This window comes from Microbispora hainanensis, assembly GCF_036186745.1.
In the GTDB taxonomy this organism is placed as follows: domain Bacteria; phylum Actinomycetota; class Actinomycetes; order Streptosporangiales; family Streptosporangiaceae; genus Microbispora.
In genome coordinates this window covers 4,828,249-4,885,919 of record NZ_CP108086.1, presented here as the reverse complement: position 1 = coordinate 4,885,919, position 57,671 = coordinate 4,828,249, and the positions used below count along the sequence as shown (strand labels likewise).

48 protein-coding genes, 1 tRNA gene, 2 pseudogenes and 1 other annotated feature (1 of these 52 running past the window's edge) are annotated in these 57,671 nt (G+C 70.2%); of the genes and pseudogenes, 19 read left to right on the top strand and 32 right to left on the bottom strand.

Annotated elements, in window-relative coordinates; genetic code table 11:
• On the bottom strand, window positions 1-392 hold the 5' end (the start) of the coding sequence (locus tag OHB01_RS22850; protein WP_147942269.1) for an ArgE/DapE family deacylase. It extends 859 nt beyond the left edge of the window; only the first 392 of its 1,251 coding nucleotides appear in the window; its start codon is at window positions 390-392; its stop codon lies beyond the left edge, outside the window.
• A 94-nt stretch (window positions 393-486) separates the two neighbouring features.
• Between OHB01_RS22850 and OHB01_RS22845 the strand changes: the two genes are divergently transcribed.
• Window positions 487-1,518 carry an endonuclease/exonuclease/phosphatase family protein gene (locus OHB01_RS22845; RefSeq protein ID WP_222709389.1) on the top strand — a complete coding sequence of 344 codons (1,032 nt, stop codon included), beginning with the start codon at window positions 487-489 and terminating at the stop codon, window positions 1,516-1,518.
• Between the two features lie 90 nt (window positions 1,519-1,608).
• Here the strand turns inward: OHB01_RS22845 and OHB01_RS22840 are convergent, their stop codons facing one another.
• Window positions 1,609-2,157 carry a DUF1349 domain-containing protein gene (locus tag OHB01_RS22840; RefSeq protein ID WP_328853958.1) on the bottom strand — a complete coding sequence of 183 codons (549 nt, stop codon included), beginning with the start codon at window positions 2,155-2,157 and terminating at the stop codon, window positions 1,609-1,611.
• A gap of 359 nt (window positions 2,158-2,516) precedes the next feature.
• On the opposite strand from OHB01_RS22840, the gene OHB01_RS22835 reads away from it, so the two are divergent.
• The 3 genes from OHB01_RS22835 to OHB01_RS22825 all read left to right on the top strand — a co-directional run bounded on the left by OHB01_RS22835 (window position 2,517) and on the right by OHB01_RS22825 (window position 4,777).
• Window positions 2,517-3,170: a hypothetical protein gene (locus OHB01_RS22835; protein ID WP_328853957.1), complete on the top strand. Its 654-nt coding sequence runs from the start codon at window positions 2,517-2,519 to the stop codon at window positions 3,168-3,170.
• A 62-nt stretch (window positions 3,171-3,232) separates the two neighbouring features.
• Entirely contained in the window at window positions 3,233-3,553 is a 321-nt protein-coding gene (locus tag OHB01_RS22830; RefSeq protein WP_142644801.1) for a GroES family chaperonin, read from the top strand.
• A 51-nt stretch (window positions 3,554-3,604) separates the two neighbouring features.
• Window positions 3,605-4,777, top strand: a complete 1,173-nt coding sequence (locus OHB01_RS22825; RefSeq protein WP_142644800.1) for a M20 metallopeptidase family protein — start codon at window positions 3,605-3,607, stop codon at window positions 4,775-4,777.
• A 62-nt stretch (window positions 4,778-4,839) separates the two neighbouring features.
• On the opposite strand, the gene OHB01_RS22820 is transcribed toward OHB01_RS22825, so the two are convergent.
• From OHB01_RS22820 to OHB01_RS22795, 6 genes are all read right to left on the bottom strand, one after another.
• Entirely contained in the window at window positions 4,840-5,280 is a 441-nt protein-coding gene (locus OHB01_RS22820) for a TIGR02611 family protein (RefSeq protein WP_260616987.1), read from the bottom strand.
• Window positions 5,281-5,340: 60 nt separating this feature from the next.
• On the bottom strand, window positions 5,341-6,519 hold the full coding sequence (locus tag OHB01_RS22815) for an acetate kinase (RefSeq protein ID WP_328853956.1): 1,179 nt from the start codon (window positions 6,517-6,519) through the stop codon (window positions 5,341-5,343).
• A 143-nt stretch (window positions 6,520-6,662) separates the two neighbouring features.
• Entirely contained in the window at window positions 6,663-8,720 is a 2,058-nt protein-coding gene (gene pta / locus OHB01_RS22810) for a phosphate acetyltransferase (RefSeq protein ID WP_328709591.1), read from the bottom strand.
• Window positions 8,721-8,835: 115 nt separating this feature from the next.
• A complete protein-coding gene (locus tag OHB01_RS22805) occupies window positions 8,836-9,633 on the bottom strand; it encodes a phosphotransferase (protein ID WP_328853955.1) in 798 nt (265 codons plus the stop codon).
• Between the two features lie 97 nt (window positions 9,634-9,730).
• On the bottom strand, window positions 9,731-10,345 hold the full coding sequence (locus tag OHB01_RS22800) for a hypothetical protein (protein ID WP_142644796.1): 615 nt from the start codon (window positions 10,343-10,345) through the stop codon (window positions 9,731-9,733).
• 355 nt (window positions 10,346-10,700) lie between these two features.
• Entirely contained in the window at window positions 10,701-13,457 is a 2,757-nt protein-coding gene (locus OHB01_RS22795; RefSeq protein WP_328853954.1) for a cellulose binding domain-containing protein, read from the bottom strand.
• Window positions 13,458-13,660: 203 nt separating this feature from the next.
• Between OHB01_RS22795 and OHB01_RS22790 the strand changes: the two genes are divergently transcribed.
• Window positions 13,661-14,485 (top strand): patatin-like phospholipase family protein, encoded by an 825-nt coding sequence (locus tag OHB01_RS22790; protein WP_142644794.1) that lies wholly within the window; start codon window positions 13,661-13,663, stop codon window positions 14,483-14,485.
• Between the two features lie 225 nt (window positions 14,486-14,710).
• Here OHB01_RS22790 and OHB01_RS22785 read toward each other — a convergent pair whose 3' ends face one another.
• Window positions 14,711-14,908 carry a DUF2795 domain-containing protein gene (locus OHB01_RS22785; protein WP_142644793.1) on the bottom strand — a complete coding sequence of 66 codons (198 nt, stop codon included), beginning with the start codon at window positions 14,906-14,908 and terminating at the stop codon, window positions 14,711-14,713.
• Window positions 14,909-15,072: 164 nt separating this feature from the next.
• Between OHB01_RS22785 and OHB01_RS22780 the strand changes: the two genes are divergently transcribed.
• Window positions 15,073-16,365 (top strand): sodium:solute symporter family protein, encoded by a 1,293-nt coding sequence (locus tag OHB01_RS22780; RefSeq protein WP_328853953.1) that lies wholly within the window; start codon window positions 15,073-15,075, stop codon window positions 16,363-16,365.
• Window positions 16,366-16,748: 383 nt separating this feature from the next.
• Here the strand turns inward: OHB01_RS22780 and OHB01_RS22775 are convergent, their stop codons facing one another.
• Together OHB01_RS22775 and OHB01_RS22770 are read right to left on the bottom strand one after the other, a co-directional pair.
• A complete protein-coding gene (locus tag OHB01_RS22775; protein WP_328853952.1) occupies window positions 16,749-16,952 on the bottom strand; it encodes a hypothetical protein in 204 nt (67 codons plus the stop codon).
• A 246-nt stretch (window positions 16,953-17,198) separates the two neighbouring features.
• A protein-coding gene (locus tag OHB01_RS22770) for an IS3 family transposase (protein WP_328853951.1) occupies window positions 17,199-18,418 on the bottom strand; the annotation gives its coding sequence in 2 pieces (ribosomal slippage) (window positions 17,199-18,139 and window positions 18,139-18,418; 1,221 coding nt in all).
• Window positions 18,027-18,140 (bottom strand) — a sequence feature (AL1L pseudoknot). It overlaps the preceding gene by 114 nt.
• Before the next feature lie 146 nt (window positions 18,419-18,564).
• On the opposite strand from OHB01_RS22770, the pseudogene OHB01_RS22765 reads away from it, so the two are divergent.
• The 3 genes and pseudogenes from OHB01_RS22765 to OHB01_RS22755 form a co-directional block, all read left to right on the top strand.
• Window positions 18,565-19,389, top strand: a pseudogene (locus OHB01_RS22765) (IS256 family transposase); the annotation flags it as partial.
• A 49-nt stretch (window positions 19,390-19,438) separates the two neighbouring features.
• On the top strand, window positions 19,439-21,544 hold the full coding sequence (locus OHB01_RS22760; protein WP_142625397.1) for an ISAzo13 family transposase: 2,106 nt from the start codon (window positions 19,439-19,441) through the stop codon (window positions 21,542-21,544).
• A gap of 13 nt (window positions 21,545-21,557) precedes the next feature.
• Window positions 21,558-22,031 (top strand): annotated as a pseudogene (locus OHB01_RS22755) (transposase); the annotation flags it as partial.
• Between the two features lie 31 nt (window positions 22,032-22,062).
• Here OHB01_RS22755 and OHB01_RS22750 read toward each other — a convergent pair.
• Both OHB01_RS22750 and OHB01_RS22745 read right to left on the bottom strand, forming a co-directional pair.
• Window positions 22,063-22,338 carry a recombinase family protein gene (locus OHB01_RS22750; protein WP_328853950.1) on the bottom strand — a complete coding sequence of 92 codons (276 nt, stop codon included), beginning with the start codon at window positions 22,336-22,338 and terminating at the stop codon, window positions 22,063-22,065.
• Window positions 22,339-22,401: 63 nt separating this feature from the next.
• Window positions 22,402-23,667: an IS256 family transposase gene (locus OHB01_RS22745; RefSeq protein WP_405396679.1), complete on the bottom strand. Its 1,266-nt coding sequence runs from the start codon at window positions 23,665-23,667 to the stop codon at window positions 22,402-22,404.
• A 210-nt stretch (window positions 23,668-23,877) separates the two neighbouring features.
• On the opposite strand from OHB01_RS22745, the gene OHB01_RS22740 reads away from it, so the two are divergent.
• A complete protein-coding gene (locus OHB01_RS22740) occupies window positions 23,878-24,339 on the top strand; it encodes a hypothetical protein (protein WP_328853949.1) in 462 nt (153 codons plus the stop codon).
• Window positions 24,340-24,348: 9 nt separating this feature from the next.
• The gene (locus OHB01_RS22735) at window positions 24,349-24,621 is read left to right on the top strand and encodes a hypothetical protein (RefSeq protein WP_142644792.1); all 273 of its coding nucleotides are present in this window, start codon (window positions 24,349-24,351) and stop codon (window positions 24,619-24,621) included.
• Window positions 24,622-24,664: 43 nt separating this feature from the next.
• Here the strand turns inward: OHB01_RS22735 and OHB01_RS22730 are convergent, their stop codons facing one another.
• Window positions 24,665-25,681 carry a substrate-binding domain-containing protein gene (locus OHB01_RS22730; RefSeq protein WP_328709584.1) on the bottom strand — a complete coding sequence of 339 codons (1,017 nt, stop codon included), beginning with the start codon at window positions 25,679-25,681 and terminating at the stop codon, window positions 24,665-24,667.
• Window positions 25,682-25,922: 241 nt separating this feature from the next.
• Here OHB01_RS22730 and OHB01_RS22725 point away from each other — a divergent pair.
• Window positions 25,923-25,999, top strand: a tRNA-Ile gene (locus tag OHB01_RS22725).
• A gap of 731 nt (window positions 26,000-26,730) precedes the next feature.
• Here OHB01_RS22725 and OHB01_RS22720 read toward each other — a convergent pair.
• Window positions 26,731-28,020 (bottom strand): IS256 family transposase, encoded by a 1,290-nt coding sequence (locus tag OHB01_RS22720; protein WP_328853948.1) that lies wholly within the window; start codon window positions 28,018-28,020, stop codon window positions 26,731-26,733.
• Window positions 28,021-28,439: 419 nt separating this feature from the next.
• Between OHB01_RS22720 and OHB01_RS22715 the strand changes: the two genes are divergently transcribed.
• The gene (locus tag OHB01_RS22715; protein ID WP_328853947.1) at window positions 28,440-29,087 is read left to right on the top strand and encodes a hypothetical protein; all 648 of its coding nucleotides are present in this window, start codon (window positions 28,440-28,442) and stop codon (window positions 29,085-29,087) included.
• 836 nt (window positions 29,088-29,923) lie between these two features.
• On the opposite strand, the gene OHB01_RS22710 is transcribed toward OHB01_RS22715, so the two are convergent.
• From OHB01_RS22710 to OHB01_RS22700, 3 genes are all read right to left on the bottom strand, one after another.
• Window positions 29,924-30,835: a DUF4232 domain-containing protein gene (locus OHB01_RS22710; protein ID WP_328853946.1), complete on the bottom strand. Its 912-nt coding sequence runs from the start codon at window positions 30,833-30,835 to the stop codon at window positions 29,924-29,926.
• Window positions 30,836-30,931: 96 nt separating this feature from the next.
• Window positions 30,932-31,390 carry a GNAT family N-acetyltransferase gene (locus OHB01_RS22705; RefSeq protein WP_328853945.1) on the bottom strand — a complete coding sequence of 153 codons (459 nt, stop codon included), beginning with the start codon at window positions 31,388-31,390 and terminating at the stop codon, window positions 30,932-30,934.
• A 140-nt stretch (window positions 31,391-31,530) separates the two neighbouring features.
• On the bottom strand, window positions 31,531-32,190 hold the full coding sequence (locus OHB01_RS22700) for a helix-turn-helix domain-containing protein (protein ID WP_328853944.1): 660 nt from the start codon (window positions 32,188-32,190) through the stop codon (window positions 31,531-31,533).
• 180 nt (window positions 32,191-32,370) lie between these two features.
• Here OHB01_RS22700 and OHB01_RS22695 point away from each other — a divergent pair, with 180 nt between their 5' ends.
• Window positions 32,371-33,840 carry an MFS transporter gene (locus tag OHB01_RS22695; RefSeq protein ID WP_328853943.1) on the top strand — a complete coding sequence of 490 codons (1,470 nt, stop codon included), beginning with the start codon at window positions 32,371-32,373 and terminating at the stop codon, window positions 33,838-33,840.
• 385 nt (window positions 33,841-34,225) lie between these two features.
• Here the strand turns inward: OHB01_RS22695 and OHB01_RS22690 are convergent, their stop codons facing one another.
• The 3 genes from OHB01_RS22690 to OHB01_RS22680 form a co-directional block, all read right to left on the bottom strand.
• The gene (locus OHB01_RS22690; RefSeq protein WP_142649749.1) at window positions 34,226-34,984 is read right to left on the bottom strand and encodes a hypothetical protein; all 759 of its coding nucleotides are present in this window, start codon (window positions 34,982-34,984) and stop codon (window positions 34,226-34,228) included.
• 198 nt (window positions 34,985-35,182) lie between these two features.
• The gene (locus tag OHB01_RS22685) at window positions 35,183-35,956 is read right to left on the bottom strand and encodes a class I SAM-dependent methyltransferase (RefSeq protein ID WP_328853942.1); all 774 of its coding nucleotides are present in this window, start codon (window positions 35,954-35,956) and stop codon (window positions 35,183-35,185) included.
• 87 nt (window positions 35,957-36,043) lie between these two features.
• Complete coding sequence (locus OHB01_RS22680) at window positions 36,044-37,438, bottom strand: MFS transporter (RefSeq protein ID WP_328853941.1); 1,395 nt, start codon at window positions 37,436-37,438, stop codon at window positions 36,044-36,046.
• Window positions 37,439-37,747: 309 nt separating this feature from the next.
• Here OHB01_RS22680 and OHB01_RS22675 point away from each other — a divergent pair, with 309 nt between their 5' ends.
• Window positions 37,748-38,995: a hypothetical protein gene (locus tag OHB01_RS22675; protein ID WP_328853940.1), complete on the top strand. Its 1,248-nt coding sequence runs from the start codon at window positions 37,748-37,750 to the stop codon at window positions 38,993-38,995.
• 215 nt (window positions 38,996-39,210) lie between these two features.
• Window positions 39,211-41,166 (top strand): Xaa-Pro dipeptidyl-peptidase, encoded by a 1,956-nt coding sequence (locus OHB01_RS22670; protein WP_147942285.1) that lies wholly within the window; start codon window positions 39,211-39,213, stop codon window positions 41,164-41,166.
• Window positions 41,167-41,227: 61 nt separating this feature from the next.
• On the opposite strand, the gene OHB01_RS22665 is transcribed toward OHB01_RS22670, so the two are convergent.
• Entirely contained in the window at window positions 41,228-42,535 is a 1,308-nt protein-coding gene (locus OHB01_RS22665) for a hypothetical protein (protein WP_328853939.1), read from the bottom strand.
• Between the two features lie 225 nt (window positions 42,536-42,760).
• On the opposite strand from OHB01_RS22665, the gene OHB01_RS22660 reads away from it, so the two are divergent.
• The gene (locus OHB01_RS22660; protein ID WP_222709391.1) at window positions 42,761-43,474 is read left to right on the top strand and encodes an FMN-dependent NADH-azoreductase; all 714 of its coding nucleotides are present in this window, start codon (window positions 42,761-42,763) and stop codon (window positions 43,472-43,474) included.
• Window positions 43,475-44,172: 698 nt separating this feature from the next.
• Here the strand turns inward: OHB01_RS22660 and OHB01_RS22655 are convergent.
• From OHB01_RS22655 to OHB01_RS22610, 10 genes are all read right to left on the bottom strand, one after another.
• On the bottom strand, window positions 44,173-45,390 hold the full coding sequence (locus OHB01_RS22655) for a flavin-dependent oxidoreductase (RefSeq protein ID WP_147942288.1): 1,218 nt from the start codon (window positions 45,388-45,390) through the stop codon (window positions 44,173-44,175).
• Between the two features lie 235 nt (window positions 45,391-45,625).
• Complete coding sequence (locus OHB01_RS22650; protein ID WP_142649754.1) at window positions 45,626-45,952, bottom strand: antibiotic biosynthesis monooxygenase family protein; 327 nt, start codon at window positions 45,950-45,952, stop codon at window positions 45,626-45,628.
• A 674-nt stretch (window positions 45,953-46,626) separates the two neighbouring features.
• Entirely contained in the window at window positions 46,627-48,276 is a 1,650-nt protein-coding gene (locus OHB01_RS22645) for an NAD(P)/FAD-dependent oxidoreductase (RefSeq protein ID WP_328853938.1), read from the bottom strand.
• 41 nt (window positions 48,277-48,317) lie between these two features.
• Window positions 48,318-48,953: a phenazine biosynthesis FMN-dependent oxidase PhzG gene (gene phzG, locus OHB01_RS22640; protein ID WP_328853937.1), complete on the bottom strand. Its 636-nt coding sequence runs from the start codon at window positions 48,951-48,953 to the stop codon at window positions 48,318-48,320.
• A gap of 155 nt (window positions 48,954-49,108) precedes the next feature.
• Window positions 49,109-49,978, bottom strand: coding sequence for a PhzF family phenazine biosynthesis protein (locus OHB01_RS22635; RefSeq protein WP_328853936.1), 870 nt, complete (start codon window positions 49,976-49,978; stop codon window positions 49,109-49,111).
• Complete coding sequence (locus tag OHB01_RS22630) at window positions 49,975-51,864, bottom strand: anthranilate synthase family protein (RefSeq protein WP_328853935.1); 1,890 nt, start codon at window positions 51,862-51,864, stop codon at window positions 49,975-49,977. The genes OHB01_RS22635 and OHB01_RS22630 overlap by 4 nt, the downstream gene beginning before the upstream one ends.
• Window positions 51,861-52,484: an isochorismatase family protein gene (locus OHB01_RS22625; protein ID WP_142649757.1), complete on the bottom strand. Its 624-nt coding sequence runs from the start codon at window positions 52,482-52,484 to the stop codon at window positions 51,861-51,863. The genes OHB01_RS22630 and OHB01_RS22625 overlap by 4 nt, the downstream gene beginning before the upstream one ends.
• Before the next feature lie 27 nt (window positions 52,485-52,511).
• Window positions 52,512-53,684 carry a 3-deoxy-7-phosphoheptulonate synthase gene (locus OHB01_RS22620; protein WP_168066228.1) on the bottom strand — a complete coding sequence of 391 codons (1,173 nt, stop codon included), beginning with the start codon at window positions 53,682-53,684 and terminating at the stop codon, window positions 52,512-52,514.
• Between the two features lie 108 nt (window positions 53,685-53,792).
• Entirely contained in the window at window positions 53,793-54,281 is a 489-nt protein-coding gene (locus OHB01_RS22615) for a PhzA/PhzB family protein (RefSeq protein ID WP_142623686.1), read from the bottom strand.
• A 106-nt stretch (window positions 54,282-54,387) separates the two neighbouring features.
• Window positions 54,388-55,482: a ParB N-terminal domain-containing protein gene (locus tag OHB01_RS22610; protein ID WP_328853934.1), complete on the bottom strand. Its 1,095-nt coding sequence runs from the start codon at window positions 55,480-55,482 to the stop codon at window positions 54,388-54,390.
• A gap of 608 nt (window positions 55,483-56,090) precedes the next feature.
• On the opposite strand from OHB01_RS22610, the gene OHB01_RS22605 reads away from it, so the two are divergent.
• Window positions 56,091-57,068, top strand: a complete 978-nt coding sequence (locus OHB01_RS22605) for a sigma-70 family RNA polymerase sigma factor (protein WP_142649759.1) — start codon at window positions 56,091-56,093, stop codon at window positions 57,066-57,068.
• A complete protein-coding gene (locus OHB01_RS22600) occupies window positions 57,065-57,460 on the top strand; it encodes a VOC family protein (RefSeq protein WP_142649760.1) in 396 nt (131 codons plus the stop codon). The genes OHB01_RS22605 and OHB01_RS22600 overlap by 4 nt, the downstream gene beginning before the upstream one ends.
• Window positions 57,461-57,671: the final 211 nt, after the last annotated feature.

Here is a 57,671-nt window from a genome sequence, read left to right as displayed (position 1 = left end):
GCGCCCCGGCCGTGCAGGGTGGTCGCGGTGAGGCGGGCGCCGAAGGGGTCCTGCCCCTCCCACTTGGCCGGGTCGCCGATCGGCACGACGTCGGCGTGCCCCTGGAGGATCAGCGCGGGCGTGCCCTCGCCCTCGGTGACGCCGACGACGCCGTATCCCTCGGCGCGCTCCGCCTCCGTGCCGGGGAACCCCTCGCGGGAGCGGAGATCGTCGAGGTCGAGCTTCCACATGTCGACGTCGAGGCCCCATTCGGTGAGCATGCGGGCACATCTGTCCTGCAGGTCCGACTCGGCGTCGGTGCCGGTGACGCTCGGCACCCGCACCAGGTCGGCCAGCAGGCGCACGGTCTCCGCCTCGTCGACGGCGTCCAGGACTCTCGCTTCGACATCCATGGCGGAGACTGTACGGCCTGCCACCGCCCGGCGTGGAGCCCCGGAATGCACGTGCAGTCCGTCGTACGGTGGATCTTTCGGGAAGGAGTCCGGGATGGGGAGACTGACAGCCGGCTGGGTGGGGCGCCCGGGGGTCTGGCGCGGCCTGATCGCGTGGCCATTGGTCGCCCCGTTCGCGCTGTGGGCCGTGCTGCGGCTCGTGCCCGGCGACGTCCATTTCCGGTGGGTGCAGCTGGTGGCGTTCACGCCGTACGTCGCCCTCGCCTCGGTCGTCGCGCCACTGGTCGCGCTGCTCGTGCGGCGTCCGGCGGCGCTGGTCGCGGGCCTCGTGGTCACCGCGACGCTCGCGGCCTGCGTGCTGCCGCGCGCGCTGTCGGACGCGTCCGCGCGCGCCTCGGCCGGCCCCGGCGTGCGGGCGGCCGGGGACGCCGGCCCGGCCCTGCGGATCCTGTCGGCCAACCTGCTCTACGGCTCGGTGCCGCCCGCCGCGCTCGTAGACCTCGTGCGGCGGCTGCGCCCCGACGTCCTGACGCTGCAGGAGCTGACCCCGCAGGCGTCGGCGGGCCTGCGTGCGGCGGGCCTGCGCACGCTCCTGCCGTACGGGGACGACCGGGCCGAGGAGGGCGCCAGCGGCTCCGGGCTCTTCACCCGGTTTCCCCTGCGGCCGGAGGAGCTCACGACGGTGAACGGCCGCCGGCAGGCGGCGGGGATCATCGACGTGCCCGGCGCCGGGCCCGTCTCCATCGTGTCCGTGCACCCGTGCGCGCCGCGCTATGCGTCCCGGTTCAGGTGCTGGTCGAGGTCGCTCGCCTCGCTGCCCGCCCCGGGCGAGACCGTACGGATCCTGTCGGGCGACTTCAACGCGACGCTCGACCACGCCCCGGTCCGGCGCCTGCTCGACGCGGGCTACCGGGACGCGGCCGACGCGACCGGCAAGGGCCTGGCCGGCACCTGGCCCTACCGGAGGTCGTCGGACTTCGGCGGCCTGCCGGTGCCGCCCGTCACCATCGACCACGTGCTCGTGGACCCGCGCGTCGCGGTGCGGGCGTTCGGCGTCCACCGGCTGCCGGCGACCGACCACCGGGCGATCTTCGCCGAGCTGGTGCTGCCCACGACCACGACTTAGGCCCCGGGCCCGTTCGGACGGGGGAAGGCGAACCGCGGCTCCGCCCCGGACCACCACACCCCGATCGCGAACGCCGCCGCGGCCTCGGGGCTACCTGAGCGACACGCGGGTGAAGCGGGTCTCGAAGCCCTTGCCCACCGGGGCGGCGCACATGACCCCGGCGAGGGCCGGCGTGCCCGGCGGGAAGTAGGCCAGGCGCAGCAGGTGGTCCGGCTCCGCGCCGTTCACGCCGTATCGGACGGTCACGGCGTCGCCCGCTCGTTCGAGGTCGAACGTCGCGGAGACGAGCCCGGCGGGCGCGGGCGTGACCGACCAGTCGGAGAAGCCGCGGGTGACGACGACGCTGAGCTGGTGGCCGCCGTCGACGAACTCGACCCCCGCCTTGATCCAGTTCTGCTCGTCGATCCGCAGCACGGCCCCGGCCTGGTCGTACTGCTCGGCGTAGCCGGCCTCGAACGTCACGGTCAGCCGCGCGTCCCCGGCGACCTGGCGGCCGAACATGTGGGCGGTGTCGTACGAGTAGCCGTAGTGCGTCTGCTGCCACAGGTCGGTCTGGGCGCGCGCTACGGCCCGCAGGCCGTCCCCGGACTGCGACCATTCGGCGGGCTCGTTGATCCACGTGAAGCCGTCGAACGCCATGCCGCCCCCTTGCCGCCGCTTTGACCGATCGTGCCATCAGAGCGCTCGGCACGGCCCTACGTCAAGGACGATCTACGCGCCTTTTAGATCGATTTGTCCACTTTACTCACTCTTTCCTTATACTCGTGCCTCACATCACCTTTGCCCCTATAAATCCCGTACATCGCAAAACCGTCGTATCCCCTTCCCCAGGGAACGCGCGGCCCCGCTACCGGAGCCTCCCCCCTCCTTCCGAGGGCTGCTCCGCCATGCGCGGGCGCGCGTACGGAGCCCGCCGGCCAGCCGGGCCTCCTCGGCGACGCGAGGCCCCGCTCCCCCGAGGGCCGCCCCGCGATCGAGACGAAAGGAACCTCATGCGCATGCGAGCCCGTCAGGTGATCATCATGGCGATGACCGGAACCACCTTCGTCGCCTGCCCGGCCGCCGCCGCGGACGCCTCGGTGATCCCTCAGGCTCCCTCCCCCGCGCCGGTCCCTCCGACGGTGCCCACCGCCTCCGCGGACGCCGCCCGCCCGGTCCTCGGCAACCTGGCCTTTCTGGGCGCGGCGTTCAACGCGGCCCTCCGCTCGGCGTACGCCAAGACGGCGCCCGCCAAGACGGCGCAAGCGAAGACGGCGCAACCGAAGACGACGCCCGCCAAGACGAAGAAGGCCGCCTCCATGCCCTCCGGCGTCGCCACCGCCACGTCCTTCTGGGACGCCCAGACCGCGTCGGGCAGGCCGATGCGCTACCGGACCATCGCCAGCCCCTACTGGCCCCTCGGCACCAGGGTGCGGATCACGTACAAGAAGAAGAGCGCGATCGGCGTCGTCGACGACTTCGGCCCGGCCGAGTGGGCCGTCGCCCAGCACGACATCCCGGCGATCGTCGACGTGTCCGAGAGGATGATGGCCGACCTGACGGGCGTCGCCTCCAACACCGTCCACGTACGGTTCCAGGTGCTGAAGTGGGGCAAGGGCGGCGTCTACCGCCACTCGGGAACGGGATACAAGCTGGCCATGGGCCACCGCTGAGCCCCCGCAGGGGGTGCACCTCCGATGACGGCGCCCGGGTCCGCTGCGCGTAAACTGCGAGCGTGGCTGACCCGAAGTTCGAGATCCAGATGCTCCACGACCGCGTGATGGTCAGGGTTCAGCGGGACTCCGAGGAGCGGCGCAGCAGCGCGGGCATCGTCATCCCGGCCACGGTCAAGATGGCCAACCGGCTCGTCTGGGGCGAGGTGTGCGGCGCGGGCGCCAACGTCAGGTCGGTCAAGGCCGGCGACAAGGTCCTGTTCAACCCTGAAGACCAGTACGAGGTCGAGGTCCAGGGCCAGCTCTACCTGGTGCTGCGCGAGCGCGACCTGCACGCCGTGGCGACACAGCAGACCGACCACGGCACCGGCCTCTACCTCTGACCTCACGGCCTCCGTCTCCGCCCTTCCGCCCGCTCCGCGCCAAGGTGAGCCATGACCCTTCAGGATGACCTCGTCGAGCTTCGCCGCGCGCTGCACCGGGAGCCGGAGATCGGCCTCGACCTGCCCCGCACGCAGGAGAAGGTGCTCGCGGCGCTCGACGGCCTGCCCCTGGAGATCACCACCGGCCAGCGTCTGTCATCGGTGACCGCGGTCCTGCGCGGCGGCCACCCCGGCCCCGCCGTACTGCTGCGCGCCGACATGGACGCGCTGCCGGTGCAGGAGAAGACCGACGTGCCCTACCGGTCGCGGTTCGACGGCCGCATGCACGCCTGCGGCCACGACCTGCACACGGCCATGCTGGTGGGGGCCGCCCGCCTGCTCACCGAGCGCCGCGCCGACCTCGCCGGAGACGTGGTGCTGATGTTCCAGCCGGGCGAGGAGGGCGACGAGGGCGCCCGGCTGATGATCGAGGAGGGCGTGCTCGACGCGGCCGGGGCCAGGGCCGTCGCGGCGTACGGCATGCACGTCTTCGCCACGACGATCCCGCGCGGGCTGTTCCTGACCAGGGGCGGGCCCGTGCTGGCCGCGGCCGACACGCTGACCGTGACCGTGCGCGGCAGAGGCGGCCACGGGTCCTCGCCGCACCGCGCCCTCGACCCGATCCCCGCCGCCTGCGAGATCGTGACGGCCCTGCAGACCCACGTGACCCGCGGCTACGACGTGTTCGACCCGGTCGTGGTGACGGTGGGCAGCTTCCACGCCGGCACCACCGACAACGTGATCCCGGACGAGGCCGTCTTCGAGGCCACCGTACGCACCTTCTCGGCCGGCGCGCGCGACCGCGTCAGGGAGGGCCTGGTCAGGCTCGCCCGCGGCATCGGCGAGGCGCACGGCCTCACCGTCGAGTGCGCGTTCGGCATCGGCTATCCGGTGACGGTGAACGACGACGCCGAGGCGGAGTTCGCCGCCCACACGGTGCGGGAGACCCTCGGTGAGGACCGCTACTTCCCGCTGCCCACCCCGGCGACCGGCTCGGAGGACTTCTCGTACGTGCTGGAGCGGGTGCCGGGGGCGTTCCTCGTGGTCGGCGCCTGCCCGCCCGGCCGCGATCTCGCCACCGCCCCGGCCAACCACTCGGCGGAGGCGGAGTTCGACGACGCCATCCTGTCCGACGGCGCGACGCTGCTCACCGAGCTCGCGATCCGCAGGCTGGCCCGCACCTGACGGTCAGGCCGGAAGATCGCGAGCCTCGTGGATCAGGCCGGCACCGATGAGGTCGGCACCGATCACAGCGACAACGGGGGCCGGACCAGGAACTCGCGGGCCTCGTGGATCAGGTCGATCCCGAAGGTCAGCCGGATCGACGCCCAGACGATGGCCGCGGCGATGAGCAGCGTGAGCGCGCCCGCGATGATGCGGACGAACCAGTTCTGCCGCTTCAGCCAGCCGGTCGCCGCCATGACCTTGTCCTTGGCGAACGCCAGCAGCCGCGACGCCCAGGTGAACTCCGTGGCCAGCACGGCGAGCCCGGCGAAGACCACCAGCCAGCCCGGCCCCGGGAACGGCACCATGATCAGACCGGTGACCACGAGCGCGGTCCCGATCACCCCGACGACGATCCGCAGCGTCAGCCGGCCCGCGGGAGTCGCGCGGATCCGGTCGAGTCTGCCCGGCCGATCGGCGGTCTCCTCGTGTCCACCCGTACGACTGTCCTCAGCCGTCGCCACACGGCTCACCCCCATTCGCTGCCAACGATAACCAGCGCGCGACCGCGGCGATCGGCGGGTTCACGCGCCCCCGAGGCAGGCGGCGGTCTGCTCGGCGATCTCCAGTTCTTCGTTGGTGGGCACCACCAGCACCGCCACCTCGGCGCCCTCCGGTGAGACCACCCTCGCCTCCGCCGACTCGGCGGTGTTGCGATCGGGATCGACCTCAATGCCGAGCCTGGTGAGCCCGGTCGTCGCGAGCGCGCGGACCCGGGGGCTGTTCTCCCCCACCCCGCCGGTGAAAACGAGGGCGTCCACGTGGCCGAGCGCCGCACAGTAGGCCCCGATGTAGGCCCGCACGCGGTAGCCGTAGACGTCGAGCGCGAGCCGGGCGTCCGCGTCGCCCGAGTCGGCCAGCCGCCACACCTCCCGCATGTCGTTGGCGCCGCACATGCCGAGCAGGCCGCTCTCCTTGTTGAGCGCCGCGTCGACACTGGCGAGATCCATGCCCGCGACCCGGCCGAGGTAAGCCCCCAGAGCCGGGTCGACATCCCCGGAACGGGTGCCCATCACCAGCCCGGCGAGCGGGGTGATTCCCATCGAGGTGTCCACGCTGCGCCCGCCGCGCACCGCCGTCGCGCTCGCGCCGTTGCCGAGGTGCAGCACGATCGAGTTCACCTCGTCGTACGGCCGGCCGAGCAGCGCCGCCGCCCTCCGGGAGACGTACGCCGTGGAGGTGCCGTGGAAGCCGTAGCGGCGCACCCCCAGCTTGCGGGTCCACTCGCGGGGGACGGCATAGGTGTACGCGTACGGCGGGATCGTGCTGTGGAAGGCGGTGTCGAAGACGGCGACGTGCGGCAGGCCGGGAAAGGCCCGCCGGGCGACCCGGATGCCCTCCAGGTTGGCCGGGTTGTGCAGCGGCGCCAGCGGCGCCATCTCCTCGATGGCCCGCTCGACCTCGTCGTCGATCAGCACCGGCGTGACGAACCGGCTGCCGCCGTGGACGACCCGATGCCCCACGGCGGTCACGCCGTCGAGCGGCGGCCCGTGCTCGGCGAAGGCCGCGAGCACCGCCTTGAGCCCCTCCTCGTGGTCGGCCACCCGGCGCTCGGTCCGCACGCCGTCGTGGGTGAGCACGCTCTCGTCCTCGGCGATGCGCTCGATCACCCCACCGGCCACGGCCCGCCGCGACCCCATGTCGATGAGGCGGTATTTGATGGACGACGACCCCGTGTTGAGGACGAGGACCTGCCCGCTCACTCCGCCTCCCATCGCGCCTGCGCGCTCACCGTGTCTCCTCCCGCGCCTGCGCGCTCACCCTGCACCTTCTCCGCGCCTGCGCGCTCACCCTGCACCTTCTCCGCGCCCGCGCGCTCATTGCTCTTCCCGTCGCGCGTGGGCGCTCATTGTGTCTCCCCGTACGCCTGCGCCTGGATGGCCGTGATCGCGACGGTGTTGACGATGTCGCCCACGGTCGCGCCGCGGGACAGGTCGTTGACCGGCTTGCGCAGGCCCTGCAGGACCGGCCCGATCGCGACCGCCCCGGCGCTGCGCTGCACGGCCTTGTAGAGGTTGTTGCCCGTGTTGAGGTCGGGCACCACGAACACCGTCGCCCGCCCGGCCACCGCGCTGCCGGGCATCTTGGTCCGCGCCACGCTCGGCTCGGCCGCGGCGTCGTACTGGATCGGACCCTCGACGGGCAGGTCCGGCCGCAGCGCGCGCACCCGCGCGGTGGCCTCGCGCACCTTGTCCACCTCGGGCCCCGCGCCGGACTCGCCGGTCGAGTACGACAGCATGGCCACGCGCGGCTCGACCCCGAACCTCGCGGCCGTGGCGGCCGACGAGATCGCGATGTCGGCGAGCTGGGCGGCCGTGGGATCGGGCACCACGGCGCAGTCGCCGTACACGAGAACGCGGTCGGCCAGGCACATGAAGAACACGCTGGACACGACGCCGACGCCCGGCGAGGTCTTGATGATCTCGAACGACGGCCTGATCGTGTGGGCGGTGGTGTGGGCGGCGCCCGAGACCATGCCGTCGGCCAGCCCGAGGTGGACCATCATCGTGCCGAAGTAGGAGACGTCGGTGACGATGTCGCGGGCCTGCCCGACGGTCACGCCCTTGTGCGCGCGCAGCCGGGCGTACTCCTCGGCGAACAGCTCGCGCAGCTCGGGGTCGAACGGGCTGACCACGCGGGCGCCGTCGACGGCCAGGCCCATCGTGGCCGCCGCCAGCCGGATCTCGCGCTCGTCGCCCAGCAGGGTCAGCTCGGCGACCCCCCGGCGCAGCAGGCTGTCGGCGGCGCGCAGGATCCGCGGCTCGGTGCCCTCCGGCAGCACGATGTGCCTGCGGTCGGCGCGGGCGCGGTCCAGCAGGTCGTACTCGAACATGAGCGGGGTGATCGCGGCGGCCTTGGTGACCTGCAGGCTGCGCAGCAGCGCCGCGCCGTCGACGTGCTCGGCGAAGACCCCGAGCGCGGTGTCGATCTTGCCCTTGGCGTCCGGGCTGAACCGGCCCTCGGCCTTCGACAGCTTGGTCGCGGTCTCGAACGTGCCGCCGCCGGTCGTGATGATCGGCAGCCGGATGTCCATGCCCTTCAGGAGGCGGACGACGGCGTCCGGCAGCTCCAGCCCGCCGTTGAGGATGATCGCCGACAGGGCGGGGAACGTGGGGGCCTTGTGCGCCGCCAGCAGCCCCGGCACCAGCGCGGCGGCGCGGTCGGCGGGGACGACGACCGCCAGGCCCTCGGTGAGGCGCTCCAGGATGTTCGGCAGCGACATCGCGCCGATCATCAGCCCGCCCGTCTCCCGGCCGAGCTGGTCGGCGTCGCCCATGAACAGCTCGCCGTCGCAGGCGGCCATCAGGTCGCTGACCGTCGGCGCGGACAGCCGCCGCACCTCCGGCAGGACGTACGCGGGGACGCGGGCGGCCACCTCGTCCACCAGGCCGGGGGCGACCCGCGTGACGACCGTGGCCAGCTCGGTGGCGTGCCGCTCGGCCAGCTCCTTGCGCGACATCTCGACCGCCGCGGCGATCTCGTCGGGGGTGCGGTCGAGCCCGGTGACCACGTTCATCACCGGCGTGCCGAGGTTGGCGGCGAGCTCGGCGTTGAACACGAACTCGGTGGGCGCGCCCACGTCGGTGTAGTCGGTGCCGATCACCACGACCGCGTCGCACCGCCCGGCGAGCGCCCGATAACGGGCCAGGATCTCCCCCGCCGCGCGCTCCTCGTCGGCGTGCACCTCCTCGTAGGTGACGCCGGTGCACATGGCGTACGGCAGGCCGATCCCGAAGCGGCTGCGCGCGGTGTTGACCAGGCTGTCCTCGCGGCCCGACCGGACGACCGGCCGGAACACGCCGACAGTGCCCACCTGGCGGGTCAGTAGTTCGATCATGCCGAGGGCGATCGTGCCCTTGTTGCTCCTCGCGTCGCCGGCCGCGACGTAAACCCCGATCGCCATTCGCGCAGTCACCCCTGTCCAGGCGCGGCCCGACGGCCCGCCCTGGAAAGGCTATGCGACGGGCCCCACGGACATACCAGTCGAAGGTCACATCCATAGGGCCTTTTCCCACCCGTCACGCGGTCTCACAGGCTCGACGGGGAAGGCGGGCGAGGACGCCCCCGAGCCCGCTGCGCACCGTGTCCGGGTCACCGGTGTCGAGGCCGTACGTGACCTCGTGCCACGGGCCGAGCCGATGCCACAGCAGTGCCCGTTCGACGAGATCCGGCGCGGCGCCGTACTCCGCCGCGACGGCCCGGGCGAACAGCGGCGGGGCGCCGTGGAGCGCCCACGCCAGGTCGAGCGCCGGATCGCCGACGTGCGCGTCGCCGAAGTCGATGACGCCGCTCACCACGCCGTTCCGCGCCAGCACATGCTCGGGCCCCAGGTCCCCGTGGACCAGGGCATCGGCAGGCGACGCGGCCACGGCATCCGGCAAGGCCCAGGCGGCCCCTCTCCGGTCGTCCGGCAGGAGCGGCATCACGCGGATGCCGAAGTCTTCCAGCGTCGCCGCCCGATCCCGCAGCGCTTCCCGTGCCGACGGCGCGCCACGCCGTACGGCCTGCGCCGGGCCGGTCGCGTGCAGAGCCCGCAGGAACGCGCCCAGCGTCCGTCCGCCCGCGGCGTCGAAGGCCGCGAGCGGCTCACCGGCGACCATCTCGTGCCGTACGACCAACGGCTCCTGTCGAAGCACGTGAGGGATCGGGACGGGCAACGGCAGCCGTTGTGCGAGCCACGGCATCAGGCGGGTCTCCATGAGCAGCCGCGCGGCGACCTCCGGCCGCCTGGGACGGCGCTCCACCCACCGCCCATCGACCGACCGCGCCTGACTGTCCCAGCCCGTCCCGCCCCACTCCTCCGACAGTCCCGTCACCACTCCACTAGATCACCTTCACGTCGCCCCAGCCCAGCCCTTTTCCGCCCCGACCCCGGCTTCGGGGGATGAGCGGTCATGCCGCGCTCAGCTCGTCTCACGCGAGCCGGTCGAGCTCGTCCGCTCGCCGGAGGTCCTTGGGGCGGCCCAGGGCCCGCCGCATCCGGATGAGGTCTTCCCGGGACACGTAGTGAACCTCCAGGCCGCCCGGGCCGTACGCGGTGACCGCCCTGCCGAGGATCTCCCGGACATTCAGGTCGCCCCAGGGGAGGTCGGGAGTGCAGCAGTCGCCGCTCGCTCCGGGCGCGGTGAACTGCACCTTGGGGCGGAGCAGAGCCTCCGGACGAGTCGCCAAGGGGACGCCCGTTTCGTCGGTGAGCCGGGCGTCGAGGGAGATGAAGGCGGCCGCCAGGGCCGGGGCGTGGACCGGCTCGCCGTCCCAGAGGAGGTCCAGATCGCCGGTCAGCTCGGCGGACCCGTGCATGATGCCGGCGACCTGCCCGATCACCACGGCTCGGACGTCGTGGCGATGCAGGGCTTCGAGCAGGGGAAACGGATCGAATCCGAGGGCGCCGTCCGTGCCGATCGTGCCGACGTCGTCGTCGGCGTTCTCGTGGCCCAGGCCGGTGCTCACCCGCTTGAGGGCGAGTTCACGCGTGCGCCGGGCGGCGGCGCGCAGTCGTTCCAGTGGTTCGCCGATCATCCCGTTCATGCAACACCCGGCCGCGCCCAGGGCGCACGCCAATTTTCTCTGAGCACAATCGGTCGCCCGCATCAGGCTATATGAACGTCACTCACAGTGACATATGGAGCGGTCTTCCCAGGTATGCTTCCAGACGCCGCCCCCTGCGAGGGGGAGAGGAAGTGAGCCCGGGCTTACCGCCGGAATTGACGGGAACCCGGGCTTCGCGTTGTCCGGGTCATTCCCGGTCATGCGCTCGCCCTGCAGCAGGCTCCACGAGTAGTCGTCCCCCGCCTCTGTTCTTGCGAGGACGGGACGAGGCACTGAGGGACCGTACGGATGCGCTGGTGAGGGGGCGCACCCGTACGGCCGTTGGGGTGCTACCTCACGAGGCGGTGCAGGTCACGGGCGACGGGACGGCGTTGGTGCCGTTCCAGCTCGCCTGGAACCCGAACGTGGTGGACGCCCCGACGCCGACCGAGCCGTTGTAGCTCACGTTGGTGACGGTGACGTTCGCCCCGGACTGGCTGACCGTGCCGTTCCAGAGCTGGCTGATCGTCTGGCCGTTCGCGAAGGCCCACTTGACGCTCCAGCCGCTGATCGAGGAGCCGCCGGTGTTGGTCACCGTGACCTCGCCCTGGAAGCCGCCCGGCCACTGGTTGACCACCGTGTACGTCGCCGAGCACGCCTTGCCGCCCGACGGGCTCGCCGAAGGCGACGGGCTCGGGGACGGGCTGCGCGACGGCGACGCAGAGGGGCTCGGCGAGGGCGAGGGCGACGGCGACGTGGACGGAGAGGCCGACGGGCTCGGGGACGGCGACCTCGTCGGAGACGCGGACGGCGACGGCGACGGTGATGGGGTGGAGCCGCCGGTGCGGTCGCCGTAGATGATGCCCCGGCCGTTCGTGCCGAGATAGACCCGGCCGTAGATCCGCGGGTCGCCGGTCAGGGCCTCGCCCATGTTGCCGTACTGGTGCTGGTCGTCGTTGATGCGCACCCAGCTCGCGCCGGTGTCGTCGGACCGGAACAGGCCCTGCACGCCGTCCACGGTGCCGGCGAGGTAGAGCGCCTGGTAGCTCTTGCCGGGCGCCGCCTTGCCGAAGCCGATGTTGATCGAGCTGCTGACGTTGGACAGCTTGGTGAACGAGGCGCCCGAGTCGGTGGAGTGCCACAGGCCGCCCTCGCCGGCGAGCCAGATGTCGCCCTCCTTGCCGGGCAGCGCCTTGAAGTGCACGCCGGTGGTGGGCAGCCCGCTCGCCGCGGTGGCGCTGAAGCTCGCGCCGCCGTTGGTGCTCACGTAGAACCTGCCGTTCGAGAAGGCGTAGAACTTCTGCGCGTTCACGCGGTCGGACTCGACGATCGCGCCTGCCGGGACGCCGCTGGAGGCGGTCCAGCTGTTGCCGAAGCCGACGGAGTAGACGACCTGGATGCCGGGGTCGCCGGGGGCCCAGACGAAGCGGCTGCCGTCGGCCGCCGCCGCGACCGTGCCGCCGTTGTTGATCCCGCCCGGCTCGGTGCCCTGGAACCAGTTGGCCCCGCCGTCGGTGGAGAACGCCACGTGGCTGTCGTTCGGGCGGTCGGAGTCGGTGAAGTTGCCGGCCCGCACCATCACGCTCGGGTTGGTCTCGGCGTAGTCGAGCGAGGTGCCGGAGGTGAAGACGGGCTGGGTGAACATCGAGGACGGCACGGCGTCGAGGTTGGTGTGCCGGAAGCCGCCGAGGTCGCCGAGCGCGCTGATCAGCGGGGCGCCGCTCGGCGGGCTGATCAGGTCGAGCACGGCGGTCTCCTCCAGGCCCTTCACCATCGGCTTGATGGTGAACTGGCCGCCCGAGTCCCACTTGGTGAGGTCGGTGGTGCCGTAGATCGTCGCGCCGGTGCCGTACATCATCCGGTCGGAGTCGAACGGGTCGATCTCCACCGACTCGTTCATCCAGCCGAGCTTGGGCGTGACCTCGGGCGGCTGGGGGTTCGTGCCGAAGGTCAGCCACGGAGCGGCGGAGATGTCCATCTTGTAGCGGAAGCTGCGGTTCGGGTAGGAGGTCCAGTCCCAGATGCGGGTCCAGTTCGCGCCGCTGTCGGTGCTCCTGAAGAAGATCGCGTCGGGCCACCAGGAGACCTGGGTGGCGACCATGATCGTGCCGGGGTGCTGGCGGTCGATGGTCAGGCCGCTGTAGCCGAAGTAGTCGTCGCCGCTGCTCGACGGGATCGGGCTGATCTGGGTCCAGGTGCCGGTGGCGGTGGCGTAGCGCCACACGTCGCCCTTGGCGCCGTCGTACGGGCCGCCGGTGTCGCTGGTGGCGATGTAGAGGTAGCCGTTGGTCGTGTCGAGCACGCCCTTGTGGGCGATGTAGCCGGTGGGCTGGCCGGCGACCCGCTCCCACGAGGTGCCGCCGTTGGTGGTGCGGTAGACGGTGTTGCTCTTGTCGGCCACGCCCACGTAGATCGTCTGGGTGGCGTTGCCCGACGTGCCGGTCCGCTTGTCGAAGGTCACCCAGACGACGCCCTGGTTGTCGCCGTTGTAGGCGTCACCGGGGCTGGCGACGTAGTTGCCGACGTTGGGGAAGTTCGTCACCTTCGACCAGGTGGCGCCGGAGTCGGTGCTCCGCCACAGGCCGTTGCCGCTGGGCGCGCCGAAGTAGAGGATGCTGTTCTTGTTCGGGTCCACCGCGAGGCGCTCGCCCATGCCACGGCCGGGCATGTTGCCGCCCAGCTTGAACGGCAGCGGGCTCACCTGCCAGGTGTCGCCCTTGTTCGACGAGCGCAGGATCGCGCCGTTGTTGGGGTCCCAGCTGTTGGTGTACATGCCGACGGCGGCGTACACCTTGTTGGCGTCCACCGGGTCGGGGGCGATGCTTACGACGCCGTTGTAGCCCCAGTTGGACCAGCCGACCCAGTCGAGCAGCGGCGTCCACGTCTGGGAGGACTGGTTCCAGCGGTACGCGCCGCCGATGTCGGTGCGGGCGTAGATGAGGTCCTTCTGGGCCTGGCTGAACACGATGCCGGGGACGAAGCCTCCACCGGCGATCTGCACGTTCTTGAACGTGTACGGGTCGGCGGCCACGGCCGACACGGGGCTCATTCTGATCACGGCCGTGACCAGGGCCACGGCGGCGACCACGAGCATGGATGCGAATCTTCGCATGGACGGTTTTCCCTCCGAGCACGGACAACCGGCCATGCACGATCAGGTGGGGACCCTGACCGTCCTTCTCCCACGTGCATGGAAATCTGAAGGGAAGAGTCACATACCAGCGGAAGCGCCGTCAATAGTTTGGCGTCCAGACTAATTGGAACCGGTTTCACCACGGGCTCGGGCACACGCATTCGTGGAACATAATTCCGGTTATGACTACTGCTCTCGTGCTCGGCGGCGGAGGAGTCGCCGGCATCGCCTGGGAAGCGGGGATCGTCACCGGCCTGCGCCGTCTCGGCGTGGACCTGGGGACGGCGGACCGGATCATCGGCACCTCGGCAGGCTCCGTCGTCGGCACGCTCGTGGCCACCGGCGCCGACCTGGAGGAGGCGATCGCCCACCAGGTCGAGGTGGACACCGGCCCGCCCCCGGCCGCCGACCTGGACGAGGTCATGCAGGCGTTCGCCGTGCTGTTCGACCCGGACATCGACCGGCGGGAGGCCCGCCGCAGGGTCGGCCAGATGGCCCTGGCGGCCAGGGTCGACCACTACGCCGACCGGCTCGCGGCGGTCGGCGAACGGCTGCCGGTGAAGGAGTGGCCCGAGCGCGAGCTGCTGATCACCAGCGTGGACGCGGCCACCGGCGAGTTCGTCGTGTGGGACCGGTCCTCCGGCGCGCCGCTGGTGCTGGCCGTCGCGTCGAGCTGCGCCGTGCCGATGGTCTTCCCGCCCGTGGAGATCAACGGCCGCAGGTACGTGGACGGCGGCGTCCGCTCCACGACCAACGCCGACCTCGCGGCGGGCGCACGCACCCTCGTGGTGCTCGAACCGCTCGGCAACCTGACCCCCAGGGCCGTCCTCGAAGCCGAGATGGCGAAGGCCGGGGCGTCCGCGTCGTACGTCGTCCACCCCGACGCGGCCTCCACTGCGGTGTTCGGCGAGAACGTCCTCGACCCGGCTCTGTGGGGACCTGCCTTCGCGGCGGGGCTCGACCAGGCCGCCGCCCTCGCCGAGCCGATCGCCGCCGTCTGGTCCTGACCCCCGGCCTGCCCGCCGTACCCGCCAGAAACGCGGGAAACGGCACGCGGCGTCACGCGGGCGGCGGGCATGCTGCGTCACACACACGGGCGGCCGGCGCGGGATCGTTCCCGCGCCGGCCGCCCGATGCCGGGACCGGTTGCTCACCAGACTTCTTCTCGACGGGCCTGTGTTCTCACCGAGCCGGTGTTCTCAGCGGGCCTGTGTTCTCAGCGGGCCCCTTCGTCACCGGGCGTCGGTGACCGCCTTGCTGACCGCGTTGGGGCCGTCGTACTGCCGGTCCGGGATGCGCTCCAGCGCGTTGATGACGGTGTCGTCCGCGCCCTGGTCCCGGGCCGTACGGATCAGGTCCGACTTCGCGGCCGGATAGTCGACGCCCTTCAGGTGTTTCTGCAGCTGGATCGGGTTCGGTGCGTCGGCCATGACGTGCCCCCTTCGTCGGTGTTGTCCTGTTCTCCCTCGCTTACCCGGCTGCTCCCCCGTCACTCGGGACACCGCCGCACGGCCTTGCAGCGCCTTCACCTGCGGTGTCGTCACGATTGGATATACCGCGTGAAACGGCACGACCTTCGGGTAGCCGCCGTCGCGTGCCTGATGCCCAATTGCTGGCCGCACAGGATCTGCGGCTCGACGTCAACGTCCTGGACTACGTGATCCTCGCCCTGTACTTCGTCGTGGTGCTGGGAATCGGCTTCGCCGCCAAACGGGCCGTACGGACGAGTCTGGACTTCTTCCTCTCGGGCCGCGCACTCCCCGCCTGGATCACCGGCCTGGCCTTCATGTCCGCCAACCTCGGCGCCACCGAGGTGCTCGGCATGGCGGCGAACGGCGCGCAGTACGGCGCGATGACGCTGCACTACTACTGGATCGGCGCGGTCCCCGCCATGGTGTTCCTCGGCGTCGTGATGATGCCGTTCTACTACCGGTCGAAGGTGCACAGCGTCCCGGAGTTCATGCGCCGCCGCTTCAACGGCGCGACCCAGTTGCTCAACGCCGGGACCTTCGCCGTCGCGCAGATCCTCATCGCCGGGATCAACCTGTACGCGCTGGCGCTCATCATGGACGCCCTGCTCGGCTGGCCGCTGTGGCTGTCCATCATCGTGTCGGCCGCGATCGTGCTGGCGTACATCACGCTCGGCGGCCTGTCCTCGGCGATCTACAACGAGGTCATGCAGTTCTTCGTGATCGTCGCCGGGCTCGTGCCGGTGGTGGTCATCGGCCTGACCCGGGTCGGCGGCTTCTCCGGCCTCGGCGAGAAGGTCAGGCAGAGCGTGCTCGGCGAGGGCGGGCTGCACACCTGGGCGCACACCGCCGGCACAGACAATCCGCTCAACGCCAACTGGATCGGCGTGGTCTTCGGCCTCGGGTTCGTGCTGTCCTTCGGCTACTGGACCACCAACTTCGCCGAGGTGCAGCGCGCGCTGTCGGCCCGCAACACCAACGCCGCCCGGTTGACCCCGATCGTCGCGGCCTACCCGAAGCTCGTGATCCCGATCGTCACCGTGATCCCCGGTCTCATCGCGGTCGTGCTGTTCGGCGACCTCGGCAAGGACGGCGGGCCGACGTACAACGAGGCGATCCCGCTGCTCATGAACGAGTTCCTGCCCAACGGCGTGCTCGGTGTCGCGGTGACCGGCCTGCTCGCGTCGTTCATGGCCGGGATGGCCGCCAACATCAGCGGCTTCAACACGGTCTTCACCCAGGACATCTGGAAGGCGCACGTCAACGGCGACCACCCCGACGAGTGGTACGTGCGGCTCGGCCGGATCGCCACCGTGGTCGGCGTCCTCGCCGGAATCGGCACGGCGTTCATCGCCGCCGGGTTCGGCAACATCATGAATTATCTCCAGAACATGCAATCACGCAACTCTTTCGCGTGACATCGCTCAAGAGCGTCAAGACGCAGCACCGGCAGCCACGAACGGGCATCTAGCAGGGCAATCACCCGGCGAGGCACACCGACAGGGACGCCGGGCATCTGATCGTCCAGTCCGCCAAGAGCCGATTCGGCGAGAATCCTCACTACAGGGTCAAGGGGCTCGCTTCGCTCGCCCGCCGCCCGCCCACTCCGGGCGGCCAGCGGGCCGGGCATGCGGCCTGGGGGGCCGGTCCCGGCCCGCGCCGCCCCGCGGGCAGCGGCCCACGAACCGCCAAACCCCCGATGCCGAGCGTTCCAAGCAGGGGGCCGATGTTCCTACGTACATGTGCCACCAGGGAATGCGAACAGGGAGCCTCATCAAGGAGGCTCCCTGTTCCATTTCTCCTAACGACGCTCAGTCTTCTCTAGAGCCGCATTGACAACCCTCGCAGCAGGAGGGTCGATGAAGAAGCGACCGCTTTCATGAGCTGAGATCAGCGGGACGAAGCCGAACGCCTCGGCGAAACTGTTGATGCGATTCACCGCACTCTGAACTTCGTCTGTCGGAGCATCCAGAGTTGATGCAAGTTCGACGGCTTCAATAGCCACTGATGGAGTTTGACTGAGCGCTGCCAACACCTTTCGAGGAAGAGGACCGAGAGGCTTTACGAGAAGAGTTGCCTCCACTCGAACCTCGTCAGTGTCCTCCCATCGCCGGGTAGGATTGGACGCCGGATTTGGATCAACATTCGTCCCAGGCATCGTCGATGAAACTTCCGCTCGGTGCGTACTGTGCAGAGACATACACGGCCGGACTCTCGGTGCTGAACCGCGCCGAGTTTCGTGGAGGCCGGGTTAGCTGGCTGGGGTGAGGATAGCCGGGGCGGTTTGGGTTCGGTAGTGGGTCTCGAATTCGGCTGGTGGAAGGTCGTTGCAGGCGCTGTGGAGGCGCCGGTTGTTGTACCAGTCGACCCATTCCATGGTGGCGATCTCGACGTCGTCCAGGCCGTTCCACGGGCCGCGCCGGTGGATCAGCTCGGTCTTGTACAGCCCGATGGTGCTTTCGGCCAAGGCGTTGTCATAGCTGTCCCCTCGAGATCCGACCGAGCAGACCGCCCCGGCACCCGACAGGCGCTCGGTGTAGCGAATCGACAGATACTGGCAGCCGCGGTCGGAGTGGTGCACCAGGCCCTCCAGCCGCCGTCCGTCTCCGCGACGCCAGATGGCCATCTCCAGCGCGTCCAGCGCCAGGTCGGTGCGCAGATGATCGGCCAGACGCCACCCGACGATCATCCGCGAGAACGCGTCGATCACCAGCGCCGCGTACACGAACCCCGACGCGGTGGGGATGTAGGTCAGGTCGGCGACCCACAACCGGTTGGGGGAGGGGGCGGTGAAGTCGCGTTTGACCAGGTCGGCGGGCCGGTCAATGAGAGCATCGGGGATCGTGGTCGGTCGCTTGTGGTCCCCGCGAACCGCCCCGGCCAGCCCCAGGCGCTTCATCAGCCGGGCCACGGTACAGCGGGCCACGCGGGTGCCGCGCCGGTTGAGCTCCTTCCACATCTTGCGCACGCCATACACCTCGAAGTTCTCGTTCCACACCGTGGTGATCTCGGCCATGAGCTGGGCGTCCCGCACCTGCCGGGCTGAGGGCGGACGGGACTTGGCCGCGTAGTACGTCGACGTCGCCACCTGCAACACCTGGCAGATCGGCTCGACGCCGAAAGCGCCGCGGTGAGCGTCGATGAAGGCGACTACCTGGGCGGCCGGGGGTCGAGTTCGGCCGCGAAAAAAGCGGCCGCGGCCTTGAGGATCTCGTTGGCGCGGCGCAGCTCGCGCACCTCGCGCTCCAACTCGGCGATCCGCTGGGCGTCGGTGGTCGAGGTGCCCGGCCGCTGCCCCTCGTCGATCTCGGCCTGGCGCACCCACCCGCGCAGCGCCTCGCGGTGAACGCCGAGCTGGTCGGCCACCCGGGCGATCGCGCCGGGGGCGCCGCCGGTCTGCCGGCGGACCTCAAAGACCATGCGGACCGCGCGCTCGCGAAGCTCTTGGGGGTATTTCCTCGGGGCTGGCATCGTGACGTGATTCTCCCTTCCGCCAGCAGATGATGCTGGCTTCAGGGCCTCCACGAAAGTCGGAGTGGTTCAGGGTGTACCTTCCCGATGATCATGTAGGTCTCATGCATGACCGACGCGCCAACGTCGGTCGGGAAGGCACACCCGTGCTCACCGTAGTCCCTGACCCCGCTGACGGCGACCGCCGTACCGCAGACGCCCCGGTCTCCTCCTCCCTGATCGACGAGATCGTCCGGGAAGGCGCCCGCAGGATGCTCGCCGAAGCGCTCAAAGCCGAAGTCGACGCCTATATCGCCCAGTTCTCCGATCAGCGTGACGACGATGGGCGCCGTCTGGTCGTGCGTAACGGCTACCACGCCCCGCGCGAGGTGCTCACCGCGGCCGGCGCCATCGAGGTCCGCGCGCCGCGCGTCAACGACAAGCGCGTCGATAAGGTCACCGGCGAGCGCAAACGCTTCTCCTCGGCGATCCTGCCGCCCTGGGCGCGCAAGACACCGAAGATCACCGAAGTGCTGCCCTTGCTCTACCTGCACGGCCTGTCCTCCGGTGACTTCGTCCCAGCGCTGGGGCAGTTCCTCGGCTCGGCGGCCGGCCTGTCGGCGCCGGTCATCACGAAGCTGACCGAGCAGTGGAAGGCCGAGCAGCGCGCCTTCGCCGACCGTGACCTGTCGGGCGTGGACTACGTCTACCTGTGGGCCGACGGGGTGCACGTCAACGTCCGCCTGGAGGAGCACCGTTTGTGCCTGCTGGTGATGATCGGCGTGCGCGCCGACGGCCGTAAGGAGCTCATCGCGCTGTCCGACGGCTACCGCGAGTCGACCGAGTCGTGGGCCGACCTGCTGCGCGATTGCAAACGGCGGGGGATGCGCGCGCCGGTGCTGGCCGTCGGGGACGGCGCACTGGGGTTCTGGGCCGCCCTCGGTGAGGTGTTCCCGCAGGCCAGGGCTCAAAGGTGCTGGTTTCACAGAAGCCGTCAAGAAATAAGGCGTTGCTTCGTGATCTTCGGCTCGTTGAGATGGTATGGCGATCTCCAGCGAGGTCCGCGGCCAACTCGCGCGGAAATTCGAGGCATTACGCCCGCATCTGAACGAACGACAGCATCGGCTGGTGCTGGCGACCGAGGCGCGGCTGCTGGGACACGGTGGGGTGCGGGCTGTCGCTCAGGCCGCTGGGGTCAGCGAGACGACCGTCCGTAACGGCATCTTCGAGCTGGAAGAAGGCCGGAAGCCGCTTCCGGCAGGTCGTGTCCGACGATCCGGGGGTGGTCGCAAGCGTGTTGAAGACGACGATCCGGCCGTCCTGACGGCGCTGCTGGGGCTGGTGGAGCCGGATGAGCGCGGCGACCCGCAGTCCCCGCTGCGGTGGACGACCAAGTCGCTACGCCACCTGGCCGCCGAGCTGACCCGGCAAGGACACGGTGTATCGGCGCCCACGGTAGGACGATTGCTGAAGACGGCCGGGTTCAGCCTGCAAGCCAACGTCAAGACCCTCGAAGGCGCCCAGCACCCCGACCGTGACGCCCAGTTCCGCTATATCAACGAGCAGGTCAAAGCCCATCAGGCTGACGGCGAGCCGGTGATCAGCGTGGACACCAAGAAGCGGGAACAGCTGGGCCGGCTCCCGATGACCGGACGCGAGTGGCGCCCCAGGGGCGAGCCGATCGAGGTCGAAGACCACCACTTCTTCTTCTCCGGTCCGGACGTCGAGCAGGCGATCCCGTACGGGATCTACGACATCACGGCCAACACCGGCTGGGTGAACGTCGGTGTCGACCATGACACCTCGGTGTTCGCGGTGGAGTCCATCCGCCGCTGGTGGAAAGCGCGCGGCCGCCACGACTACCCGTCCGCCTCACGGCTACTGATCACTGCGGACGCGGGCGGCTCCAACGGTTACCGTTATCGGGTCTGGAAGAGCGAACTGGCCGCGTTGGCCGCCGAGACCGGGCTGGTGATCACGGTCTGTCACTTCCCGCCCGGCACCTCCAAATGGAACAAGATCGAGCACCGGCTGTTCTCCCACATCACCCTCAACTGGCGCGGCAGGCCCCTGACCAGTCATGACGTAGTGGTCAACACCATCGCTTCCACCCAGACCAGTACCGGACTGCGGGTGGAGGCGGTTTTGGACACCGGCGACTACCCGACCGGTGTCGCGATCAGCAAGGAGCGCTTCGCCGCCCTGCCCCTGGAACGACACGCCACCCACGGCACCTGGAACTACACCCTGCGCCCAGTAATGGCCGACGACCCGGCCACGTCCCAGCCGGTGAGCGAGGGCGACGGACCCGCGCAGCGGCGCCAGGCCATGCTGCTGCGTCTGGCCGATCCGCGGCTGACCGGCATGAGCACCCCTCAACTACGCCAGCTGGCCACCGCGCTCGCGCCTGCACAGGCCGCCCGCACCCAGGAACGGCACAGCCGGCAACGCGGCGGCCGAGCTCGGCGCGCCACCGGCAACCTCCGCGCCAAGCCCTTGTTCGACGCCGCCGCCCGCCTCCTGCTCACGCTCCTCTACCAGCGGCAGGTCTGTTCCATGAAGGTCCTGGCCGACCTTCTGGAGGTCACCGACGTCTGCATCGCCGACCTGGTGAAGGAGACCCGCAGAGTCTTGGAAGACCACGGCCACCACGCCGGAGCCGCTCAGGTCCGCTTCGCCAAACCCGCCGCTCTCCTCGGCTTCTTGGACACCGGCCAGCGCCCCGCACGAGCCGTGATCATCGATCAACTATCCCATCCGGTTCTGACCGGGATCAGCCGCGACGAACTCCGTCTCCTCATCCAGCGCCTCGCCGCAGCACAGGTCGCTCAAGGCGAGCGCCTCGGCTACCAGCGGCGGGGCGGGCACCGCCAGCCCGGGACCCGATCCGGCGTCTTCCCCCAGAAGATCAGCAACAGCGAACGGGTCGTGCTCACGATTCTCTACCAGCGGAAACTCTGCACGATGGATGTCCTGGCCGACGTTCTAGGCGATGTCAGCAGATCGTCCATCGGCAACGTCATCCGCGAAACCCGTCCCCTGCTCCAGCAAGCAGGCCACATTCCCCCCGACGCGCCAATCCGATACCGCACTGCAGCAAATCTGCTCGCCGCAGTGCCAAACGACCGCGACACACCGACAAGTTGATCTTTTACGGCTTCACAAAATCGCCAACGTGCTGGGAGCCATGCCGAAGTCCGCACAGAGCGGCGCGAAGAAGGCGTTGGCGGAGATCTGGAACGCCGAGGACAAAGACCACGCCCTGGCGGCGGTGAAGGCGTTCCAGGCCGCTTACGGGGCCAAGTACGGCAAGGCCGTGGCCAAGGTCGTCGACGACGTGGACGAGTTGCTAGCGTTCTACGACTTCCCAGCCGAGCATTGGGTGCATCTGCGCACGACCAACCCCATCGAGTCGACGTTCGCCACCGTGCGGCACCGCACCAAGGTCACCAAAGGCCCCGGTTCACGGGCGGCCGGGCTGGCCATGGCGTTCAAGCTGATCGAGTCGGCCCAGGCCCGCTGGCGCGCGGTCAACGCCCCCCACCTCGTCGCCCTGGTCCGCGCCGGGGCCACCTTCGTCAACGGCAAGCTCGTCGAACGCCCCGACGATCAGCCCTCACCAGCAGCTGCTTAGGAACTCGTGATCCACAGGTCTTGACGATTGCTCACAGGCCCATGCTCTCGACGTCTTCGCTGTACAGGTTCTTGGTCTGCTTGGCGTCGGCGAACACGAACCCGTCGTTGTAGGTGAACGCCTCTACGAAGCGCTCGTAGTCGCCAGGGCGACGGGTCAGGCGGTCATCGGCCACGACCACCACCCCGCGAACCGACGTGCCGTCATCGAGCTTGCCCGCGCGGAGCGCCTTCAACATGGCCTCGAAATCGTCACGCACGACATCGGCTTTGGCAGCAGACTTGTCGTTGTCCGTGAACTCGTGCACGACGGTCCAGCCCCCCCGTGCCGGGCCTGTCCAGCGAACGGTGTAACTCGGCTTCGGTTTGTTCTAGCGGCGGGTTGCTGACAGTCGGCCTTCGAAGGTGATCTCGAAGGCGTTCAGGGCGGCCTTCCACCGGTTCATCCAGCGTTTGCGGCCCTTGCCCGTCGGGTCCAGGCTCATGATGGCCATGTAGACGCACTTGAGCGCGGCCTGCTCGTTGGGGAAGTGGCCGCGGGCCTTGACCGCCCGACGGATCCGGGCGTTGACCGACTCGATCGCGTTCGTCGAGCAGATCACCCGGCGGATCTCCACATCAAAGGACAGGAACGGCACGAACTCCGCCCAGGCGTCCTGCCACAACTTCACGATCGCCGGGTACTTGCCGCCCCAGACCTCGGCGAACTCGGCGAACCGCTCGAGCGCGGCGGCCTCGGTCGGGGCGGTGTAGACCGGCCGCAGCGCCTTGGCGATGGCGTCCCAGTGCTGGCGTGCGGCGTAGCGGAAGGAAGCGCGCAGCAGGTGCACCACGCAGGTCTGCACCACGGTCTGCGGCCAGACCTGCTCGATGGCCTGCGGCAGCCCTTTGAGGCCGTCGCAGACCATCATGAGCACATCGGCGACGCCCCGGTTCTTGATCTCGGTCAGCACGTGCAGCCAGAACTTGGCGCCCTCACCGCCGTCGCCGGCCCACAACCCGAGAATGTCGCGCTCACCGTCGGCGGTGACCGCCAACGCCACATAGATCGGCCGGTTGGCCACCTGCCCATCACGGATCTTGACGTGGATGGCGTCGATGAACACCACCGGGTAGACGGGATCCAGAGGGCGGTTCTGCCACTCGGCCATGCCCTCGATCACCGCGTCGGTGATCGTGGAGATGGTCTGCTTGGACACCTCCGCCCCGTAGACCTCGGCCAGGTGCGCCGAGATCTCCCCGGTGGTCAGGCCCTTGGCGGCCAGCGAGATGACCATCTCATCCACACCCGGCAGCCGCCGCTGCCGCTTGCGCACGATCTTCGGTTCGAAGCTGGCGTCCCGATCCCGAGGCACGTCGATCTCGACCGGCCCGACGTCGGTGATGACCGTCTTGGTCCGGGTGCCGTTACGGGAGTTGCCGCTGCCGCGACCGGCCGGATCATGCTTGTCGTAGCCGAGGTGGTCGGTCAGCTCGCCTTCCAGGGCCGACTCCAAAACCAGCTTGGTCAGCCGGCCCAGCAGCCCGTTCTCCCCGACCAGCTCCAGCCCCTCGGCGCGGGCCTGGCCGACCAGGCGGGCCACCAGCTCACGATCCGACGCCTCATGCTCTTTCCGCGCCACCGCGGTGTCCTCCAGGTCCAGCGCCTCAGACTGCTGGATCACCGTACTCGTCACAGGTGTCTCCTTGATCAGGAGTTACACCGTTGTTTGTACAGTCCCGCCGTGCCGGGCAGCCGTCTCCCGGTTGACCTTGTGCTGGTCCCGTACGCCGTGCTCGTCTCTCTTCGTGTCCGCCGAGATGCGCGCGTAGGACACGACGGGGATCGAGTCCGCGAGCCTGAGCATGTGATCTCCTGGGGGAAGGAAGAACGTCATCTAGGACTGTTCTACCTGCAGTCGCTGTTCTCGTTCTTCAACGCCCCGCTGTTCGCGACGTTCATCATCGGCCTGTTCTGGCGGCGGATGACCGCCTGGGCGGGCTTCTGGGGCCTGCTGAGCGGCACGGTCTGCGCCTTCGCCTCGTACATCCTCTACAAAGCGGGCGTGTTCGGCTTCGGCACCGAGCTGAACGCGAGCTTCTGGGGCGCCGGCATCGCCTTCGTGGTCGACGCGGTCGTCTCCGTCGTGGTCACGCTCGCCACCACCCCCAAGCCGGAGAGCGAGCTGCGCGGGCTCGTCTACGGCCTGAGCGACGCGTCCGTCTCGGACGACGCGCTGGCGGGAGACGCCGCCTGGTATCGCTCCCCCGTGATCCTCGGCGCCGGGGCGGTCGTCCTCGCCGCGGCGTTCTACCTGCCCTTCCTCTAGGAGGTTCGCATGGCCGCCCCGCAACGGCTCTTCGACATCCGCCGCGTGATCGGCGGTCTGTTCGTGGTCTACGGACTGATCCTCGCGGTCACCGGGCTGCTCGACAGCGCCCAGGAGATCCAGAAGGCGGAGGGCATCCGCATCAACCTGTGGACGGGCGTCGCGATGCTCGTCGTCGGCGGCGCGTTCCTGCTCTGGGAGCGCCTGCGCCCGTCCGACGGTCCCGCCTCCTCCGGCGCCCCGCCTCCTCCGGCGAAGAGGAGTAAGCCCGCACTCCCCTGACCGCGGCCGTACACCCCAGTGCGGCCGCGGCCCTGCCGTCGGATCAGTGCGATCGCGTGCCCTGCCCGGGAGCGGTCCCGGGGGCGGGAGCCCCACGGGCCGGGGCCTTCGTGACCACGGCCGGCGGAACCAGCACCGCCGGGATCGAGACCGTCGTCCCGTTGGCCACGACGGCCGTGCCGTACACGGTCCTGCCGCCCGCGACCTCGACCGCCAGCCTGGCGGCGGCCGCCGCCTCGGCCGCGACATCGGGACGGACCGTGGCGGTCTGCGTGCCGGCCCCCGCCCGCCCCGGTGCCGCGGGCCGCCCGCCGTGCCCGATCAGCGGCACCCCGGTCATCCCCGCCCGCGCCATCTCGGCCGCGACGGCCTCCGCCGCCGTGTCGCTCGCGCAGCACACGCCCGCCACCTTCGCGGCCCCGCCGAGCGCGGCGACGGCCGCCGCCACCTCGCGTGCGGCCTCGTCGGGCCGCGTCAGGTCCCGTTCCCAGCCGATCGTCACCCGGCCGTCCAGCACCGCGTGCATGGCCCGCTTCACCGTCACGGCGTACGGGTCCGTGGCCGGGCCGTTGAGGAGCACCACCGGCCCCGCGGTCTTCATGGCGCCGAGCAGGGCCAGCGCCTGCTCCCGCCCGACGCGGGCCGGATCGGTCGCCACGTAGGCGTCCACCGGCCCGTTCGCCAGCCGGTCGTACGCGACGACCTTCGCCCCGGACAGCTTGGCCCTGGCCACCCAGGGAGCGGCGGCCCCGGGGTCCACCGCGCCGAGGACCAGCACCCGCACGCCGTCGGCCAGCATCCGGCCGATCTGCCGCCCCTGCCTGGCCCAATCGCCCGCGGCGTTCGCGTACTGGACATGGCAGCGCGGGCACAGGGACGCCAGGGCCCGGGTGAACAGAGGCCGATCGGGTCCCTCGTCGGGGAGCAGCAGGCCGACGGTGAAGCCCTCCCGCACGTCGCCGACCGCTCCGAGTTCCCCTCCCGGCTGCCGCCCGCCCTGCCCGCAGGCCGGAAGGGACATCAGGAGAAGCACGCAGACGCCCGCCAGTCGTCTCCCCACGGGGCACCCCCGGATTCCGTTGCGGAGCCACGTTTCGCAGAGTCGTCTTGTGGAGCGATGTCGTCTCAACTGTCACATACCCTGACATAGGCCCCATGACTCCCGACAGGGTATCCACACCCCAGAACGGGCGATCACCGGATGGTCGTCTGGCAGCGATTACGCCCACGGCCGAAGGCCGCCGATCACCTCCGTTCGCAGATCCCCTCACCCGCTAAGTTGTGAGAGACTCCACCATTGCGGGGCGGTAGCTCAGCCGGTCAGAGCATCGGACTCATAATCCGTGGGTCGTGGGTTCAAGTCCCACCCGCCCTACCACGTTTGATCAGGGAAACCCTGCCTGAGCTGCGACTTCTGCATGGATCATGCTTGCCTGACATGCAGCCGTAGGCCACCGAGAGTCGCCGTTTGTCGCCAGTCACGGGATATACACGGGATGATATTGGTCGCGTTTTCGCAGGCCACGATAGTTACGGGTGAGCCGGCGGGCGACAGAAAGCGTATGCTTCCTGCCGCCCGTGCTCCGACTACATGATCATCCTGTGCAGCGCGACAGCGGTGCCGAGACCGGCACCGATCGCGGCGAGAACCCCGGCCGGGGCCGCCGCCACCGCGACCACCGTCACAGCGATGCCGATCACGGCCCACCTGAGAGGCAACCTCTCGGGAGACTCCGCTCCCGACCTGGCCGGAGGGCTTACCCTGGGCATGGCGAGACTCCATTCGCTCGTGTATGGAAGTGCGCCGACCTAGTGGCCCTCGGGGCGGTACCCCCGGGGGCCGCGGCGTCTGATCCCAGGATGGTGCGCTTCGCCCGGTTGCGCGAGTAGACTTCGTGAACGCGCTAACCCGCCTGCCATTTATGAGTTATAGGGAAATAAATAGTCAGGGTTTCAGGCGGGTCAGGACGTTCAGCTCAAGGCGCATCAAGATCTTTTAAAGGGATGGCTGCCGATCTTGAACAGCAAGAGCCGGGGACAGCTTCAGGCGAGAGAGGCGCGCCTCGAGAGGAGCCTGAGCAATCGTCAAGACCTGTGGATCACGAGTTCCTAAGCAGCTGCTGGTGAGGGCTGATCGTCGGGGCGTTCGACGAGCTTGCCGTTGACGAAGGTGGCCCCGGCGCGGACCAGGGCGACGAGGTGGGGGGCGTTGACCGCGCGCCAGCGGGCCTGGGCCGACTCGATCAGCTTGAACGCCATGGCCAGCCCGGCCGCCCGTGAACCGGGGCCTTTGGTGACCTTGGTGCGGTGCCGCACGGTGGCGAACGTCGACTCGATGGGGTTGGTCGTGCGCAGATGCACCCAATGCTCGGCTGGGAAGTCGTAGAACGCTAGCAACTCGTCCACGTCGTCGACGACCTTGGCCACGGCCTTGCCGTACTTGGCCCCGTAAGCGGCCTGGAACGCCTTCACCGCCGCCAGGGCGTGGTCTTTGTCCTCGGCGTTCCAGATCTCCGCCAACGCCTTCTTCGCGCCGCTCTGTGCGGACTTCGGCATGGCTCCCAGCACGTTGGCGATTTTGTGAAACCAGCACCTTTGAGCCCTGGCCTGCGGGAACACCTCACCGAGGGCGGCCCAGAACCCCAGTGCGCCGTCCCCGACGGCCAGCACCGGCGCGCGCATCCCCCGCCGTTTGCAATCGCGCAGCAGGTCGGCCCACGACTCGGTCGACTCGCGGTAGCCGTCGGACAGCGCGATGAGCTCCTTACGGCCGTCGGCGCGCACGCCGATCATCACCAGCAGGCACAAACGGTGCTCCTCCAGGCGGACGTTGACGTGCACCCCGTCGGCCCACAGGTAGACGTAGTCCACGCCCGACAGGTCACGGTCGGCGAAGGCGCGCTGCTCGGCCTTCCACTGCTCGGTCAGCTTCGTGATGACCGGCGCCGACAGGCCGGCCGCCGAGCCGAGGAACTGCCCCAGCGCTGGGACGAAGTCACCGGAGGACAGGCCGTGCAGGTAGAGCAAGGGCAGCACTTCGGTGATCTTCGGTGTCTTGCGCGCCCAGGGCGGCAGGATCGCCGAGGAGAAGCGTTTGCGCTCGCCGGTGACCTCATCGACGCGCTTGTCGTTGACGCGCGGCGCGCGGACCTCGATGGCGCCGGCCGCGGTGAGCACCTCGCGCGGGGCGTGGTAGCCGTTACGCACGACCAGACGGCGCCCATCGTCGTCACGCTGATCGGAGAACTGGGCGATATAGGCGTCGACTTCGGCTTTGAGCGCTTCGGCGAGCATCCTGCGGGCGCCTTCCCGGACGATCTCGTCGATCAGGGAGGAGGAGACCGGGGCGTCTGCGGTACGGCGGTCGCCGTCAGCGGGGTCAGGGACTACGGTGAGCACGGGTGTGCCTTCCCGACCGACGTTGGCGCGTCGGTCATGCATGAGACCTACATGATCATCGGGAAGGTACACCCCTTCCCTGAAGATCCACAGGTTCTAAGCATTGCTCCGAGAGCCTCCGTGGCGTGATCGAAACCGCTACCGGCGCGTTGGCCGCCCTCAAGTCCACCCCTCCGCGCGAGATCCGCGTCCGAAGCGGTTTCGTTTACCGGGCCGACGTTCCGCCGAGGGAACCGTCCGACCGCCGCGCACCAAACCTGGCCGACCGGCCGCCGGCTACACGCATCATGTCGCCTACCGGCAGCGCCTTGCGCCTGTACCTGCTGGCCCTGTACGAGGCACACCTTCACGCGTCCCCCGGTCGCCGACCAGGCAATCGATACCCTCTTATTGATCACAGCGGGGAAGGTCGGGGTTGGGTGGACCTGCTGGCCCCGAGAAGCTCCTTGACTACGGGAGCCCGAACCAACGTTGCCATGTCGCGCGCCGAAAAGAAGAAGCGTCGTATCGTTTCGGCGCTGAAGAGTCTGAGCCACGACGAGATACAGCTCGTCCACCTTCCGAACCACGGAAAGGCCGTCGATACTTACGAGCAGTTCCGGCTGATGAACGAACGCGGCCCACGAGGTGATGCCGATCCGGTCCTGTACGCTGTCCCGAACGCGACGGAGGAGCACTTCACTCTCCCCACCTCCCTGTTCCTCAATGGGTGGATCCACGTGCTTGAGGACACAGAATTGGCGTTCCTCATGATGCTCATCCACCGAAAGCGGACGACCCAGGACTATCCCGTCGCCGTTCCCAGCGACATACGCTTCAACCACTACGGCATCGGCCGGGACGCCTACGAGGCGCACCGCATGCTCGCACGCTTCGGCCTCATCCAGGTGGAGGCCGATCCCGACCGGCGAAGCGACGGCACGATCGTTGACTATGAGGAACAAGAGTGGCACCTTCTGCACCGGTTCCGGATCTTTACCGCCGGCCTCGACCAGCCCGCGGTCCCTACTGCTATACGGGGGATCCAGGAAGAACTTGGCCAGAATGTGATCTTCTCGCTTAGATAGCGGTGCGGTACCTACAGGTCTCACCGATTGCATCGGATGGCGACCGACCCCCGAAACGGCCCAAGGGTCCCGGAGTGACCCGAGACCCTGAGACGAGGCTGTAGGCGTTCATGAGACGAGGGCAGCCTCTATCCGCTGATTGGCGATCTCACGCTGTCCGTCGATGCACTTGGCGTAGACCCGAAGCATGACGTCAATGCCGTGACCGGCGCGCTCCGCCGCTTCCGGGGCGTGAACCCCTGCATTAATGTGCTGCGCCCACGACTATTTGCCTGGCGCTCGCCGGAGGGATGCCGAGTCTCACCTCCTACACCTCTGCGGCGTCTGAGAATCAGGAAAAATATCAAGACCACCGCCAGTAGCAAGATCAGCAATTCAATCCATGACAGGTTGATAATGACCTCCATCTCCTCTGCCGATTTGCGCCCTGGTGAGATATCGCCAAAGTTCGCGCCGGTGCTACATACGGGATCACACGACCATGCCGATACCGGAGGTAGCGCGGTGGAACCCCGAGTATGGCGAAAGGCCGGAAACCGCGGGCGGATCCGGTCCGCTGAGCGGACCGGGCGCCGGGAGACAGGCGTGCGCCGTTGCCGATTTCGGGGCGCGCTCCCATGGGGGCGGAAGCACGCTCGTTCGCCGCCTCCACCCGACGTCGGCGACCGGATCTCGCCCGAGTTGTACAGCCCGCTGCTCGGCGCGTCCTCGGCGCTCCCTGGCATCGCCGAGACGACGGCGGTCCCGCTGGGCGGCGGTTCCGGCTGGGTGACGGCGGGCCTCGATACCCCGCCCGTCGTCCTCGGCTCCCCAGGGCCGCGGGCCGAAGACAGGAACTATGGGAGCTTGTCCTTCTTCCAGGGGCTGACGCCGAGCTTCCCGGTGGTGCCGAGATCGAGCTCCGGCGTCAGCATCACGGGAGGAGCACCGGCCTTGGCGTTCACCCTGACGTACGGCAGGTGCACTGAAGTGCCGTCGGTGACGGTGTTGCGCCACATGAGGCCGGCGGACGCGCTCTGGCCGGGCTTCAGGGTCACCGGCCGGGGCGGATCGTCGAAGCCGGTCACGGTGGAGATGCCGCCGCCACCGTGCAGGACCTCGATGCCGGTGACCGGCTTTCTGTCCTCGTCGAGGAGTTGGAGCTGCGGGTAGCCGTCGAGGTGGTAGGCGCGGGTCGAGCAGTTCTCCAGATGGAGACCCACGACGCGGAGCCCCATGGCGGCGTCACCATTGCCCAGTGTGACGCGGACGCCCGAGGGCGGGCAGGGACCTGCCGGATCGGGCGCCTCGTCCGCCGGGACGCTTCTGACCTTGGCGACGTGCACGCCCCCCACGGTGTATTCCTGCGGAGGAAGCCCGCCCATAGTGACCATGCCCTGCACGGTCTGACCGGGCTCGACCGCCGGCACCGTCTGCTCCGCGTTCGACAGCACCGCTCCGGAGCGGGACACGAATGCGAAGGTGACGGTGTACGTGAAGGGTTCGGCCTCGTGGTTGGTGACCTGGAACCCGGCGGAGAACCGGCAGTTGCGGGACCGTACGCTCAGGCCGGTTATCGCGACGCCGTCCCTCTCCAAATCCCCGGAGGTGATCGGCGTATCGGTGGACGGGGCCCCGCATGAGGGGTCATGGGGCGAGCCTTCGGAGCCGAGGCCGTCGCGCCACGCAGCGGCCCACTGCAATCCGCAGGCCGGGAGGAACAGGACTCCGGCGAGTACGGCGGCAAGGCCGAGGGGGATGGTACGCATCCGAGCGTGACGCATAGGGACCCCAGGCTATAGCGACGGCCTGCCGAGGCGCGGCACTCATTCGACGCCGGAATGCGCGCGGCGACCGGACGCCCCTCAATGAACGGGCGCAGCCGGGGCCGGCTCGCGCACCATGAACACGTCCACGTCATCCTCGGTCTCGACCGTGAACCCGTGCCGCTCGTACAGCCGCCGGGCCGCACTCCCCCGCAGCACGTTCAGCCGGATCAGGGCGTCTTCCCGGTCACACCGCTCCAGCAGGCCGCCCAGCACGGCGGAACCGATCCCCCTGCCCTGCAGGGCCGGGGCCAGGTAGAAGTGCTCCAGCCAGTAGGCGCCGTCGGCCGGTCGCAGTGCCACACACCCGGCCACGGCACCGTTCGCCTCGATCGTCCAGGTGTGCGCCGGTGTGAATCCGTCTCGCAGCCGCTGCCGTACGCGTTGCTCGTCGTAGCGGCCGAGCCGCTCAAGATCAGGACGAAGCACCACGGCCCGCAGCTCGGCGACCGCCTCCACGTCCGCCGCCGACGCCGGCCGGAGCCTCCAGTCCACCACGAACCAGGATGGTATCGAGCGAGGCTCTGCCGGCCTGAGGGTGCCGCCGACGAGGCATCGTCGGGCGGGATAGGCGCGGGCCGCCCCGGCCGTCCACGCCTGCCCGCGCCGCTGACGGGCGTCCGGACGGGAGCAGGGGGTTATTCACCCTGCCGCGCGGACGCCGCCTGGCTCGTCGTCTCCGGCACGGCCTGGGCGAGCAGCCCGTCGACGAGGGCGCGCAGCCCCTGGGCGTAGGTGTCCTGCGCGGACAGCGTCCGCCACAGGTCGCCGATGGCGACCAGGCGTGGCATCCGCGACGCGTCGAGACCGCTGAAGAGGGGGCCGCGGCCGGCGTCCGCCGGCTGGCGGGCGGAGTGGGCGCGGACGAGGATCTCGCCGACCGTGTAGTACCAGATGTGGCGGAAGAGGTGCACGGCCTGTTCGGGCGTGCATCCGTGGTCGATGGCTCCGGCCACGATGGCCTCGACCATCCACACCGATTCGCCGAGCCGGCCGACGAACCCGTCGGCCGTGAGGACCTCCGCGGCCCATGGCCAGGCCGCGAGGGCGTCGTGGATCAGGGTGGCGGTCGCGATGATGCGGTCGCGCGGGTCGCCGGGCAGGTCCGGGCGCGGGACCTGGTCGGCGTATTCGGTGATCAGCAGGAGCAGCAGGTCTTCTTTGTCCCGCACGTGGTGATAGAGCGTCATCGTCCCGATGCCCAGCTCGGCGGCCAGCCGGCGGATGCTCAGCTTCTCCCAGCCGTCCCTATCGATGAGCCGCCGGGCCGCGTCCAGGATCTGCGCTCGTGAGGTCACCGGTGGACGGCCGGTTCGGCCGTGCGGGGCATTGCGTCGGGACACCGTCCCATCATTCCGTCCGGCCGCTCCCTCACGCCAACCGAGGCTCCCGCCGGTGACACCCGCGCCGGTTCCGATGTACTTTCAGTACGTGTACGAAAACTATCTCCTCGAAACCTGCCGGAGGACTGAGGAACGGTGACAGACACGCGATCAGCAAGCGGACGACCGCTCGCTCGTACGGCCGCCCGGCAGGGGCTCACCCTCGCCGCGGTGGCCGTCGTGCAGTTCATGGTGTCGGTGGACCTGTCGGTCGTGAACCTCGGGCTTCCGCGGATCGCCGCTGGCCTCGGCTTCAGCCCGGTGGGGCTGACCTGGGTGATCCACGCCTACGCCCTCACCTTCGGCGGCCTGCTCCTGCTGGGCGGGAAGATCGCCGACCGCTACGGCCACAAGCGGGTCCTGATGATCGGGCTCGCCGTCTTCGGCCTCGCCTCCCTCGCCGGCGGCTTCGCGCAGGAGCCCGGCCAACTGGTGGCCGGCCGCGCCCTGCAGGGCATCGGGGCCGCCGCGCTGTCTCCGGCCGCGCTGGCGGTGCTGACCGTCACCTTCCCCACCGGCAAGGCCCGCGTCCGCGCCTACGGCATATGGAGCGCGGTGAACGCCGCCGGCGGCGCCCTCGGCGTCCTGATCGGCGGTGTGCTCACCCAGTACGCGGGCTGGCGCTGGGTGATGTTCGTCAGCGTCCCGATGGCCGCCGTCGCGCTGGCCCTGGCCTGGCGGGGTGTCACCGGTGCTCCGCCCACGGCTCCCGATCGCCGTCCCGACGTGCTGGGCGCCGTCCTTGCGACGGCGGGCATGATCCTGCTCGTGTTCGGCGTCGTCCGCACCGACCAGTACGGATGGACCTCGCCCGTCACCCTGACGACCCTGGTGGCCGCGATCGCCCTGCTGGCCGCGTTCGTCCGCGTCGAGCGGACCACCACCCGCGACCCGCTGATCCGGCTCGGACTGCTGGCCGACCGCTCGGTCGCCGGCGCCAACTCCTACAACCTCCTGCTCGGCGCCGCCATGGCGTCGTCCTTCTACTTCGCGTCCCTCTATCTCCAGCAGGTGCTCGGAGCCGGCCCGACCGTGGCCGGGATCCAGTTGCTGCCCTTCGCGATCGGCGTCATCGCCGGCGCGACGACCGCCATCAAACTCGGCTACCGTCTGCCGCTCCGCACCATGCTGATCATCGGTGGGCTGGTGACCGCGGCCGGGTTCGCCTGGTTCGGCTTCATCAGCGCCGACGGCTCCTACCTCGCCGACGTCCTCGGCCCGTCGCTGGTCACCAGCATCGGATTCGGGCTCTGCCTCGGACCGGTCGTCTCCGCCGCCACCGTGGGCGTGGCGCCGAGCGAGACGGGCATGGCCTCCGGTCTCCTGTCCAGCTCACGCCAGATCGGCGCGTCGTTCGGGCTGGCCGCTCTCGGTACGGCCGCCCACGCGCGCACCGGTGCGAGCACCACGATCGAGGGCCTCACCGAGGGATACGCGCTCGGCATGACGCTCAGCGCCGCGCTCCTGGCCTGCGCCGTCCTCATCGCCGTCGCCGTCCTGCCGCGTACGCGTACGGCGGCGCCTGCCAGGGGCGGCGGGCGTGACGTGGTCCCAGAACCGGAATGACCGGCCGCGCCGCGCGGGCTCGCGGTGCCGCCTGCCCGGCCCGGACACGGTTCCGGCCGCCGGCCGGGCCGGGCGGCGCATGGAGCCGCCCGAGCTCCGCTTCCTCGGCAGTGGTCACGGCAACCTCGAGAACCCGCGCGGTTTCGGTCAGCGATCAACCGTAATAATCGGTAAGGGGGCAGAGACAGGGATCCGGTCGATCATGGGCGATCGCAACCAATGCGCCTCAATGAAACGGCAGGATTCCAGCCGGCCGGGCAAAGGAATCATCGGCGCGGGGAAACGGGCCGACAACATCTCCGATGCCGTTTGTTTTCTCCAGCGGAAAGCTGTTGTTTTGCGCACTTCTGGGTGACGGGGCCTTTTGTTACCTCTAGCGTGAGAATCAGGGTCTGGATCCAAGGTTCGATGGATCGATTCGCGCTCCGCGCATCCGGGTTTCCCGGGTGACGGTCACGGAGTCGACGGAGTGATACTCATGCTCAAGGAAGCACTCGCTGCTGGCGCGATCACAGCGTCGGCCCTCATCGTCCCGGTGACGATGCAGACGCAGCCGGTCTACGCGGCCGGCAGCACCGCACAGATCATGCAGAGCCCGACACAGCCCTGCCCCGGAGGCAGGTGCCGTGGCCGTGAGCGCTACCGGACGTACGGCGACCGCGGTCGCGTACGCATCCGCGAGCGCGGACGCATAGAGCAGCGCGGACGCATAGAGCGCGGACGCGAGCGCGGGCGGTTCGAAGAGCGCACGCGCGGACGCATGGAACCGCGCGGGCGGTTCGAGGAACGCGGACGGTTCGAAGACCGCGGACGTGAACGCGGGCGGTTCGAGGAGCGCGGGCGCATGGAACCGCGCGGGCGGTTCGAGGAACGCGGACGCTTCGAGGAACGCGGGCGCATGGAACCGCGCGGCCGATTCGAAGAGCGCGGGCGCATGGAACCGCGCGGCCGATTCGAGGAACGCGGCCGGTTCGAAGACCGCGGCCTCGATCGAGGACGCTTCGAAGAGCGCGGGCGCATGGAAGACCGCGGCCGGTTCGAAGAGCGCGGACGCGAGCGCAGCCGGTTCGAGGAACGCGGACGCATGGAAGACCGCGGCCTCGAGCGCAGCCGATTCGAGGAATTCGGACCGCGGTAGCGGCATCAGCTGCGGGGAGAGTGAGGCAGCAACAGCAGCAAGGACCGGATAACCGCACATCGAACCTGCCGGACCCTCGCCCCATGAGGCAGCCGCCTCGTGGGGCTCTCCCCTGCCGGGGGCGGCACGGCCCGCTCGTCCGCATTTCGTCCGCCGCCGAGGAGAAGTGAATTCCCAGGGCCCCGCCGCAAATACGCGATTCCGTTATCGGGACGAGGTCCGACCGGGCGGCATGCGATAGACGGAAACGTGCGAACGCGATTCCGCGGTGAACTCGGTGCCGATCCAGTCCGCGTGCCTGCTTTCCAGCTCGAACCCGGCGAGCCGGCCCATGAGATCGAGCTCGGCCGGCCAGATGTAGCGGTGGGGGCTGCGAAACAGCCGGGCCTGTCCGCTCTCGTCGAACCTTAAATGGTGCGACACGACGTGTTGCCGTAGAAGGTCGTAGGTGTCCAGGCCGATGTAGCCGGGCTCCTGATGCCAGACCACGGCCTCCTGGCCCGGCGGCAGCTTGCGCAGCCCGGGCACCCGGAGCTCGATCACGAAGCGGCCTCCGGGGGCCAGGTGGCGCGCGGCGTTGCGGAAGCACGCGACCTGCTCGGCCTGGGTCAGCAGGTTCGAGATCGTGTTGTAGACGAGGTAGACGAGCGCGTACTCCCCCGGGGCGGTGGCGCTCGCCATGTCGCCGATGACGACCGGGATCGTTGCTTCGTCCACCTTCGTACGGAGCTGCTCGACCATCGGACGTGACAGCTCGATGCCGGTGACGGGTACGCCACGCTCGGCGAGCGGCACGGCCACACGGCCGGTTCCGATGGCGAATTCGAGCGCCCGCCCGTCACCCGCGAGTTCGGCGAGGCGATCGACGGTCGGTCCGAGGACCTCGGGCGCGAACATCCCGGCGCCCGGCGTGTCGTAGTTCTGGGCGGTTTCGGTGTTCCAGATCTCCTCCTGACGCATGCTCCCCACGATCGCCATGGGCGTACGCCGCCGTCCAACGATTTTCCGCGCGACGAAGGCCTGCTGCCGCACGTCTCCCGTGATGGCCGGAGGAGCGACGAGAGGTCAGACCTGCCGGTCGCGGCCCGCGAAGTATCCGGCCGCGGTCTGCGCCGTCATGAGGCAGACCACGAGGGCAAGCGGCCCGTGCCAGCCGCCGGTGTGCTGGTAGAGCGCTCCGACGAGGATGGGCCCGGGGACCGACAGCAGATAGCCGACGCTCTGTGCGAAGGCGGACAGCCGGATCACGGTCGCGCCGTCCCTCCCCCGCATGGCGATCATGGTGAGCACCAGCGGGAAGGCGCAGTTGGCCACGCCGAGGAGCACCGCCCACAGCCAGGGCGCGGCGGCGGGGGCCGCCCACACCCCGGCGTACCCGGCGAGCCCGAACGCACCGAGCAGGACCGCGATGCCGCTCTGGTTCCGCAACCGGCCGGCGACGGCGGCCAGCAGGAAGGACAGCGGCACCCCGAGCACCGAGGTGACGGCGAACAGCAGACCGGCGGTCTCGGCGGACAGCCCGGCGTCGCGGAAGATCTGAGGCAGCCAGCCGATGATCACGTACGCCGAGCTGGACTGCAGGCCGAAGAAGAGCGCGAGCGCCCAGGCCACGGGGCTGCGTGCCACCCGTACGGCCGTTCCGGCCTCCGCGGGGGCGTCCCCGCGCGCCGCCCGCTCGGCCCCCGGCGCGGCTTCTCGCCCGGTCCGCTGCCCTGCCTGGTGCCCGGCCTGGTGCCCGGCCTGGTGCGCGGCCTGGTGCCCGGCCTGATGCGCGGCCTCCCTCCTGCCGTCCCGGGCGAGGGCGGCCCAGGGCGGCACGGCGACGGCGGCGAGGACGGCCCAGGCGCCGAGCCCGGCACGCCAGTCACCACCGAACGCACCGGCGAGCGGGACGGTGACGGCGGCGGCGGTCGAGGCGCCGAGATTGAGGGCCATGGAGTAGAGGCCGGTCATCATGCCGACCTTGTCGGGGAAGCGTTGCTTGACCACGACCGGCAGCAGCACGTTGGCGACCGCGATCCCGGCCAGCGCGAGACCGCTCAGCGTGAGGAAGACCGGGGTGGTGCCGACGAACGGCCGCACGGCGAGCCCGAGCGCGACCGCCGCCATCCCGGCGAAGACGACGCCGTCCGGCCCGAAGCGGCGGGCCAGGCGCGGCGCGGCCGAGCCGACCAGCGCGAAGCACACCGCCGGCACCGACGTCAGCAGCCCGGCGATGGTACCGCTCATCCCGAGGGCGGCACGGGCCTCTTCCAGCACGGGCCCGAGGCTGGTGACCACAGGGCGGAGGTTGAGCGCGGCCAGCACCAGCGCGGTGACCGCCAGGCGGCGTGTCCACGTGGCGGACCGGGCGTGGTCCCGTCGCTGCTTCACCGGGCTCCGCAGTGCCGCGTCGTCCTTCGGCCGCGCCCCGTCCCCGGCCACCGGGCCGTCGCGACCCGCCGGCTCATCGCAGACCACGGACTCACCCCGGACCACCCCGTCATGCGGAGCGGGCGGCCCCCCGGCCCCCCTGTCATCCACGCGCCGTCATCCCGAAAACCACCTCGTCATCCTCAAACAACCAGATCATCCTAAAATCAGCGAGTTATCCCGAATTCACCGGGCCATCTTCAGCGGGAGCCCTGCCGGCTCGCGACCCCCTCCGTCACATCGTTCCGGATAGGGACTTGACACCCCTTTTGTGGCGGAAAAAACTCGGATCACTCCCGCTCCACAGCACTTCCCCCGACAGCGGCCGGTGAGCGCGCAGCCGCGAAGGAGACAGGCATGAGGCGACTGCTCGCCGTTTTCGCGCTGGTCGCAGGCTTCCTGCTGGCGCCCGCGCACGCCGACGCCGCCGTCGTGGACGTCGCCCCGTCTGCCACCGCCTCGGCCTCCTACACCTCGCCCTGGGAGAGCGTGGCCGCCGTCAACGACGGCATCGAGCCGGCCCGCTCCGACGACAGGCAGAACCGCCGCTGGGGCACCTGGCCCGAGGCCGGTGAACAGTGGGCCCTGCTGACCTGGCCGTCCGCCCAGACGATCTCCTCAGTGCAGGTCTACTTCTTCGACGACGGAGGCGGCGTCCGGCTGCCGGCCTCCTGGAAGCTCGAGAGCTGGAACGGATCGGCGTACGTCGACATTCCCGCCGCCTACCCCATCGCGGCCGACACCTACAACACCGTCACGTTCCCCGCCGTCACCACCACCCGGCTGCGCGTCGTCCTGCAGAGCGGTCAGGCGTCGGTCGGACTGCTGGAGATCAAGGCGCTCGCCGACATCACCGGGCAGCAGAGCACCTGGAGCCCGCCCGCCGACCTGGTCGCGCCGCTCGACGAGGTCCGGCGGCACGCCGAGTCCGCCAACCCCGACCTGTACGGCTATCGCAACTACGCCTGGGACCAGATCATCGCCAACGGCGGCAGCGTCAACTACTGCGTCCGCTGGGACTCCGGGGCCCCGGTCACCGCCGAACTGCGCGACAAGATCGAGGCCGCGCTGGCCAGGTCGTTCAAGAAGTGGACGGACGTGATGGCGGGGCACAACGGCTGGCCGTACGCGGACGTGCCGGTGAAGGTGGTCGGCTGGGCCGCACGCGACCGCTCCCTGCTGCAGTGGAGCGACGACTCGGTGGACGTGTACGTCGGCGACCTGAGCGAGAACGCGCCGCAGTGCGCCGAGCCGTGCGGACGCCTGTTCGACCAGTCGGGCGCCTACCCGAACTGCCCGGGCGGCCCCTCCCACCACTACGACATGTCGCTGTGGCTCACCGAGGGCATGAGCGGCGGCATGGGAGGCGCCTGGGGACAGCGCGTCGGCAGCGAGTATCTGGTGGACAACCTCGGCAGCGACGACATCCACATCCTCCTCCACGAGATCGGGCACAGCTTCGGCCTGGACGACTTCTACGACTGGACCCCGGCCGGGCAGTGCTGCTTCCTCATGAAGGCGGGCTCGGCCACGTCGATCACCGAGTTCGACGCGTGGATGCTGCGCGACGTCTGGCGGCACCTGAAGAGCCGCTACGGCTACTGACGCCACTCCGGCGCAGGCAGGTCGCGCTCACCGTTCGCCGTCCGGATTTGTGAGCTTCTCATCGGCGGACACCGATTTCGACATGTGTCGAAAATTGTCGCGATCAAGACAGAGCGGTCGTACGAAGACATTCCACATTTACGTCCCTAGCATCGCCCACTGCGGGCCGAATCTCCCGGCCCGAGTCTCCCTGATCGTTCGTGGAAGGTTTGCCGATGTCCTCATCGCCCCGGGTGACGCCTGGTCCCCTCCCGCCGGCCGCGTCACGCCGTACGGGTGCCGCACGCCGCAGCGCCGCGGCGCTGGGCCTGGCCGTCGCCACCACCGTCACGGGGCTCGCCGTGAACGCGGCCCCGGCGGGCGCGGCCGCCCCCGTCGGACCGGTGTTCCAGGACGGCATGGCCCAGCCGGTGTTCTCGTCCAACAGGAACGACTGGATCCGCGAGGAGGTGTGGGTCGAGACCCCGGTCGACAGCGACGGCGACGGGCGCAACGACCGGGTGCACGCCGAGGTCACCCGCCTGCGGGAGACCGAGACGGCCGGTCTGAAGTCGCCCGTCGTGTACGAGGTCAGCCCCTACTACGCCGGCGGCAACGACATCACCAACCACGACGTCGACCACGAGCTCCACCAGGCGGTCCGCCCGGGCAAGGGCTGGCAGGACCGCGGCGGCAAGCGGCTCGACCCGGCCAACGACGAGCGCCTGGCCGCGGCGGCGGCGGACGACTCCGGCGCCGGCGGCGCGGACGCGTCCCTCACGGCGACCGGCCCGCAGCCGGTCATCAGCACCAGCCACGAGTCAAACTGGCTGCCCCGCGGTTTCGCGGTGGTCCACGCCGAGTCGCTGGGCAGCGGCCAGTCCGACGGCTGCCCGACGACCGGCGGGCGCAACGAGACCATCGGCGCCAAGTCCGTCGTCGACTGGCTGAACGGCCGCGCGAAGGCGTACGACGCCTCCGGCCAGGAGGTCAGGGCGACGTGGACGACCGGCAAGGTCGGCATGATCGGCACCTCGTACAACGGCACCCTGCCCAACGCGGTCGCGAGCACCGGCGTCAAGGGGCTGGAGGCCATCGTGCCGATCTCGGCGATCTCCAGCTGGTACGACTACTACCGGGCGAACGGCGCCGTCGTGGCCGCCGGCGGCTACCAGGGCGAGGACACCGACGTGCTCGCGGAGTACGTCTACACGCGCGCGGACCAGCAGATCTGCCGGAGCGTCATCGAGCAGCTCGCGAAGGCGCAGGACCGCGAGACCGGCGACTACAACGCCTTCTGGGACGAGCGCAACTACATGAACGACGTGAACAAGGTTCACGCCGCGGTGCTGGTCGCCCACGGCCTCAACGACTGGAACGTCAAGACCAAGCAGGCCGCGCAGTGGTATGAGGCGCTCAAGGCGCGCGGGGTGCCGCACAAGATCTACCTGCACCAGGGCGGGCACGGCGGCTCCCCCAGCGTCGACGTGCTCAACCGCTGGTTCACCCGCTATCTGTGGGATCAGCAGAACGGCGTGGAGAACGACCCCCGCGCCCTGGTCCAGCGCGAGGACAAGACCCTGGTCCAGTACGCCGAGTGGCCCGACCCCGCCGCCAAGGACACCGAGCTCAACCTGGCCCCCGGCGACGGCGGCGCGGCCGGCCTCCTCACCCCGGACAAGACCCGGAAGGGCAAGCCGGTCACCGAGACGATCGTCGACGACGCCACGAAGCCGGCGCAGACCCTCGCCGACGCGGTCACCTCGCCGAACCGCCTGGCGTACAAGTCGGCGGCGCTGGCGGCACCGGCCAGGCTCAGCGGCACCCCGCGGGTCTCGCTGCGGATGTCCTTCGACCAGCCGGCGGCGAACGTCACGGCGCTGGTCGTGGACTACGACGAGAACGGCAAGGCGAAGATCATCACCCGGGGCTGGATCGACCCGCAGAACCGCAAGTCGATTTCGCGGACCGAACCGGTCAAGCCGGGCTCGCCCTACAGCCTCGACTTCGACCTGCAGCCGCACGACTACGTCTTCCCCGCGGGGCACCGCGTCGGGGTCGTGCTGCTGTCGAGCGACTACGAGTACACCATCCGGCCCGCTCCCGGCGCCCGGCTGCACCTCGACACCACGAAGAGCACGGTGACGCTGCCCATCGTGGGCGGCACCGGCGCGCTCACCTCGGCGAGCTGACCGTCCTCTCCCGACACGCCGTCCCCCTCGGCCCGACCGGCCGGTGGGGACGGCGTTCGCGTTACCGCAGCAGCGCCTCGCGGTGCCGCCAGGCGAGGTCCAGCACGGCCGCGCCCGCCGCCTGCATCGGCTCGTCGCGGACGTGCCGGCGCACGGTCTCCGCGTCGAACGGAACCCGGCCGACGATCCGGCCCTCGCTGTTGGCGGCGGCGACCTCACCGAAGGCCGCGTCGAACGTCTCCGCCTCCAGCACGGTCACCATGAGGAAGTCGGTCGCGAACGTCAGCGGATCGACGCCCACGCCCAGCACGTGGGAACGCACCCGCCCGTCCTCGCGTGCGTCCGTCAGCAGCCGGTAGAGCGGCCAGCTCGCGTAGTCGAAGCCGTCACCGTACTCCTCTCCCCGGCCCAGGAACTCCTCCGCGTACTCGCGGACCATGCACTTCCACAGGTCGAGGTCGGCCTTCTCCGCTCCCACGGACTCGTGCGCGGGCTGGAACACCCCGACCGGCATGACCTGGAAGAGCCCGCCGCCGTGCGCCACCCTGGCCGGGTCACGCCAGTGCAGCACGAACGACGCCTCCCCCGTACGGCGGTCGTGGCGCAGCGTGAGGGTGGAGATCGCGCAGAGCGCGGGCCGCCGGCGCAGGTCGGTGGGGTCGCCCACGAGCCCACGGAACGGCAGCCGGCCCCCGGCGTCCCCGTGCCCGGTGAGCGCATGCCCACCGGACACCTGTCCGCCGAACCTCTCCCCGCCGGACTCCTGCCCGTCGGACTCCTGCCCGGCAACCCTTTGACCGGCAGGCTCATGCCCGGCGAACTCGCGCCCGCCGGACCCTTCCCCACCGGACTCCTGCCCGGCGACCCCCTGACCGGCGGGCTCATGCCCGCCCAACCCCGTGCCTCCGAAGCCGTGCCCGGCGAGCTCGTACGCGGCGAGCTCGTACGCGGCGAGCTCGTACGCGGCGAGCTCGTGGGCGGCGGCCTCCCCCACGCTCACGCCGTCGAAATAGCGTGCGCGGGTGAAGGTCAGGCCGGGCCAGGCGACGTCCAGCAGCCGGTAGCAGACGCGGTCCTCGAAGAGCCGGGGGCGGGCGAGCGCCCCCAGCGCGTCCGGGTAGGCGTCGGCGCCCTCCGGCAGCAGGGCCGCCGCCTCCGGTTCGCGGCCCGTGACGGTGGGCGCGGGAGCGTCCTCCACCCAGCCGAGCCGCACCTCGCGCAGGTCGAGCGGCGTGGCCAGGGTCCATGGGGTCGCAGTCAAGCCGTCCCGGGTGAGCAGGCGGGTCGATCCGGCCCTGGCCGTCCCGGGATAGAGCCGATCCGCCGCGACGGCCAGCTCGTGCCGGTGCCCGTCCAGCCGTCGCCGCACCGCGACCCATTCCGGTCCCGACGGACGTACGCGCGGATCCGAATGCGATGTCACGGGCTCAGGACCCTACCCACCGGCGCGGTGCCACGTCCTCCGCCGCGTACTCCGTGGAAGACCGAGCGTGGGTGTCCGGTCACCTCTGGTGAACACGGAGCGTCATAGATGATGACGGACAGTATCCAGAGAGGAGCTCACGATGCACTCGCGGCGACAGGGGGTGGGCGCGTGACGTCCCTGCTGCACATGGACGCCAGCGCCAGCGGCTGCGGCGATTCGATCACCAGGGAGCTGACGGCGTTCTACGCGGACACGTGGCGGTGTCTTCACGGGAGCGACGGGTACCGATACCGCGACCTCGCCGCCGACCCGGTCCCGCTGGTCTCCCCGGCCTTCGTCTCCCTCGGCATCCGGGTGGAGCGGCACGGAGCGGTTCCGCTGCAGAAGGTGGCGGAGATGACCGCCGGCCCCGCCGAGGAGCGCGAGTGGACGCTGACCCTCCCGCTGATCGAAGAGATGCGCGCGGCGGAGACGGTGCTGATCGGCGTCCCTATGTACAACTTCTCCGTGCCCGCGTCCCTCAAGGCGTGGATCGACCGGGTGACCTTCCCCGGGGCGTTCGTCGACCCCGGCACGGGCGACCGGCTGCTCCGGGAGACGACCGTGGTGGTGGTCACCGCCCGCGGCGGCTGCTACGCGCCGGGCACGCCACGGGAGGACTTCGACTTCCAGACGCCCTATCTGAGGGCCTACTTCACCGAGCTGGGCGTGGCGCCGCAGAACCTGCACTTCGTCCATGCCGAGATGACCCGGGCCTCGGACGTGCCCGCCCTCGCGCACTTCAAGCCCCTGGCGGCGGACTCGCTGGCCGCGGCGCGGACCGCCGTGTCCGAGCTGGCCCGCCGGCCGGCGGGCAGCGGGACGGCGACGCGCATGCGGTGAGGTCCCGGCGCGGGCGAGCCGGGGCGGCGCGCCGACTCCGCCCAGCAGCTCGTTCTCGATATCCCGGGTGAACAGCGAGCATTCCTGGCCCTGGACGTCAAGTTCGAGCGGAGCACCTCGACGCGCTCGCGCCCTCACCACCCAGCGCAGGACGCAGGGCACAGGACACAGAGGCGCAGTGCACAGAGGCGCAGGCACAAGAGGTGTAGGCACCGGGCGGCCCGGCCACCCGTAGCGGCCCCGGACGAGTGGTGGTGTCCGCCCCTCGGCGGACACCACCCGCCGGCCCGCCGCGTGTCACCTTTCCGCGGCGCGATTCGTCTTAAGGACGAGAAGCAGAGACACGAACGGACGGGGAGACTGTTCCGCACCGCCGAGGTCCGCCGCTGAAGCCGCGCCGGGCCGCACCGGCATGGTCAAAACCGAATATCGACGCCCTCGATCGGCATTCTGTAAATGCGTTGTCAGAATGCCGTGCCGTCGTGCGCGATATCGAAATCGATCCGGCGACGTCCGCGAATTCGCAATGCCGCAAGACCGGGCGATCCGGGGATTTCAACAATTCACCGGGCACGTTTCCCGGCGATATCCGCTTCCAGCGCGGGGTACGCCGGTCGCACCCGGCAGAGCACCCACCCGGGGAACGAGGGCGGCCCCGGCCTGCTGTGGCCACCTGTGGCCGGCGCGGTCCCGTGCGCTCAGGCGTGGGACTGCCGCTGCTCCACGGTCATCCGGTAACGGTGAGTGATGGTCGCGAGTTCGGCGGCCTTGTCGTGGTTCGTACGCCCGGCGATGCCGCGCTCGGCGCCGTCCATGTTCCGGTTGGCGAGAATGATGGCCGTCGTGGCGGGGCGCCTGGCGGCTTCGTACCGCTGCAGGGCGGCGGCCACGTCCTCACCTCGCGCGAGTTCGGCGGCGAGCGTGATGCCGTCGAGGATGGCCTGGGAGGCGCCGTTGGCGCCGATCGGATACATGAGGTGGGCGGCGTCACCGAGCAGCGTGACCCTGCCCTCACCCCAATGCGGGAGCGGGTCGCGGTCGGCCATCGGATAACGCAGGATGCGGGGACTGCGCGCGACCATGACGCCGGGGTTCAGCCAGCCGAAGTCCCACTCGACGAGGTGCGGCAGCACCTCTTCGAGCAGGCCGGGACGGTTCCATCCCGCGCCGTCGGACAGGCTCTTCGACGGAGCGGCGACCATGCACACCCAGTTCACCAGCGCCTTGCCGCGCTCCGCGTGCCGCCTGGAGATCGGATAGGCGATCAGCCGGGTGGCCCGCTCGTCGTTGACCAGGATCATCGTGCGCCCGTCGAGGAACTCGTCCATCTCGGACAGGCCCCGCCACATGTCGACTCCCGCCGGAGACAGCGCACCACGGCCGGGGTGGAGCTGAGACCTGACCGCCGAGTGCATCCCGTCGGCGCCGACCAGCGCGGCGGCCTCGAACTCGACCATCCCGCCCGCCTCGTCGTACGCGAGGACGCGGACGCCGGAGGCGGTCTGCCGGAAGCCGTCGACGCGAAGCCCGGTGCGCACCGCGTGGGGGCCGAGCCGGTCCTGAACGGCCGCGAGCAGGAGCATCTGCAGCTCACCGCGGTGAATGGAGTATTGGGGGTGTTGGTGACCTGCGGCGACGCCCCGGGGCTCGGTCCACAGGATGGCGCCCCTGTGGTCGAGGTATCGGTGCTCGCGGGTGCGGATGCCGGTGGCCGCCAGCGCCTCGCCGAGCCCGAGCTCGGTCAGCGCGCCGATCGCGGCCGGCTGGATGTTGATCCCCACTCCGAGGGGCCGGAGCTCGGCCGCGGCCTCCAGCACGACCACGTCGATTCCTTCGGCGTGCAGGGCGAGCGCGGTGGCCAGCCCTCCGATCCCCGCACCCGCGATCACGATGTCGGCGGTGTTGGCAGTCGTCATGGCGTCGCGCTCCCTGAGCCGGAGATGGCTACTCTGCGTTACTTCAGAGGTGGCACTTCAGAGGGGTCACTTCAGTGGTGCGCCGCAGTAGTGGGGAGATAGGGGCCGGGCCCCGGGCAGAAGCCCGCTTACGGAGTGCGGGCGGGGCCTCGTCCCGCCGATGCCGAGAGGCGGGACGGGGCTCGCTGTGCCGGGGCCCTGGCCGGCTTCTGGTTTCCGACCGGGAAGTTCCTGGTCAGGCGTGATGCACGGAGACGACCTTGTACGCCTGGGGGACCGCCTTGGCGATCTCCGCCGCCCTCTTCGCGAAGACCTGCGCCTCGGGGTCGGCCGCGGTGGCCTTGATGTCGTCCGGGCTGCGCCACTGGGCGAGGTTCACGACCCGGCTGCCGTCGAGGCTGGCGAGAATGTTCACCGAGATGAAGCCGGGCCGGTGCCGCATGACCTTCTCGACACCCTCGTCGAGAATGGCGATGAGTTCCTGCTGCTGCGAGGGGTCGACGTCGAAGACGTTGATGAATGTCGCGAGCTGATCGCCGACCCGAATCACTGTCTCACTCATGACTTCATCGTATCCGACAAAGAACCAATTCAGTCAAGCCCGATTGTTGATTAAACAGGATTCCGAACACGAGCATCTCTCCGAATATCGCGCACGCAGAGCAGGAAATACCGCTTATCGCAACCGGGCACGCCGGACGGCTTCACGGCCGTCCTCGCGCACCCTCTCGCCGCCCCACAGAAGCCGGGTCACAGGAGCAGCATCCGGAGCGGGACCCCGGCACAGGACCGCGGGACCGGCCTGGGCCCGGTGGGTTGGTTGGGTGCCGTGTGTGGATGCGCCCGGTGCGTCGGTCCGGTCGGCTGGGTGCCCCCAGTGCGTGGCTGCGGTGGGTGGGTGGGTGGGTGGGTTAGTCCAGTGCGCGGGTGCCCCCGGTGCGTCAGTCCGGCGCGAGTGCGCACGCTGAATGCGCCCGGTGCATCGGTCCGCCGCACGGGTGCGGTGGGTGGGTCATCCCTGCGCGCGGATGCCCCCGGTGAACGCGCCCAGTGGGTCGGTCCGGTGGGCGCGGTGCACGGGTGCGCCCGGTGTGTGGTTGCGCCCGGGTGAATGGGTCCGGCGCGCGACGCCGCGCCGACGTCGGCGCCGGACCCACCCGGAGCCCGCCGCGGGGTCCGTCACGGGACCCCGGCGGGCGTGCCCTTCCCCGGCCTGAGGCCGAGGTCGGCCCTGCCTCAGGCCGGCGTCAGCGAGGGGCTGGCGTGCAGGTCGAATCCCTCATAGCCCGCCTCGGCCACTTCGCCGAGCTTGAGCCGGTAGGAGGCGAGCCCCGCGAAGTAGAACATGACCCTGTTCTTCTTGCCGGGGATGTTGGCGCCGAAGATCCACGACTTGACCTTGGGGAAGAGCGTGTAGTCCGCGAGCTTCCTGCAGGTCTCGGTCCACTCGTCCTCTGCGTCCCTGGTGGCCTCGATAACGGTCGTGCCGTTCTCCTCCGCCGTACGGATCAGGTCGCCGATCCACTCGACCTGCGTCTCGATGCCGGGCGGGAGGTTGCTGAAGGCGCTGTTCGGGCCGAGGACCATGAACAGGTTGGGGAAGCCGTGGGTGGCGACGCCGAGGTAGCTGGTGGGCCCGTCGTCCCAGTGGTCCAGGATCGGCACGCCGTCCCGGCCGCGGATGTCCATTCGCTTGTAGCTGCCGTCCACGGCGTCGAAGCCCGTCGCGAAGACCAGGATGTCGAGCTCGTGCTCCACGCCGTCCTCGGTGAGCACTCCCGTGGGAGTGATCTCCTTGATCGGCGTCTCCTTGATGCTGACCAGTGAGACGTTGTCGCGGTTGAAGATCTCGTAGTAGTCGGGGTTGCAGATGGGGCGCTTGGCGTAGAAGTCACTCGGCGTCAGCTTGCGCGCCGTCTCCGGGTCCTTCACGATCTCGCGGATCTTCGACCGGATGAACTCCGCCGCGGCCTCGTTGGCCTCCGGGTCGGTCGCGATGTCGGAGAACGTGCCGAACATGAAGCGGAAGCCGTTGCCCTTGTCCCAGTACTCCTGGAACACCCGCCGGCGCTCCTCCTCGGAGACGCTCATGGCGGGGACGTCGCTCTCCTCGAATCCGCAGGCGACGCGGGAGTTGCGCACCTGCTCCCAGATGCGGTCGTACGACGCGCGCACCTCCGCGACGTGCTCCTCGGTGACGGGGCCGTGGCCGGACGGGACGCAATACTGCGCCGAGCGCTGGAACACCGTCAGATGCCCGGCCACCTTGGCGGCGGCGCAGGCGAACTGGGTGCCGGTGGATCCCGTGCCGACGACGCCGACGCGCCTGCCCTCGATCGTCAGGTCGTCGGGCCAGGAGCCGGTGTGGACGATCCTGCCCCGGAAGCGGTCGCGGCCCTTGATGTCGGGGATGTTCGCCGTCGACAGCGGCCCGAGCGCGGTGACGACGTACCGTGCGGTGAAGCTCTCACCGGTGTCGGTGCCGACGGTCCAGACGCCGCGCGACTCGTCGAACACCGCGCTCTCGATGCCGGTGTTCAGCTGGATGTCCCTGGCCAGGTCGTGCTTGGCGACGACCGCCTCGAGATAGGCGAGGAGCTCCCGCTGCGGGGTGTACTTGGTGGTCCAGTTCCATTCCTGGAGCATCTGCTTGTCGAAGGAGTAGCGATAGACGAAGCCCTCGACGTCCGACATGGCGCCGGGGTAGCGGTTCCAGTACCAGGTGCCGCCCACGCCGCCGGCCCGGTCGAAGGCCCGCACCCGTAAGCCGAGCTCGTTGCGGAGCTTGTGGAGCATGTAGATTCCGGCGAAGCCGGTGCCGACGACGATCGCGTCGAAGTCGGTGTCTGTCGTGCCGGTCGTCGTGTCGGTCGTCGTGTCGGTCAAGGTTGCACTCCTTCGTGTTTCCTGTCCCTGCGGGGAGGGGGTCACGGCTGCAGCCGTGAGATGTGCCAACCGGAGGGGGTCCGGTCGTAACGCAGCCGCTGGTGCAGCCGGTCGGCGTCGGCCGACCAGAACTCGACGGCGGCAGGCTCCAGGCGATATCCGGCGAAGCGCGCCGGGCGCGGCAGGGAGGTTCCGTAGGACGCCAGGCGCTCCGCCTCCGACCTGAGCCGGGCGACGTCCTCAAGGGGTTCGCTCTGCCGGGAGGCCACCGACATCGCGTGCAGCGGCACCGGCCGGGCGTTCCACAGTCGTTCCGCCTCGGGCTCGGGCAGCATGGCCACCGGGCCGGAGAGGCTGAGCTGCCGGGCGGTCTCGCGCCAGTAGAGCAGGCCCGAGGCCCAGCCGGTCTGCGCGATCTCCCGGCCCTTCCTGCTGGTGCTGTGGCTGGTGAAGACCAGGCCGCGGTCGCCGACGTCGATGACGGCGACCATGCGGGTGGAGGCCCGGCCGCCGCGGTCGGCGGTCGCGAGCGCGAGGGCCAGCGGTTCGCGCACCCCGGCCTCCACCGCCCCGGCGATCCACTGCCGCGCGAGGTCCATCGGTTCGGCGGGCGGCATGTCGTACTCGGGGAACGCCGGGTCGATGGTCCCGGTCAGACTCTCGAACCTGCTGCTCACTGTCGCCTCCGCGAGCTGTGGGGAGCGGGGGGACGGCCGCAGGGCACGGCCGTCCCCGATGGCAAGGGTGGGGAGGGGGTGGAAAAGGGCGGAAGGGGGTGGCAAGGGGAGGGGGCGGGAAGGGGGGACCCGGCCGGACGGGCCGGTCGCGCCGTTCAGGCGTAGATCACTCCGCGGGCGACGGTCACGCCCGAGCCGCCGACCCGTACGGAGGTGACGTGGTCTGCGGTTCCTTCGGCGCGGGCCCGCATGAGCGAGGGCCGGCCCATCTCGACGCCCTGGTGGATGTCGATCCACTGCCCGAACCCGATGCGCCCGTGCCGGGCGAGATGGATCGCCAGCGGGCCGGCCGCCGACCCGGTGGCCGCGTCCTCGGCCACGCCGTACGCGGGCGAGAACATCCGGCTGCGCCAGGTCGAGCCGGAACCGGCGAAGCAGTTGGTCGCCATGTCGGGAAAGGCGGCGAGCGCGCGCTGGTCCGGGTTGACCCGGGACAGCGCCGCCGTGCTCTCCAGCCCGACGAAGACGTGCCGGGGACCGTTGTGATAGATCACGACGGGCAGCGCGGAGGAGGTCAGGCCGAGCGCGGCGAGCAGTTCCCCGGCCCGGTCGAACTCCGTCCAGGTCGGCACGGGCTGCTCCATCTCGGCGGCGACGGCCCGCCCGTTCACCCGCTTCAGGTCGAAGGCGATGACGCCCATCGCCGTCTCCAGCCGGAGCCTGTCGCCCCCGCGCGTCTCGCCCAGCGCGATGGCGGTGCCCAGGAGCGGGTGCCCGGCGAACGGAAGCTCGTTCACCGGCGTGAAGATGCGGATGCGGGCGTCGCCGCCCAGCCGGGGCCGGAGGACGAAGGTGACCTCCGACAGGTTCATCTCCCTGGCGATGCGCTGCATGCGGTCGTCGGAGAGGTCCTCGGCCTCGAAGAAGACGGCGACCGGATTGCCCTGCAGCGGCGTGTCGGTGAACGCGTCGACGACCACGTACGGACGCGCGCCCTCCAGCACGGACTGGTCAGCGATGGTCACGACAGCAGTCCTTTCATCAAGGAGCCCAGGATGCGCGGGCCGTTCTCGGTGAGCACCGACTCGGCGTGGAACTGGATGGAGGAGAAGCGCGGGCCGCGCATCGCGTGCACCTCGCCGGTCGAAGGATCGCGGCAGATCTCCACGGTGCCGACGCCGTCGATCTCGGCCAGGTCCGCCTCCGCCCGGGCGGCGAAGGTGTTGTAGAACCCCACGCGCTCCCGCGCGCCGAACAGGCCGATCTCCTTCTGCACCCCCTGGTTGGGGATGTCGCGGCGCTGCAGGGCGAACCCGAGACGGGTGGACAGCACCTGGTGGCTCAGGCAGACGGCCAGGAAGGGACGCCGGGCCGCCAGCAGCGCGTCCGCCGCCGCCCGCAGAAAAGCGATCTTCGGGTGGGCCGGGTCGCGGGGGTCGCCGGGGCCGGGCCCCAGCACCACGAGGTCCCACCCGTCCAGCGACGGCCCGTCGTCGTGGCGCCGCACGGTCACCGACATGCCCAGGCTGCGCAGCTGGTGGTCCAGCATCGAGGTGAAGGTGTCCTCGGCGTCGACGATGAGCGTGCGCACCCCGGTCAGCACCGGCTCGGCCGGCGCTTCCCCGGCGTGGCCGCCCAGCCAGAAGCCGGCGATGTTCGCGTTGCGCCGCTCCAGCGCCTCTCGGACCTCCGGGCGGGCCCTGAGCCGGCCGCTGTCGCCGGTGTCGAGCGCCGCGAGCAGGCCCGCGGCCTTCGCCCGGGTCTCCGCGACCTCCGACATCGGATCGGAGTGGCGTACGAGCGTGGCGCCGACGCCCATCCGCGCCCGGCCGGCGCGGTCGATGTCGGCGGTCCGGATGAGGATGGAGGAGTCGAGGGTCTGCCTGCCGTCCTCGTCACGCCCGATGAGGGCGACGACCCCGCTGTAGTAGCCCCGGCCGTACGGCTCGTGCCGGTCGATGACCCGGCAGGCGTTCTCCACCGGGCTGCCCGTGACGGTCGGTGCGAACATGGTCTCGCGGAGGATGTCGCGCACGTCCCAGCCGGTCTCGCCCTCGATGAAATACTCCGTGTGCGCGAGACGCGCCATCTCCTTGAGCCGGGGGCCCGTCACGCGGACGCCGGGCTCGCAGATCCGCGCCATCATCTTGAGCTCCTCGTCCAGGACCATGTAGAGCTCGTCGGACTCCTTGCGGTCGGCGAGGAAGTCCATGACCCCGTGCAGCGAGGGGCCGGACGGCGGATAGCGGTAGGTGCCGCTGATCGGGTTCATGGTCGCGACGCCGTTCCGCAGCGTCACGTGCCGCTCGGGGGTGGCGCCCACGAACGTCCGCTCGCCGGTGTGCACCACGAAGGTCCAGTACGCGCCCGACTCGACCTCCAGCAGCCGCCGGAAGAAGGCCAGGGCGGAGCGCGGCGTGTAGTTCCCGATGTCGGCGACGAAGGACCTCTTGATGACGAAGTTGGCCCCCTCCCCCTCGCCTATCGCCTCCTTGACGACCCTGCGGACGATCTCGGCGTAGTCGTCGTCGCTCACGTCGAAGTGCCCGCCCGAGACCGCGAAGGGCAGATCGGGTATCCGGTCGAGCGCCTCGGCGACCGGAACCACGCCCTGCCGCGTCACGGTCATCGCGATGAGCGGGGCGCCGTCGTCGGCGCAGGCGAAGCCCCGTTCGCGGACCTGCCGATAGGGGACGACGACGAGCGCGTGGTGGGAGCCGCCCGCCGCCGGCTCCCGTGGGCCGGGCAGCGGGACGTCCGCGAGCTCGCGAAGGTGCGCGATCTCGCCCGTCAGCACGTCGAGCAGGCCCGGCCCGTTCGCCTCGGGCCGGTGCAGCAGCGCGAAGGCCGGGGCACGGAGCTCCAGCACGGCGCCGAGCAGGTCGCGCCCGCCGGGGTCCGGCCCGTTCACGCGAACACCTCCTTGGCCGTCAGGACGACCGCGCAGCGTTCTGCCGCGTACTCGACGGTCATGCGGTGGTAGCCGGCGGTGAAGTCGGCGACGGCGTCGGCGACCAGGAACGTCTCCAGGTCGTTGGTGAACGCGTCGACGGCCGTCATGAGCACGCCCACGTGGGCGTACACGCCGCAGACGACGAGCTGGTCGCGGCCGCTGCGCCGGATGCGCTCCAGCAGGTCGGAGCGGAAGAAGGCGCTGTAGCGCAGCTTGGTGAACATCCAGTCGCCGGGTGCGGGGGCGAGCTCGTCGACGACGAGCCGGTCCTCCGGGGCGCGGCGCATGCCCGGCCCCCAGAAGTCCTTGAGGAGCCCGCGTTGCTCCTCGGTCATGTCACCGGGCTGAGCCGTGTAGCCCACGGGCACGCCGAGCGCGGCGCTCCGCTCGCGCAGCAGCGCGATGTTGCCGACGAGTTCCTTCCTGATCGGCTCGGGGAACGGCCTGACGAAGTAACGCTGCATGTCGTGGATCAGGAGCACGGCACGAGCGGGGTCGGGCGTCCATCCGGCGTGGTTGGCGGGCAGGTCGCCCGCGGCCGGGAGGAGGTACGGCTTGATTGTGGGTATGCCGGACATATAACGACCTTCCTGGTGTCCGTCGCGTCAGCCGCCCCAGGCTGAGATGACCGAGACCGCCTGCCAGAGGGTCAGCCGGGGGTCGCAGAAGCTGGTGTAACGGTCGCCGACGTGGTCGAAGCCGCTCTCGTCGGCGACGCACTCGGTGACGTCGTCGGGTGTCGTCTCCAGATGGAGGCCGCCGGGCACGCCGTCCGCGCTCTCGACCGCGGCCACGAACTCGCGGACCTCACGTTGCATGGTCGGCACGACGCGCGTCTTGTGCCCCGACGGGGTGACCAGCGTGTTCCCGTGCATGGGGTCGCAGAGCCAGATGACCGGGTGCCCGGCGGACCTGACGGTCTCGACGAGCGGCGGCAGGGTGTAGGCGACCTGGTCCGCGCCCATCCGGGAGATCAGCGTGAGCCTGCCCGGCTCTCGTTCGGGGTCGAGCCGCTCGCACAGGGCGAGCAGCTCGTCCTTGGTCGTCTTCGGGCCGACCTTGCAGGCGACCGGGTTGGTGACCTCGGACAGCAGCGCGACGTGCGCGCCGTCCACCTGCCGCGTCCGCTCGCCGACCCAGGGCCAGTGCGTCGAGCCGAGGATCAGCCGTCCCGACCCGTCCCTGCGGAGCATGGGGACCTCGTAGTCGAGGAGCAGCGCCTCGTGGCTCGTCCACACGGGCGGGTCGATCGGCGACCGGGCGGACGAGCCGCGCCAGGCGAGGTGGTCCATGATGTCGCTGGCCGCCATGTAGCCGGTGAGTATCCGCAGCGGATCGGGCTGCCTGCTCTCGGCCGTCGGCTCCGGGCCGTTGACCAGGTGCCCGCGGAACGCCGGGAGGGTGAGGTCGCCGACCTTCTCCATCGGGCTGGAACGCGGCTTGGAGAACTGGCCGCCGATGCGGCCGACTCTCAGCACGGGCTTGTGTGTGATCATCTTGAGCGCGCCGGCCAGCACGTCCAGCGCCGCGGACTTGCGGCTCACGTGCTCCGGCGTGCATTCCTCCGGGTTCTCCGCGCAGTCCCCGGCCTGTACGACCAGGGAGTTTCCCGCGGCGACCTCCGCGAGGAGGGCGCGCAGCGTGCGCACATCCGCGGGCCTGACGAGCGGGGGCCGGGAGGCGAGCACTTCCTTGACGCGCTGGACCTGCGAGACATCGCTCCACTCCGGCTGCTGCAGCGCGGCGTCCAACCGGATGGCGGGCATCACGTCGTCCACGGTTCTCCATGGGGGTTCGAGGCGCTCTCGGCGCCGTCGTCGTCGCCCGGCCGGGGGACGGCAGGGGTCGTCCAGTGGCCGCCGCCGCTCCGCGGCAGGCGGCGGGCGTCAGGTGGGGATTCCCTCACGCCTGATCTCGGGTACGGGGATGCCCAGCGCGCGCAGCTGCTCGAACGGGTTCATGAATTCGCGCTGCAGCTTGATCTTCCCGTTCTCCAGTTGGAAGGAGTGCAGGAAGTGGTTCCTGTAGTGGCCTTCGGGGTAGCCGGGGAAGCGGATGGCGCCTTCGCCGTCGCACTCGACCCAGAAGAAGTTCGGGTCGTGCGTCTCGAAGATCTGGATGTTGGTCCAGACCCAGTCGGGGAAGCACTTCAGCGACCAGACGGCGTGCTCGCCGAGGCGGTCGCGGCCGCGGATCGCGATCGGCTGCCCGGTGTCGTTGGTCCACAGGCCGCCGACGCCGTCCTCGGTGAACAGCAGGTGCCGCCGCAGCCGGTCCTCGCCTCTGGTGTTCATGTACTTCTCGACCGTCGCTCGGTTGATCTTCCGGAGTTCGATCTCTTCGTCGCTTCCCGGAAAGCGAGTCGTCTCTGACACGATGAACCCTCCAACAGATACCGATTAATGGCGATATTTCACCCTGCTACTTTCGGCTCAGGGCACCTCCGTCGATTTCATGGCGGACCGGTGAAGCCATTCGCCGTCACGCCGAGAAAGCGGCCGGCACCATGCTCGCGAGCTGTTTCCATTCCTCCGATCTCTGCAGCACGACCGCACGGACGAGCGGCATGCAATGGGAGGGAATCGCCTCGGCGATCTCCTTCCATTGGGCCGGTCCCACCTCGGTGGCGAGGAGCATCCGCAGCAGCAGCCGCCCCGACTCGGTCGCCCGCAGCGACGGGTCACGCGCGAGCTTGCGCAGCATGACCACCGTCTCCACGGCCTCCCCCGCCCCGCGGCCCGGCCTCGTCTCGCCCCTTCGGCTGCTCCCCCCGGGCCTGCGGCGCGCCTCCCCCACCCGCCGGACCTCCGCGTCCTGGTCCCGTGCCGGCGTCGTCGTGCCGCGCGGCCCGGCGCCGGACCTCTCCCTGGCGCGAAGCCGTTCCGGGATCGGATCCTGCCCGCGGCCGAGCCGCTCGCGTACGTCGCGGACCGTGCCCACCGAGAGCCCGGTCTTCCTGGACAGCTCGCGAAGGGAGATCTCCGAGTTGGCCGCCAGCAGGGCGGCCGCGCTGCGTCGCCCCTCGATGCTGCTGAGCGGCCTCGACCTGCCGTCGCGGCCCACGCGGGAGTGCTGGAGCCCCTCCTGCCCGTCGAGCCGGCGGCGAACCGTGGCGACGGTCTTCGCGCTCAGCCCCGTGCTCTCGGCCACCGCCCGGTCAGACCAGTGCGGATGCGAGGCGAGGATGCGCCGGGCCGCCTCCTTCCGTTCGTCGAGCGTCAGAGGCAGTCCGTGGCCCACGTTGAGCCGGACCGACAACACGAACGCGTCGGCCTCGCTTCCGTCGAAGAACCGGACCGCGATCTCGCTCCTCCCCTTCAGCACGGCGGCGCGCAACCGGTGCATGCCGTCGATCACACGCATCGTCGGCCGGTGCACGAGAAGCGGATCGAGGGCGCGATCCGTCTCCGCGAGCAGCCGGACATGTTCCGGGTCCTCACGTCGTTTGCGCGGCGAGAGCGAGGACGTGAGGTGGCGGACGGGGACGATCTCCCAGGGCAGGTGGCGCAGATCCGCCACGTCGGCAAGGCGGGTGGCGAGTACGCGATCGGCGTCGGCTGCGGTGTGAAGTGACACTGCGGGACCTTCCTTGAAGGAACAAGGGCGAGGCGATTTCTTCACAGGAGCTCAACTCGGGTTCAGCCTATGTTCCGGCCAATTGCGATGCCAGAGCAGCAGGGGGCCCATTCCTGGCAAGTTATTCATTGAATTCGATATCAACCGCGACGCCCCGTGCGGGACCGCGACGCGCCGTTCACGTGTCTCGATGCCGACATAAGGCGGAAATGCGCCGGATCGCATTGACCGCAAACTTCGCGGAGCCATCACCCGCGCTCAGGGGGCGACCCGTTCGGACGGATCCGCACGAGCCGAATCCGCGGGCCCGGACCACACGGCCGGGCCCCGCGCACGCATTTCAGCCTCAGCGGACGCCGATTTCGGTCGCGATCATCTATTTTCGGAACGGCGAGAAAGTATGGGCGGCCGCCATGAGGATAAGATGCACCTCGGACGGCGACCGGCCGGTGTGCCTCATGCCGGAGAGGCACCCCTCGGTGAGCCTTCCCGTCATGTAGGTTCAAACGAACCGGCAACAATAATCAGTACGGGCACTCAAGGCTCCTTGTCAAACCTGCGTTCGTCCTCTCACTCATACGACGAACCGCGACGGTGAAAGGTGACCGATGAACGACCAGGCCCAATTGGCCGAGCACTTCGACCGATCGCGAGGGCATCTGCGCGGCGTCGCGTTCCGCATGCTGGGCAGCGCCGACGAGGCCGACGACGCGGTGCAGGAGACCTGGCTGCGCGCCTCCCGCGCCGACTCCGGCTCGGTCGACAACATGACCGCCTGGCTGACGACGATCACCGGGCGGGTCTGCCTCGACATGCTGCGCTCGCGCACCCGCCGGCGTGAGGACCTCGCCGACCTCACCGAGCTCGACATGCTGGCTCCCCACGACGAGGCGGCCGACCCGGCGGACGAGGCGGTGCTCTCCGACTCCGTCGGTCTGGCCCTGCTGGTGGTCCTCGACACGCTCGGCCCCGCCGAGCGCGCCGCCTTCGTGTTGCACGACCTGTTCGCCGTGCCGTTCGACGAGATCGCCATGATCGTGGAACGCACTCCGGCGGCCGCCAAGAAGCTGGCGAGCCGGGCCCGCCGCCGGGTGCACGGCTCGGCCGACATCCCCTACGCCGACCTCGCCAGGCAGCGCGCGGTCGTGGACGCCTTCCTGGCCGCCTCCAGGGCGGGCGACCTCGACGCCCTGCTCGCGGTGCTGGCCCCCGACGTCGTCCGCCGGGCGGACTACGCGGCCCTGCGCGGGCAGGCCAAGGCGCCGGCGGAGGTGCGGGGCGCACGCGCCGTGGCCGAGGAGACGCGCACCAACATCCGCAGGGCCCGCTTCGCCTGGCCGGCTCTCGTCAACGGCGCCGTGGGTGCGGTGATCGCCCCGCGCGGACGCCTGCTGCTCGTCCTGGAGATCGGCGTCGTCGGCGATCGCATCGCGTCCATCGACGTCATCGGCGATCCCGAACGCCTGAAGGGGGTGCGGCTCGGCCTCGCCGACGTCCCGTCGCCGGTGGCGGCCCCGCCGTCCGAGCCCCGCCCGCTGTCGCATGCGGGGCGGGTGAGCGGCGGCGGTCACCGGGAGGCGTCGTGATCGTCAATCCGCGGCTCGCCGTGCTCTACGTCGGCGACCAGGGCAGGACCCTGGAGTTCCTCACGGGGACGCTCGGCTTCGAGCTCGCGGCCGACGTCCCCCTGGGCGACGGCCGGCGCTGGGTCGAGGTGCGCCCGCCGGGCGCGCAGACCTGCGTGGCGCTCGCCGCCGTCGAGCCGGAGATCCTGGAGGCGCTCCACGCCCGCGCGGGGCGGATGACCCACGGCTGGTTCGACTGCGACGATCTCGACGCCACGTGCCGGGACCTGCGGGCGCGGGGAGTGGAGATCGTCGTGGCGCCGCAGGCCACCCCCTGGCGGGAAAACGGCCGGTGGGCGCAGATCCGCGGCCACGACGGCAACCTGTACGGGCTGACGGAGCGGGGAGGCTGAACCGCGGGCGCGGGCGGCACAGCGCTCGGACGACACAGCGCTCGGACGACACAGCGCTCGCGTGGCACAGAGCGCGGGCGCAGGTGGCACAGCGCTCGGACGACACAGGGCGCGGACGCGGGTGGCACAGCGCTCAGGTGGCACAGGGCGCGGGTGGCACAGCGCTCAGGTGGCACAGGGCGCGGGTGGCCCGGCGGGTGGTCAACTGTGT

What these genes read in the sequence shown, in the direction of transcription:
- OHB01_RS22845 (WP_222709389.1), top strand. Translation starts at nt 487, where the DNA reads ATGGGGAGACTGACAGCCGGCTGGGTGGGGCGCCCGGGGGTCTGGCGC.
- OHB01_RS22840 (WP_328853958.1), bottom strand. Translation starts at nt 2,157, where the DNA reads ATGGCGTTCGACGGCTTCACGTGGATCAACGAGCCCGCCGAATGGTCG.
- OHB01_RS22835 (WP_328853957.1), top strand. Translation starts at nt 2,517, where the DNA reads ATGCGAGCCCGTCAGGTGATCATCATGGCGATGACCGGAACCACCTTC.
- OHB01_RS22825 (WP_142644800.1), top strand. Translation starts at nt 3,605, where the DNA reads ATGACCCTTCAGGATGACCTCGTCGAGCTTCGCCGCGCGCTGCACCGG.
- pta (WP_328709591.1), bottom strand. Translation starts at nt 8,720, where the DNA reads ATGGCGATCGGGGTTTACGTCGCGGCCGGCGACGCGAGGAGCAACAAG.
- OHB01_RS22800 (WP_142644796.1), bottom strand. Translation starts at nt 10,345, where the DNA reads ATGAACGGGATGATCGGCGAACCACTGGAACGACTGCGCGCCGCCGCC.
- OHB01_RS22795 (WP_328853954.1), bottom strand. Translation starts at nt 13,457, where the DNA reads ATGCGAAGATTCGCATCCATGCTCGTGGTCGCCGCCGTGGCCCTGGTC.
- OHB01_RS22790 (WP_142644794.1), top strand. Translation starts at nt 13,661, where the DNA reads ATGACTACTGCTCTCGTGCTCGGCGGCGGAGGAGTCGCCGGCATCGCC.
- OHB01_RS22785 (WP_142644793.1), bottom strand. Translation starts at nt 14,908, where the DNA reads ATGGCCGACGCACCGAACCCGATCCAGCTGCAGAAACACCTGAAGGGC.
- OHB01_RS22760 (WP_142625397.1), top strand. Translation starts at nt 19,439, where the DNA reads ATGGCGATCTCCAGCGAGGTCCGCGGCCAACTCGCGCGGAAATTCGAG.
- OHB01_RS22735 (WP_142644792.1), top strand. Translation starts at nt 24,349, where the DNA reads ATGGCCGCCCCGCAACGGCTCTTCGACATCCGCCGCGTGATCGGCGGT.
- OHB01_RS22710 (WP_328853946.1), bottom strand. Translation starts at nt 30,835, where the DNA reads ATGCGTACCATCCCCCTCGGCCTTGCCGCCGTACTCGCCGGAGTCCTG.
- OHB01_RS22690 (WP_142649749.1), bottom strand. Translation starts at nt 34,984, where the DNA reads ATGCCGCTACCGCGGTCCGAATTCCTCGAATCGGCTGCGCTCGAGGCC.
- OHB01_RS22685 (WP_328853942.1), bottom strand. Translation starts at nt 35,956, where the DNA reads ATGGCGATCGTGGGGAGCATGCGTCAGGAGGAGATCTGGAACACCGAA.
- OHB01_RS22675 (WP_328853940.1), top strand. Translation starts at nt 37,748, where the DNA reads ATGAGGCGACTGCTCGCCGTTTTCGCGCTGGTCGCAGGCTTCCTGCTG.
- OHB01_RS22670 (WP_147942285.1), top strand. Translation starts at nt 39,211, where the DNA reads ATGTCCTCATCGCCCCGGGTGACGCCTGGTCCCCTCCCGCCGGCCGCG.
- OHB01_RS22655 (WP_147942288.1), bottom strand. Translation starts at nt 45,390, where the DNA reads ATGACGACTGCCAACACCGCCGACATCGTGATCGCGGGTGCGGGGATC.
- OHB01_RS22650 (WP_142649754.1), bottom strand. Translation starts at nt 45,952, where the DNA reads ATGAGTGAGACAGTGATTCGGGTCGGCGATCAGCTCGCGACATTCATC.
- OHB01_RS22625 (WP_142649757.1), bottom strand. Translation starts at nt 52,484, where the DNA reads ATGTCCGGCATACCCACAATCAAGCCGTACCTCCTCCCGGCCGCGGGC.
- OHB01_RS22605 (WP_142649759.1), top strand. Translation starts at nt 56,091, where the DNA reads ATGAACGACCAGGCCCAATTGGCCGAGCACTTCGACCGATCGCGAGGG.